General features: G+C 58.4%; 51 protein-coding genes, 3 tRNA genes and 2 pseudogenes (1 of these 56 running past the window's edge). 25 read left to right on the top strand and 31 right to left on the bottom strand.

Annotated elements, in window-relative coordinates:
• From tolA to sdhC, 16 genes are all read right to left on the bottom strand, one after another.
• Nucleotides 1–145, bottom strand: the start of a protein-coding gene (gene tolA, locus ABLX76_RS17455; protein WP_087832756.1) for a cell envelope integrity protein TolA. It extends 1,172 nt beyond the left edge of the window; the window shows 145 of its 1,317 coding nt (coding positions 1–145); its start codon is at nt 143–145; its stop codon lies off the left edge, out of view.
• Nucleotides 146–244: 99 nt separating this feature from the next.
• Nucleotides 245–673 (bottom strand): colicin uptake protein TolR, encoded by a 429-nt coding sequence (gene tolR, locus ABLX76_RS17450; RefSeq protein ID WP_002895061.1) that lies wholly within the window; start codon nt 671–673, stop codon nt 245–247.
• Nucleotides 674–676: 3 nt separating this feature from the next.
• The gene (tolQ, locus tag ABLX76_RS17445) at nt 677–1,369 is read right to left on the bottom strand and encodes a Tol-Pal system protein TolQ (RefSeq protein ID WP_004152221.1); all 693 of its coding nucleotides are present in this window, start codon (nt 1,367–1,369) and stop codon (nt 677–679) included.
• Complete coding sequence (gene ybgC, locus ABLX76_RS17440; RefSeq protein ID WP_002895056.1) at nt 1,366–1,770, bottom strand: tol-pal system-associated acyl-CoA thioesterase; 405 nt, start codon at nt 1,768–1,770, stop codon at nt 1,366–1,368. Before ybgC ends, tolQ begins: the two co-directional genes overlap by 4 nt.
• Nucleotides 1,771–1,919: 149 nt before the next feature.
• Entirely contained in the window at nt 1,920–2,204 is a 285-nt protein-coding gene (gene ybgE / locus ABLX76_RS17435) for a cyd operon protein YbgE (protein WP_008805691.1), read from the bottom strand.
• 130 nt (nt 2,205–2,334) lie between these two features.
• A complete protein-coding gene (gene cydX, locus ABLX76_RS17430; protein ID WP_004100325.1) occupies nt 2,335–2,448 on the bottom strand; it encodes a cytochrome bd-I oxidase subunit CydX in 114 nt (37 codons plus the stop codon).
• Nucleotides 2,449–2,463: 15 nt separating this feature from the next.
• Nucleotides 2,464–3,603, bottom strand: coding sequence for a cytochrome d ubiquinol oxidase subunit II (gene cydB / locus ABLX76_RS17425; protein ID WP_004885993.1), 1,140 nt, complete (start codon nt 3,601–3,603; stop codon nt 2,464–2,466).
• A gap of 15 nt (nt 3,604–3,618) precedes the next feature.
• Complete coding sequence (cydA, locus tag ABLX76_RS17420; protein WP_002895047.1) at nt 3,619–5,187, bottom strand: cytochrome ubiquinol oxidase subunit I; 1,569 nt, start codon at nt 5,185–5,187, stop codon at nt 3,619–3,621.
• An 828-nt stretch (nt 5,188–6,015) separates the two neighbouring features.
• The gene (gene sucD / locus ABLX76_RS17415; protein ID WP_004885990.1) at nt 6,016–6,885 is read right to left on the bottom strand and encodes a succinate--CoA ligase subunit alpha; all 870 of its coding nucleotides are present in this window, start codon (nt 6,883–6,885) and stop codon (nt 6,016–6,018) included.
• Nucleotides 6,885–8,051 carry an ADP-forming succinate--CoA ligase subunit beta gene (gene sucC / locus ABLX76_RS17410; protein WP_002895039.1) on the bottom strand — a complete coding sequence of 389 codons (1,167 nt, stop codon included), beginning with the start codon at nt 8,049–8,051 and terminating at the stop codon, nt 6,885–6,887. Before sucC ends, sucD begins: the two co-directional genes overlap by 1 nt.
• Nucleotides 8,052–8,154: 103 nt before the next feature.
• Entirely contained in the window at nt 8,155–9,381 is a 1,227-nt protein-coding gene (gene odhB / locus ABLX76_RS17405; RefSeq protein ID WP_023288876.1) for a 2-oxoglutarate dehydrogenase complex dihydrolipoyllysine-residue succinyltransferase, read from the bottom strand.
• Between the two features lie 14 nt (nt 9,382–9,395).
• Nucleotides 9,396–12,203: a 2-oxoglutarate dehydrogenase E1 component gene (gene sucA, locus ABLX76_RS17400; RefSeq protein ID WP_023288875.1), complete on the bottom strand. Its 2,808-nt coding sequence runs from the start codon at nt 12,201–12,203 to the stop codon at nt 9,396–9,398.
• Nucleotides 12,204–12,594: 391 nt separating this feature from the next.
• Nucleotides 12,595–13,311: a succinate dehydrogenase iron-sulfur subunit SdhB gene (gene sdhB / locus ABLX76_RS17395; RefSeq protein ID WP_023288874.1), complete on the bottom strand. Its 717-nt coding sequence runs from the start codon at nt 13,309–13,311 to the stop codon at nt 12,595–12,597.
• A gap of 15 nt (nt 13,312–13,326) precedes the next feature.
• Nucleotides 13,327–15,093, bottom strand: coding sequence for a succinate dehydrogenase flavoprotein subunit (gene sdhA / locus ABLX76_RS17390; RefSeq protein WP_004179067.1), 1,767 nt, complete (start codon nt 15,091–15,093; stop codon nt 13,327–13,329).
• Nucleotides 15,093–15,440, bottom strand: coding sequence for a succinate dehydrogenase membrane anchor subunit (gene sdhD, locus ABLX76_RS17385; protein ID WP_002894949.1), 348 nt, complete (start codon nt 15,438–15,440; stop codon nt 15,093–15,095). The genes sdhA and sdhD overlap by 1 nt, the downstream gene beginning before the upstream one ends.
• Complete coding sequence (gene sdhC / locus ABLX76_RS17380; RefSeq protein ID WP_004142216.1) at nt 15,434–15,838, bottom strand: succinate dehydrogenase cytochrome b556 subunit; 405 nt, start codon at nt 15,836–15,838, stop codon at nt 15,434–15,436. Before sdhC ends, sdhD begins: the two co-directional genes overlap by 7 nt.
• Nucleotides 15,839–16,478: 640 nt before the next feature.
• On the opposite strand from sdhC, the gene gltA reads away from it, so the two are divergent.
• A complete protein-coding gene (gene gltA / locus ABLX76_RS17375) occupies nt 16,479–17,762 on the top strand; it encodes a citrate synthase (protein WP_023288873.1) in 1,284 nt (427 codons plus the stop codon).
• An 85-nt stretch (nt 17,763–17,847) separates the two neighbouring features.
• On the opposite strand, the gene nei is transcribed toward gltA, so the two are convergent.
• From nei to ABLX76_RS17345, 6 genes are read right to left on the bottom strand one after another with little or no spacing between them, the layout of a single operon-like run.
• The gene (gene nei, locus ABLX76_RS17370) at nt 17,848–18,639 is read right to left on the bottom strand and encodes an endonuclease VIII (protein WP_032455160.1); all 792 of its coding nucleotides are present in this window, start codon (nt 18,637–18,639) and stop codon (nt 17,848–17,850) included.
• 15 nt (nt 18,640–18,654) lie between these two features.
• On the bottom strand, nt 18,655–19,299 hold the full coding sequence (pcp, locus tag ABLX76_RS17365; RefSeq protein WP_048334976.1) for a pyroglutamyl-peptidase I: 645 nt from the start codon (nt 19,297–19,299) through the stop codon (nt 18,655–18,657).
• Between the two features lie 29 nt (nt 19,300–19,328).
• Entirely contained in the window at nt 19,329–20,081 is a 753-nt protein-coding gene (gene pxpA / locus ABLX76_RS17360) for a 5-oxoprolinase subunit PxpA (protein WP_023288870.1), read from the bottom strand.
• Nucleotides 20,071–21,003, bottom strand: coding sequence for a 5-oxoprolinase subunit PxpC (gene pxpC / locus ABLX76_RS17355; protein ID WP_023288869.1), 933 nt, complete (start codon nt 21,001–21,003; stop codon nt 20,071–20,073). The genes pxpA and pxpC overlap by 11 nt, the downstream gene beginning before the upstream one ends.
• The gene (pxpB, locus tag ABLX76_RS17350; RefSeq protein WP_348874970.1) at nt 20,997–21,653 is read right to left on the bottom strand and encodes a 5-oxoprolinase subunit PxpB; all 657 of its coding nucleotides are present in this window, start codon (nt 21,651–21,653) and stop codon (nt 20,997–20,999) included. The genes pxpC and pxpB overlap by 7 nt, the downstream gene beginning before the upstream one ends.
• Before the next feature lie 14 nt (nt 21,654–21,667).
• Nucleotides 21,668–22,411 (bottom strand): type 2 GTP cyclohydrolase I, encoded by a 744-nt coding sequence (locus tag ABLX76_RS17345; RefSeq protein WP_023288867.1) that lies wholly within the window; start codon nt 22,409–22,411, stop codon nt 21,668–21,670.
• 267 nt (nt 22,412–22,678) lie between these two features.
• On the opposite strand from ABLX76_RS17345, the gene ABLX76_RS17340 reads away from it, so the two are divergent.
• A complete protein-coding gene (locus ABLX76_RS17340) occupies nt 22,679–24,157 on the top strand; it encodes an MFS transporter (protein WP_032455154.1) in 1,479 nt (492 codons plus the stop codon).
• On the opposite strand, the gene phrB is transcribed toward ABLX76_RS17340, so the two are convergent.
• Together phrB and ABLX76_RS17330 are read right to left on the bottom strand one after the other, a co-directional pair.
• The gene (phrB, locus tag ABLX76_RS17335) at nt 24,129–25,568 is read right to left on the bottom strand and encodes a deoxyribodipyrimidine photo-lyase (protein ID WP_086075265.1); all 1,440 of its coding nucleotides are present in this window, start codon (nt 25,566–25,568) and stop codon (nt 24,129–24,131) included. The genes ABLX76_RS17340 and phrB overlap by 29 nt on opposite strands.
• Before the next feature lie 182 nt (nt 25,569–25,750).
• Complete coding sequence (locus ABLX76_RS17330; protein ID WP_004142243.1) at nt 25,751–25,960, bottom strand: DUF2517 family protein; 210 nt, start codon at nt 25,958–25,960, stop codon at nt 25,751–25,753.
• Nucleotides 25,961–26,267: 307 nt separating this feature from the next.
• On the opposite strand from ABLX76_RS17330, the gene kdpF reads away from it, so the two are divergent.
• Genes kdpF through kdpE form a run of 6 tightly spaced genes read left to right on the top strand, consistent with a single transcriptional unit; the run spans nt 26,268 to nt 34,053 of the window.
• Nucleotides 26,268–26,357 (top strand): K(+)-transporting ATPase subunit F, encoded by a 90-nt coding sequence (gene kdpF, locus ABLX76_RS17325; protein WP_020323459.1) that lies wholly within the window; start codon nt 26,268–26,270, stop codon nt 26,355–26,357.
• Nucleotides 26,357–28,036 carry a potassium-transporting ATPase subunit KdpA gene (gene kdpA, locus ABLX76_RS17320; RefSeq protein ID WP_086075264.1) on the top strand — a complete coding sequence of 560 codons (1,680 nt, stop codon included), beginning with the start codon at nt 26,357–26,359 and terminating at the stop codon, nt 28,034–28,036. Before kdpF ends, kdpA begins: the two co-directional genes overlap by 1 nt.
• Before the next feature lie 20 nt (nt 28,037–28,056).
• Entirely contained in the window at nt 28,057–30,105 is a 2,049-nt protein-coding gene (gene kdpB / locus ABLX76_RS17315; protein WP_004885966.1) for a potassium-transporting ATPase subunit KdpB, read from the top strand.
• Nucleotides 30,106–30,115: 10 nt separating this feature from the next.
• Nucleotides 30,116–30,691, top strand: a complete 576-nt coding sequence (gene kdpC, locus ABLX76_RS17310; protein ID WP_023288862.1) for a potassium-transporting ATPase subunit KdpC — start codon at nt 30,116–30,118, stop codon at nt 30,689–30,691.
• Nucleotides 30,692–33,379, top strand: a complete 2,688-nt coding sequence (gene kdpD, locus ABLX76_RS17305; protein ID WP_032455149.1) for a two-component system sensor histidine kinase KdpD — start codon at nt 30,692–30,694, stop codon at nt 33,377–33,379.
• Nucleotides 33,376–34,053: a two-component system response regulator KdpE gene (gene kdpE, locus ABLX76_RS17300; protein WP_023322237.1), complete on the top strand. Its 678-nt coding sequence runs from the start codon at nt 33,376–33,378 to the stop codon at nt 34,051–34,053. Before kdpD ends, kdpE begins: the two co-directional genes overlap by 4 nt.
• Here the strand turns inward: kdpE and ABLX76_RS17295 are convergent.
• Genes ABLX76_RS17295 through seqA form a run of 3 tightly spaced genes read right to left on the bottom strand, consistent with a single transcriptional unit; the run spans nt 34,035 to nt 36,748 of the window.
• A complete protein-coding gene (locus tag ABLX76_RS17295; RefSeq protein ID WP_243805581.1) occupies nt 34,035–34,472 on the bottom strand; it encodes an arginine:ornithine antiporter in 438 nt (145 codons plus the stop codon). The genes kdpE and ABLX76_RS17295 overlap by 19 nt on opposite strands.
• A gap of 54 nt (nt 34,473–34,526) precedes the next feature.
• Entirely contained in the window at nt 34,527–36,167 is a 1,641-nt protein-coding gene (pgm, locus tag ABLX76_RS17290) for a phosphoglucomutase (alpha-D-glucose-1,6-bisphosphate-dependent) (RefSeq protein ID WP_023288859.1), read from the bottom strand.
• Nucleotides 36,168–36,199: 32 nt separating this feature from the next.
• Nucleotides 36,200–36,748, bottom strand: coding sequence for a replication initiation negative regulator SeqA (seqA, locus tag ABLX76_RS17285; protein ID WP_032428668.1), 549 nt, complete (start codon nt 36,746–36,748; stop codon nt 36,200–36,202).
• Between the two features lie 183 nt (nt 36,749–36,931).
• On the opposite strand from seqA, the gene ybfF reads away from it, so the two are divergent.
• The 8 genes and pseudogenes from ybfF to ABLX76_RS17245 all read left to right on the top strand — a co-directional run bounded on the left by ybfF (nt 36,932) and on the right by ABLX76_RS17245 (nt 44,588).
• Nucleotides 36,932–37,705 carry an esterase gene (gene ybfF, locus ABLX76_RS17280; protein ID WP_023288857.1) on the top strand — a complete coding sequence of 258 codons (774 nt, stop codon included), beginning with the start codon at nt 36,932–36,934 and terminating at the stop codon, nt 37,703–37,705.
• A gap of 133 nt (nt 37,706–37,838) precedes the next feature.
• A complete protein-coding gene (gene ybfE, locus ABLX76_RS17275; RefSeq protein WP_002894767.1) occupies nt 37,839–38,132 on the top strand; it encodes a LexA regulated protein in 294 nt (97 codons plus the stop codon).
• Nucleotides 38,133–38,283: 151 nt separating this feature from the next.
• Nucleotides 38,284–38,814, top strand: coding sequence for a flavodoxin FldA (gene fldA / locus ABLX76_RS17270; RefSeq protein WP_002894765.1), 531 nt, complete (start codon nt 38,284–38,286; stop codon nt 38,812–38,814).
• A 291-nt stretch (nt 38,815–39,105) separates the two neighbouring features.
• Nucleotides 39,106–39,558: a ferric iron uptake transcriptional regulator gene (gene fur, locus ABLX76_RS17265; RefSeq protein WP_004885952.1), complete on the top strand. Its 453-nt coding sequence runs from the start codon at nt 39,106–39,108 to the stop codon at nt 39,556–39,558.
• A gap of 127 nt (nt 39,559–39,685) precedes the next feature.
• Nucleotides 39,686–40,612: a tricarballylate utilization LysR family transcriptional regulator TcuR gene (gene tcuR / locus ABLX76_RS17260; RefSeq protein ID WP_065812197.1), complete on the top strand. Its 927-nt coding sequence runs from the start codon at nt 39,686–39,688 to the stop codon at nt 40,610–40,612.
• A 97-nt stretch (nt 40,613–40,709) separates the two neighbouring features.
• Entirely contained in the window at nt 40,710–42,113 is a 1,404-nt protein-coding gene (gene tcuA / locus ABLX76_RS17255) for an FAD-dependent tricarballylate dehydrogenase TcuA (RefSeq protein ID WP_348874966.1), read from the top strand.
• Nucleotides 42,100–43,239: a tricarballylate utilization 4Fe-4S protein TcuB gene (gene tcuB / locus ABLX76_RS17250; RefSeq protein WP_072421305.1), complete on the top strand. Its 1,140-nt coding sequence runs from the start codon at nt 42,100–42,102 to the stop codon at nt 43,237–43,239. The genes tcuA and tcuB overlap by 14 nt, the downstream gene beginning before the upstream one ends.
• Before the next feature lie 54 nt (nt 43,240–43,293).
• Nucleotides 43,294–44,588 (top strand): annotated as a pseudogene (locus ABLX76_RS17245) (MFS transporter).
• A 51-nt stretch (nt 44,589–44,639) separates the two neighbouring features.
• Here ABLX76_RS17245 and chiQ read toward each other — a convergent pair.
• Nucleotides 44,640–44,972: a ChiQ/YbfN family lipoprotein gene (chiQ, locus tag ABLX76_RS17240; RefSeq protein ID WP_023288851.1), complete on the bottom strand. Its 333-nt coding sequence runs from the start codon at nt 44,970–44,972 to the stop codon at nt 44,640–44,642.
• Between the two features lie 47 nt (nt 44,973–45,019).
• Nucleotides 45,020–46,423, bottom strand: a complete 1,404-nt coding sequence (chiP, locus tag ABLX76_RS17235) for a chitoporin (protein WP_023288850.1) — start codon at nt 46,421–46,423, stop codon at nt 45,020–45,022.
• Between the two features lie 76 nt (nt 46,424–46,499).
• Here chiP and ABLX76_RS17230 point away from each other — a divergent pair.
• Nucleotides 46,500–46,808: pseudogene (locus ABLX76_RS17230) on the top strand (methionine synthase).
• A 54-nt stretch (nt 46,809–46,862) separates the two neighbouring features.
• Here the strand turns inward: ABLX76_RS17230 and glnS are convergent.
• Both glnS and nagE read right to left on the bottom strand, forming a co-directional pair.
• Nucleotides 46,863–48,530: a glutamine--tRNA ligase gene (glnS, locus tag ABLX76_RS17225; RefSeq protein WP_004885933.1), complete on the bottom strand. Its 1,668-nt coding sequence runs from the start codon at nt 48,528–48,530 to the stop codon at nt 46,863–46,865.
• A 178-nt stretch (nt 48,531–48,708) separates the two neighbouring features.
• A complete protein-coding gene (gene nagE / locus ABLX76_RS17220) occupies nt 48,709–50,664 on the bottom strand; it encodes a PTS N-acetyl glucosamine transporter subunit IIABC (protein WP_348874963.1) in 1,956 nt (651 codons plus the stop codon).
• A 316-nt stretch (nt 50,665–50,980) separates the two neighbouring features.
• On the opposite strand from nagE, the gene nagB reads away from it, so the two are divergent.
• The 8 genes from nagB (at nt 50,981) to ABLX76_RS17180 (ending at nt 57,594) form a co-directional block, all read left to right on the top strand.
• Nucleotides 50,981–51,781 carry a glucosamine-6-phosphate deaminase gene (gene nagB, locus ABLX76_RS17215; protein WP_012542446.1) on the top strand — a complete coding sequence of 267 codons (801 nt, stop codon included), beginning with the start codon at nt 50,981–50,983 and terminating at the stop codon, nt 51,779–51,781.
• Between the two features lie 114 nt (nt 51,782–51,895).
• Nucleotides 51,896–53,044, top strand: coding sequence for an N-acetylglucosamine-6-phosphate deacetylase (gene nagA / locus ABLX76_RS17210; RefSeq protein WP_032455137.1), 1,149 nt, complete (start codon nt 51,896–51,898; stop codon nt 53,042–53,044).
• 8 nt (nt 53,045–53,052) lie between these two features.
• Nucleotides 53,053–54,273, top strand: a complete 1,221-nt coding sequence (locus ABLX76_RS17205) for an N-acetylglucosamine repressor (protein WP_032455136.1) — start codon at nt 53,053–53,055, stop codon at nt 54,271–54,273.
• 119 nt (nt 54,274–54,392) lie between these two features.
• Nucleotides 54,393–55,145, top strand: coding sequence for an HAD-IIA family hydrolase (locus ABLX76_RS17200; protein ID WP_023288846.1), 753 nt, complete (start codon nt 54,393–54,395; stop codon nt 55,143–55,145).
• A gap of 278 nt (nt 55,146–55,423) precedes the next feature.
• Nucleotides 55,424–57,088 (top strand): asparagine synthase B, encoded by a 1,665-nt coding sequence (asnB, locus tag ABLX76_RS17195; protein ID WP_032455135.1) that lies wholly within the window; start codon nt 55,424–55,426, stop codon nt 57,086–57,088.
• Between the two features lie 237 nt (nt 57,089–57,325).
• A tRNA-Met gene (locus ABLX76_RS17190) sits at nt 57,326–57,402 on the top strand.
• 9 nt (nt 57,403–57,411) lie between these two features.
• Nucleotides 57,412–57,496: transfer RNA gene (locus ABLX76_RS17185), tRNA-Leu, on the top strand.
• A gap of 23 nt (nt 57,497–57,519) precedes the next feature.
• Nucleotides 57,520–57,594, top strand: a tRNA-Gln gene (locus ABLX76_RS17180).
• Nucleotides 57,595–57,671 lie beyond the last annotated feature (77 nt).

Genomic DNA, 57,671 nt, shown 5'->3' with positions numbered 1-57,671 from the left:
ACGATCCCCCGCCGCCGCCGGCAGAGGCATCCAGATGCTCGTCAAACGAACTCCAGATCAGCAGCGCGATCAGTATGATGTGCAGCGCGACTGAAATGATGATCGCTCGTTTAAGCTTGTCGTTTTGTTCGGTTGCCTTTGACACTATCGGTTCCCAAAAACTGTTCGCCTGTACCCGCGATGCGCACCGACGGCGAGCGATACTCGCCGCCGAACGCCGTGCGGACGCACCTACCTGAAGCGATTAAATAGGTTTGGTCATCAAGCCGACCGATTTAACCCCTGCGCTATGCAACAGGTTCAGCGCTTTAATAATTTCATCGTAAGGGACGTCTTTCGCACCGCCGATCAGGAATACCGTTTTCTCATTGGCTTCAAGACGACGCTTCGCTTCGGCAATCACCTGCTCCGGCGGCAGCTGGGACAGCGTCTCCTGCCCCACTTTCACGCTGTACTGCCCTACCCCGGAGACTTCCACAATCACCGGCGGATCGTCATTGCTTTTCACCGCTTGCGATTCCGTGGCGTCCGGCAGATCGACTTCCACGCTCTGCGTAATGATCGGCGCCGTTGCCATAAAGATCAGCAACAGCACCAGCAGGACATCCAGCAGCGGAACGATGTTGATCTCGGACTTCAGTTCGCGACGTCCGCGTCCACGTGCTCTGGCCATGGCTTACCCCTTATTGCTTTCGCTGGTGGTAAAGGCCTGACGGTGCAGAATAGCGGTGAACTCTTCCATAAAGTTGTCGTAATTCAGTTCAAGCTTGTTCACCCGCTGGTTCAGGCGGTTGTACGCCATCACCGCCGGGATAGCGGCGAACAGACCGATCGCGGTGGCGATCAGCGCTTCGGCGATACCCGGTGCCACCATCTGCAGGGTGGCCTGCTTCACCGCGCCAAGGGCGATAAAGGCGTGCATGATCCCCCAGACGGTGCCGAACAGACCGATATACGGGCTGATGGAGCCTACGGTGCCGAGGAACGGAATATGGGTCTCCAGCGTTTCCAGCTCGCGGTTCATCGAAATACGCATCGCGCGCGATGCCCCTTCGACGATCGCCTCCGGCGCATGGCTGTTGGCCCGATGCAAGCGCGCAAACTCTTTGAAGCCGCTGTAGAAGATCTGCTCCGAACCGGTCAGATTATCGCGACGCCCCTGGCTCTCCTGATACAAACGGGACAGTTCAATCCCGGACCAGAATTTGTCCTCGAACGCTTCAGCTTCGCGCGCGGCCGAGTTAAGGATACGCGTTCTCTGAATAATGATAGCCCAGGAAGCGATAGAAAAACCAATCAAAATCAACATGATAAGTTTAACCAGAAGGCTCGCCTTCAGGAACAAATCAAGGATATTCATGTCAGTCACTGCTTAAACTCCGCGACAATAGACTTGGGAAGCGCACGTGGCTTCATTAAGAGTGGATCAACGCACACAATGAGAACCTCAGCTTCGTTTAACACTGTATTCTCGGCGTTGACGATTCGCTGCGTGAAAACCAAAGAGGTGCCGCGCATCGAGGTAATTTCCGTCTGGACTTCGAGCATGTCGTCGAGTCTGGCGGGGGCAAAATACTCCAGCGTCATTTTGCGAACCACGAAGGCAACGCGTTCAGCCAACAGAACCTGTTGACTAAAGTGATGGTGGCGCAGCATCTCTGTGCGTGCTCTTTCATAAAAAGCGACGTAACTGGCGTGGTAAACCACACCACCGGCGTCGGTATCTTCGTAGTAGACCCGAACCGGCCATCGAAACAGCGTTGTATTCACTTTACATCCCGGTAATGCAAAAAAAGGTTAGAGCTTTCAAACTTCGCTACTATACGCGCGGGAAAGGTGGTTTGGAATGGGGGAAAGTAAACGGGGAGTAAATTTTTATGGGCTTATGCAAGCCCATAGCATTAACAGAGATCTCTTATTCAAAAGAAGAAAAAGAAGAGACCTAAAGCGAGCACGATATCAGCGATAAGCGGACAAAAAATCCCCTGCCAGTGAACGGCACGCGGGCGGAAGCCCACGCCGTGAATTACGCCGCTGCAAACCGCCCACATCAGCAAGAAACCGTGCCAGATTTCCAGCTCGCTGGTCTTCGCGGCAAAGCGCGACGGATCCCAGAAAATGCAGCCTGCCAGCAGCAGCGCCATCAACAAGGAAAGCGCCCTTAACGGGCGCTTGTCCATTATCGCATACATATACTTTATCATTCACGTCGCCTCTTTGTTGGCTCCGTCTGCTTACCCCAGTCACTTACTGGTGTAAGCTCCTGGGGATTCACAGACTTGCCGCCTCGATGCAACCCGAATGATTTCGTATATCGCATCACGATAATACTCATCAGTGTTCTTCTTTACCTGCTTTGGTGGCTTCCACGTGCTCAAGCGCCAGCGCGGTAATCACCCCAAAGGCACAGGCAAGAAGCGTTCCCAAAATCCATGCGAAGTACCACATATATAGCTCCTTACCTTAGTACAGCGAGTGGGTGTTCTTTTCGATGTCTTCACGGGTGATGCGGCCAAACATCTTCCAGTAACACCAGCTGGTGTAGCCCAGAATGATCGGCACGAAGACAATCGCCACGTAGGTCATCAGGTTCAGCGTCCGCTGGCTGGAGGTCGCGTCCCACATCGTCAGGCTGGCGTTCAGCATGGTGCTGGACGGCATGATGAACGGGAACATCGCGATACCGGCAGTCAGAATGATGCAGGCCAGGGTCAGCGAGGAGAACAGGAATGCCCATGCGCCTTTATCCGCTTTGGTCGAAACGACGGTCAGCAGCGGCAGCACCACGCCCAGGGCAGGGATCGCCCACAGCGCTGGCATATTGTTAAAGTTCACCATCCACGCGCCAGCTTCACGCACCACTTCTTTGGTCAGCGGGTTAGACGGGCCGGTATGGTCAATTACCGATTTCACCACATAGCCGTCGATGCCGTAGTAGACCCACACGCCCGCCAGCGCGAAGCAGACCAGCGTCACCAGCGCCGCCACCGTGGAGACGGTGCGGGTGCGCAGATGCAGTTCGCCTACGGTACGCATCTGCAGGTAGGTCGCGCCCTGGGTGAGGATCATCGCCACGCTGACAATACCGGCCAGCAGACCAAACGGGTTCAGCAGCTGGAAGAAGTTACCGGTATAGAACAGACGCAGGTATTCGTCGACATGGAACGGCACGCCCTGCAGCAGGTTGCCGAAGGCCACGCCAATCACCAGCGGCGGCACGAAGCTGCCGATGAAGATGCCCCAGTCCCACATGTTGCGCCAGCGGGTGTCCTCGATCTTGGAACGGTAGTCGAAACCGACCGGACGGAAGAACAACGAGGCCAGCACCAGAATCATCGCCACATAGAAACCGGAGAACGCCGCGGCGTAGACCATCGGCCAGGCAGCGAACAGCGCGCCGCCGGCGGTGATCAGCCACACCTGGTTACCGTCCCAGTGCGGGGCGATGGCGTTGATCATAATCCGACGCTCGGTGTCGTTACGGCCGAGGAAGCGGGTGAGCATGCCCACCCCCATGTCGAACCCGTCGGCGACGGCGAAGCCAATCAGCAGGATGCCAATCAGCAGCCACCAGATAAAACGCAATACTTCATAATCGATCATTTGACGACTCCTGTCTTAGCGTGCCGACTGAATAGCCGCAGAGGACTGTTCAAAGTGATAGCGGCCGGTTTTCAGGCTGCTAGGTCCTTTGCGGGCAAACTTGAACATCAGGAACAGTTCAGCCACCAGGAACAGCGTGTACAGACCGCAGATCAGCAACATAGAGAAGATCAGATCGCCCGCGGTCAGCGACGAGTTGGCCACCGCCGTCGGCAGGACTTCACCAATCGCCCACGGCTGACGGCCGTATTCGGCAACAAACCAGCCCGACTCCACGGCAATCCACGGCAGCGGCAGGCCATAGAACGCGGCGCGCAGCAGCCATTTTTTCTCGCCGATACGGTTACGAATCACGCTCCAGAAGGAGGCGCCGATAATCAACAGCATCAGGATGCCGCACGCCACCATGATACGGAAGGCGAAGTACAGCGGTGCGACGCTTGGAATAGAGTCTTTGGTGGCTTTGGCGATCTGCTCTTCCGTGGCGTCAGCGACGTTCGGGGTATAGCGTTTCAGCAGCAGACCATAGCCGAGATCTTTCTTCACGTTATTGAACTGGTCGCGAACGGCCTGGTCGGTGGAACCGGCGCGCAGTTGCTCCAGCAGCGCGTAGGCTTTCATGCCGTTACGGATACGCTCTTCGTGCTGAACCATCAGATCCTTCAGACCGATAACCGGCTTATCCACCGAGCGGGTGGCAATGATGCCCAGCGCGTAGGGGATCTGGATGGCGAAGTGGTTGGTTTGCGCATTCTGATCGGGAATACCAAACAGGGTAAAGGCCGCCGGCGCAGGCTGGGTTTCCCACTCTGCTTCGATAGCCGCCAGTTTGGTTTTCTGCACGTCACCCATTTCGTAACCGGATTCGTCACCCAGCACAATAACGGACAGGATCGCCGCCATACCGAAGCTGGCTGCGATGGCGAAGGAGCGCTTAGCAAAGGCAAAGTCACGGCCTTTCAGCATGTACCAGGAGCTGATAGCCAGGATAAACATCGCACCGGTGACATAACCAGACGCCACAGTGTGAACGAATTTCACCTGAGCAACCGGGTTGAGCACCAGCTCGGAGAAGCTGACCATCTCCATACGCATGGTTTCAAAGTTGAAGTCCGATGCGATAGGGTTCTGCATCCAGCCGTTAGCGACGAGGATCCACAGCGCGGAGAGGTTGGAGCCCAGAGCGACCAGCCAGGTGACGGCCATGTGCTGAACTTTACCCAGACGATCCCAACCGAAGAAGAACAGACCTACAAAGGTGGATTCGAGGAAGAAGGCCATCAGACCTTCAATGGCCAGCGGCGCACCGAAGATATCGCCCACGTAGTGTGAGTAATACGACCAGTTAGTCCCGAACTGGAACTCCATGGTCAGACCGGTCGCCACACCCAGCGCGAAGTTGATACCAAACAACTTGCCCCAGAATTTGGTCATATCTTTATAAATCTGTTTGCCGGAAAGGACGTAGACCGTTTCCATGATGGCCAGCAGGAACGCCATACCGAGCGTCAGTGGCACAAACAGGAAGTGGTACATCGCGGTCAAGGCAAACTGTAAGCGCGACAGTTCGACTATATCTAACATCATGACTCCTTGCTCATCGCATGAAGACTCCGAAAATGAACCGAGAAGCTCTGGCTCATACGCATGCCCCAATACAAATTTTTATTTGTCGCCCGCCCGGAGCGGGTTTCAACCGAAAGTGAAACCACGCCAGGACAAGGTTACAAATACGTTAACGAAAAACCCAATTGATTCCCCAATATATTACGCCGCAATAACCTTACAATAAATATGTTTTTATTGTTCCAGTTTTACATTTTTCGACGGTGATCAATATATAGCGAAGATGGCCGGTTTAGGCCAATTTGACTTGAGACAATTTAACGTTTTTTGAAGGATTTTTCCAAGCATTAAGTATTGATATAAATCAATTTTTACTCTACGTGTTAATTATGTAGCTCAATAAAGAATATTGGTAAACCCAATGTTAATGCTGTGTTTAAAGTATGCCTTGATTGGTTACTAAAAAGGGAAAGATGAGAATCATAGGTAATATTATTTAACGCCACAGGAAAAAAATAAAAAAAAGAGCCGATCCGATTAATGCTAGACCGCTCACAGTATTTTTTCCTGCTTTCTTCTCCCCTCCCCCACTCTTTTTTTTACTGTCTGTTTCGTTACCCTGCGGTACGACCAGGGCAAATTTTCATTTCCGACAACCGCGCGTCGATAATATTTATGAAATAATTCATAAAATCAATATGATAGATAAGGTTTTTGCCAAACGCAGAGTTTACTGACGCAGCGGCGTACGGAAGAAGCGGACAACGGCCAAAAAAAAGGCCACCTGACGGTGGCCAACCATGTCGAAATCGGACAGATTTCTGCTTGCGGATAAGCAGAGAGGGTTTACTTGATGATAGCTTTCAGCGCTTCGCCGATATCGGCCAGGCTGCGAACGGTTTTCACACCGGCTGCTTCCAGGGCTGCGAATTTCTCATCGGCAGTACCTTTACCGCCAGCGATGATGGCGCCAGCATGGCCCATACGCTTGCCCTTCGGCGCGGTCACGCCGGCGATGTAACCGACAACCGGCTTGGTCACGTGCTCTTTGATGTAGGCAGCCGCTTCTTCTTCCGCGCTACCGCCGATCTCACCGATCATCACAATCGCTTCGGTCTGCGGGTCTTCCTGGAACAGCTTCAGGATATCGATGAAGTTAGAGCCCGGGATCGGGTCGCCGCCGATACCGACGCAGGTAGACTGACCGAAGCCATAGTCGGTGGTCTGCTTAACTGCTTCATAGGTCAGGGTACCGGAACGGGAAACGATGCCCACTTTACCCGGCTTGTGAATGTGACCCGGCATGATGCCGATTTTGCATTCGCCCGGCGTGATCACGCCTGGGCAGTTCGGGCCGATCATACGCACGCCCGCTTCGTCCAGTTTCACTTTCACGGTCAGCATATCCAGCGTCGGGATACCTTCGGTGATGGTGATAATCAGCTTAATGCCCGCGTCAATCGCTTCCAGAATGGAATCTTTGCAGAACGGCGCCGGAACGTAGATCACGGTCGCGGTGGCGCCGGTCGCTTCAACGGCTTCGCGCACGGTGTTGAACACCGGCAGGCCCAGGTGAGTGGTGCCGCCTTTGCCTGGCGTCACGCCGCCAACCATTTGCGTACCGTAAGCGATCGCTTGTTCAGAGTGGAAGGTCCCCTGGCTACCGGTGAAGCCCTGGCAGATAACCTTGGTATCTTTATTAATTAAAACTGACATTATTTCCCCTCCACTGCGGCAACAACCTGCTGTGCTGCGTCCGTCAGACTTTTCGCTGCAATAATATTCAGGCCGCTGTCAGCCAGTTTTTTCGCGCCCAGTTCGGCGTTGTTACCTTCCAGACGAACCACGACCGGAACGTTAACCCCAACTTCCGCTACCGCACCGATGATGCCGTCAGCGATCAGGTCGCAACGTACGATACCGCCGAAGATGTTCACCAGCACCGCTTTCACATTGTCATCAGAGAGGATGATTTTGAACGCTTCGGTGACGCGCTCTTTGGTCGCACCGCCGCCCACGTCGAGGAAGTTAGCCGGTTCGCCGCCGTGCAGTTTAACGATGTCCATGGTACCCATCGCCAGGCCTGCGCCGTTAACCATGCAGCCGATGTTGCCGTCCAGCGCGACGTAGTTCAGTTCCCACTGCGCCGCCTGCGCTTCACGCGGATCTTCCTGCGACTGGTCGCGCATTTCGCGCAGATCCGGCTGGCGGAACAGCGCGTTGCCGTCAGCGCCCAGTTTGCCGTCGAGGCAGATCAGGTCGCCCTGCTTAGTGATAACCAGCGGGTTGATTTCGATCAGCGCCAGGTCGCGCTCCAGGAAAATGGTCGCCAGACCCATGAAGATCTTGGTGAACTGCTGAACCTGTTTACCTTCCAGACCCAGTTTGAACGCCAGTTCACGACCTTGATAAGGCATCGGGCCCGCCAGCGGATCGATGGCGATCTTGTGGATCAGGTGCGGGGTCTCTTCCGCCACTTTTTCGATTTCCACGCCGCCTTCGGTAGAGGCCATGAACACTACGCGACGGGAGCTACGGTCCACGACCGCGCCCAGGTACAGCTCTTTGTCAATATCGGTCGCCGCTTCAACCAGGATCTGGTTAACCGGCTGGCCGTTCGCATCTGTTTGATAGGTCACCAGACGTTTGCCCAGCCAGTGCTCGGCAAATGCGCGGATCTCTTCTTTGCTCTTCACCACTTTCACACCGCCCGCTTTGCCGCGGCCACCAGCGTGAACCTGACATTTCACTACCCACGGACCCGCGCCGATTTTTGAAGCGGCTTCTTCTGCTTCACGCGGAGTAGTACAGGCATAACCCACCGGCGCCGGTAAGCCATAGCGGGCAAAAAGTTGTTTTGCCTGATATTCATGTAAGTTCATGTGTTCAGTCCATCCTTCAGGGTGTAATTATCTTTAAACCTGTAGGCCTGATAACGGCGTTAACGCGTGTTATCCGGCCTACGGTAGGTAATACGCTTGCTGACTACACGTCCAGCAGCAGACGGGTCGGATCTTCCAGCAGCTCTTTAATCGCCACCAGGAAGCCTACCGATTCACGTCCGTCGATCAGACGGTGGTCGTAGGAGAGCGCCAGGTACATCATCGGCAGGATCTCTACCTTGCCATTCACCGCCATCGGACGGTCTTTAATGGCATGCATACCCAGGATGGCGCTCTGCGGTGGGTTGATGATCGGCGTGGACATCAGGGAGCCGAACACGCCGCCGTTGGTAATGGTGAAGTTACCGCCGGTCAGGTCGTCTACGGTCAGCTTGCCGTCACGGCCTTTCACCGCCAACTCTTTAATATTCTTTTCGATATCCGCCATGCCCAGCAGGTCAACGTCACGCAGAACCGGGGTGACCAGGCCGCGTGGAGTGGATACGGCCATGCTGACGTCGAAGTAGTTGTGGTACACCACGTCGTCGCCATCGATAGAGGCGTTCACTTCCGGATAGCGTTTCAGCGCTTCCACGACCGCTTTCACGTAGAAGGACATAAAGCCCAGACGGATGCCGTGACGTTTTTCGAACGCGTCGCCGTACTGCTTACGCAGATCCATGATTGGCTTCATGTTGACTTCGTTGAACGTGGTCAGCATGGCGGTGGAGTTTTTCGCTTCCAGCAGACGCTCGGCCACACGTTTACGCAGGCGGGTCATCGGGACGCGTTTTTCAGAGCGGTGGCCGAGCTGCGGCGCCGGCGCGGCTGCCGGGGCAGCGGCTGGCGCTTTGGCTTCTGCCGCCGCCGGGGCTTTCGCCAGATGTTTCTCTACATCTTCGCGGGTCAGGCGGCCGCCGACGCCGGTGCCTTTGATGGCCGCCGCGTCGAGGTTGTGTTCAGCCAGCAGACGACGGATCGCCGGGCTCAGCGCATCGTTGTTCTGCTCTTCCAGAGAGGCCTGCTGACGCTGCGCCGGCGTGGACGCTTTCGCATCGGCTTTTTCGCTGCTTTCTTTACCTGCGCTGTTACCTTCGCGCAGGCGGCCAAGGATCTGGCGAGACAGGACGGTAGCGCCCTCGTCTTCCAGCACTGCATCCAGAATGCCGTCCGCTGATGCCGGTACTTCCAGTACCACTTTGTCAGTTTCGATTTCGACCAGGACTTCGTCACGGACGACCGCGTCGCCCGGTTTTTTGTGCCAGGTGGCGACGGTTGCGTCAGCTACGGACTCAGGCAGGTCGGGAACCAGAATATCTACGCTACTCATTGTGTATCCTTTAATTAATCGACGTTCAGCGCGTCATTGACCAGATCTTGTTGCTGTTTCTGGTGAACGGACATATACCCTACCGCCGGAGAGGCGGAGGCCGGGCGGCCTGCATAACGCAGAGAGGCCCCAAACGGAATCACTTCACGGAAGTGATGCTGGCTGCAGTACCATGCGCCCTGGTTGAGCGGCTCTTCCTGGCACCAGACAAAATCATGTACGTGCGCATACGCTTTCAGCGCATCCTGCACCGCCTGATGCGGGAACGGATAGAGCTGCTCGATACGAACGATAGCGACATCTTTTTGCTCGTTTTTACGGCGCTGTTCCAGCAGGTCGTAGTAAACCTTACCAGAGCACAGCACCACGCGCTTCACAGCCTGCGGATCAAGTTGATCGATTTCACCGATGGCCGGCAGGAAAGTGCCGTTCGCCAGCTCATCCATGCTGGAGACCGCCAGCGGATGACGCAGCAGCGACTTCGGCGACATCACCACCAGCGGACGACGCATACCGCGCAGCGCCTGACGACGCAGCATGTGGTACACCTGCGCCGGCGTGGACGGCACGCATACCTGCATATTCTGCTCAGCGCACAGCTGCAGATAACGCTCCAGACGGGCGGAGGAGTGCTCCGGGCCCTGGCCTTCGTAGCCGTGCGGCAGGAGCATCACCAGGCCGCACATCCGGCCCCACTTCTGCTCACCGGAGGAGATGAACTGGTCGATCACCACCTGCGCGCCGTTGGCGAAGTCGCCAAACTGCGCTTCCCAGATGGTCAGGGTGCGCGGCTCTGCAGTGGCGTAACCATATTCAAACGCCAGCACCGCTTCTTCAGACAGCACGGAGTCCCAAACGCGGAACTGGCCCTGACCGTTATGGACATGCTGCAGCGGGGTGTAGGTTGAACCATTGGTCTGGTTATGGATCACCGCATGACGGTGGAAGAAGGTGCCGCGACCGGAGTCTTCCCCGGACAGACGCACCGGAATACCTTCGTCAACCAGCGTGGCGTAGGCCAGGTTTTCAGCGCCGCCCCAATCGAACAGCTTCTCACCTGCCGCCATCGCCTGGCGGTCGGCGTAAATTTTCGCCACGCGGGACTGCATTTCGATACCTTCCGGCACCGTGCTGATGCGTTTGGCCAGCTCCTGCAGACGCTTCGGCTCCACTTTATCCGGATAGCTCTCGTCCCACTCATGGTTGAGGTACGGCGACCAGGTAAAGGAGTGCATGTTCATCGGACGCCATTCCTTCACCACGCATTCGCCGGCATCCAGCGCATCGCGGTAGAGGTTAACCTGCTCGGTAGCATCTTCCAGGGTCGCGACCTTGTCCTGCTCCAGCTTGTCAGCATAGATTTTGCGCGGGGTCGGGTGCTTTTTGATCTTCTGATACATCAGCGGCTGGGTTGCGCTCGGCTCATCGGCTTCGTTATGGCCGTGACGGCGGTAGCACACCAGGTCGATGAAGACATCGCGTTTGAAGGTATTGCGGAAATCCAGCGCCAGACGGGTGACGAAAGCGACCGCTTCCGGATCGTCGGCGTTGACGTGGAAAATCGGCGCCTGCACCATTTTACCGATGTCGGTGCAGTACGGGGTCGAACGCGCATCCAGCGGGTTAGAGGTCGTGAAGCCCACCTGGTTGTTGATAACGATGCGCACGGTCCCGCCCACTTCGTAACCGCGGGCTTTGGACATGTTCAGGGTTTCCTGAACCACGCCCTGGCCGGTCACCGCGGCGTCGCCATGGATAGTGATCGGCAGAACCTTGTTGCTGCTCGGCTCGTCCAGACGATCCAGACGGGCGCGTACGGAACCGATCACCACCGGGCTGACGATCTCGAGGTGCGACGGGTTAAACGCCAGCGCCAGGTGCACCAGACCGCCTTCGGTTTCTATATCGGAAGAGAAGCCCATGTGGTACTTCACATCGCCGGTACCGAGGTGTTCTTTATGTTTGCCGGCAAACTCGTCGAACAGGTCCTGCGGTTTTTTACCCAGCACGTTGACCAGCACGTTGAGACGGCCACGGTGCGCCATGCCCAGCACCACTTCACGGGTGCCGCTCTTACCCGCATGGCGGATCATCTCTTTGAGCATGGGGATCAGGGCGTCGCCACCCTCCAGCGAGAAGCGCTTCGCCCCCGGGAATTTGGCGCCGAGGTAGCGCTCCAGCCCTTCCGCGGCAGTCAGTTCGCCGAGGAAACGTTTTTTCTCTTCCGCGGTAAAGCTCGCTTTGCCGGCTACCGATTCAATGCGCTGCTGGATCCAGCGTTTTTCTTCGGTAGAGGTGATATGCATATATTCCGCGCCGATGGAGCCGCAGTAGGTTTGCTTAAGGGCGGCAATCAGCTCGCCCAGCTTCATCGTGTCTTTACCGATGGCAAATGAACCTACGTTATAGCTTTCCTGGAAATCGGCCTCGGTCAGATCGTGGTAGGCCGGATCGAGATCCGCCACTCTCTCTTGCTTCCACAGCCCCAGCGGATCGAGATTCGCATGCTGGTGGCCACGGAAACGGTATGCGTTGATAAGCTGCAGGACTTTAACCTGCTTCACATTGGTGTCTGGGTCGGAAATCGAAGAAGTGTAACGTGAGGCATCCTTCGCCAGTCGACGGAAATAATCACGCGTTTTGGAATGAAATTGATCCGGTTTAACTCCGGTGCCAGGTAACTGCTGGAACATTGAACGCCAGTTGGCGTCAACAGAGTCAGGATCGGTTAAGAAGTCTTCATAGAGCTGTTCTATCCAGCTCTGGTTCGAACCAGAGAGATAAGAAGAGTCCAGCCAGGCTTTCATTGCGCCGTTCTGCATCGTGATCCCTTAAGCATTCATATGCTTATTTCGCCGTAGAAACTACCACGCACACCGAGTGCACGTGCCGGGGTTCACTTGTTGCGGACGAGTTGTGGTTTCTATCCGCTAAGGAACCTTTAAAAACTGCCATTAATCTTCGGCGTTCAGGCTGCGGTTGCGTTAGCTGCCTTCACTTACCCCGGTCACATAGTTCACTATGCTCCCTGGGATGCGTTCAGTTGCCGCCTTACCTCGCTCTGAACGCCTTGATTACTGGTACATATTTGGCGGTTTTTAAAGATTTCCTGCTATATCTATTGCCTGATGGCGCTTCGCTTATCAGGCCTACAAAATATGCTCCTGTAGGCCGGATAAGACGTTTACGTCGCCATCCGGCAACTAAAACAACTTACGCGCTGCGCTGCAGCAGCATCGACTTAATATGGCCGATGGCGCGCGTCGGGTTCAGCCCCTTAGGACACACACTGACGCAGTTCATAATGCTGTGACAGCGGAATACGCTGAAAGCATCGCTCAGGCCGTCCAGACGCTCGCTGGTTTCGGTATCGCGACTGTCGATCAGGAAGCGATACGCGGCCAGCAGGCCTGCCGGGCCGATGAACTTGTCCGGGTTCCACCAGAACGACGGGCACGAGGTCGAACAACATGCGCACAGAATACACTCGTACAGGCCATCGAGCTTCTCACGCTGCTCAGGCATCTGCAGATGCTCGCGAGCCGGAGGATTTTGCCCATTATTCAACAAGTAAGGCTTAATCTTCTCATATTGTGCATAGAATTGCCCCATGTCCACCACCAAATCACGGATAACCGGTAATCCTGGCAGCGGGCGGATAACAATCTTCTTGCCCGGCTGATTCAGCGCGGAGATCGGCGTGATGCACGCCAGACCGTTTTTCCCGTTCATGTTCAGGCCATCGGAACCGCAGACCCCTTCACGGCAGGAGCGGCGGAACGACAGCGACGGATCTTTTTCTTTCAGCTGGATCAGCGCATCCAGCAGCATCATGTCACGACCTTCTTCCGCGTCGAGGGTGTAATCCTGCATGTGCGGAGCGTCGTCAACATCCGGGTTATAGCGATAAATTGAAAACTCGAGTTTCATTTTCCTGTCTCCGCATTAATAAGTACGAATCTTCGGCGGGAATGCCGGACGCAGTTTCGGTTCCATGTTGACGCTACGACGCGTCATGGATTCCGACTCTGGCAGATACAGGGAATGGCACAGCCAGTTTTCATCATCACGATCCGGGAAGTCGAAGCGGCTGTGGGCGCCACGGCTCTCGGTACGGAAGTTAGCGGATACGGCGGTCGCGTACGCGGTTTCCATCAGGTTATCCAGCTCCAGGCACTCAACGCGCTGGGTGTTGAACTCGCTGGAGGTATCGTCGAGACGGGCGTTTTTCAGGCGCTCGCGGATCACTTTCAGCTGTTCCAGACCTTTGTGCATCGCATCACCTTCGCGGAACACCGAGAAGTTATGCTGCATACATTCCTGCAGCGCTTTGCGGATCGCCACCGGATCTTCACCGGAACGGGTGTTGTTCCAGCGGTTGAGGCGGTCCAGCGAGCCTTCGATATCGGATTCGCTGGCGTCGCGCAGCGTGCCCTGCTCGGCGATAGACTCCTGCAGATGCAGGCCCGCCGCGCGGCCGAAGACCACCAGGTCGAGCAGCGAGTTGCCGCCCAAACGGTTGGCACCGTGGACCGATACGCAGGCGATTTCGCCCACCGCGAACAGACCCGGGATCACCACGTCTTCGCCCTTCTCATTGACGGTCAGCGCCTGGCCGGTCACTTTGGTCGGAATACCGCCCATCATGTAGTGGCAGGTTGGGATAACCGGGATCGGCTCTTTCACCGGATCGACGTGAGCAAAGGTGCGGGACAGCTCAAGGATACCTGGCAGACGAGATTCCAGAACCTCTTTACCCAGGTGATCCAGTTTCAGTTTCGCGTGCGGGCCCCACGGACCGTCGCAGCCGCGGCCTTCGCGGATCTCGATCATGATGGAACGCGCCACCACGTCACGACCCGCCAGGTCTTTCGCGTTCGGCGCATAACGCTCCATAAAGCGCTCGCCGTGTTTATTCAGCAGATAACCGCCTTCGCCGCGGCAACCTTCGGTGACCAGAACCCCGGCCCCGGCGATACCGGTCGGGTGGAACTGCCACATTTCCATATCCTGCACCGGCACGCCGGCGCGGATGGCCATCCCGACGCCGTCACCGGTGTTGATGTGGGCGTTGGTGGTGGACTGATAGATACGGCCTGCGCCGCCGGTCGCCAGCACGGTGGCGCGGGCTTTAAAGTAGACCACTTCGCCGGTCTCGATGCACAGGGCGGTACAACCCACCACCGCGCCGTCCTGGTTTTTCACCAGATCGAGGGCATACCATTCGGAGAAGATAGTGGTGTGGTTTTTGAGGTTCTGCTGGTACAGGGTGTGCAGCAGGGCGTGGCCGGTACGGTCAGCCGCCGCCGCGGTACGCGCCGCCTGCTCGCCGCCGAAGTTCTTCGACTGGCCGCCGAACGGGCGCTGATAAATACGGCCGTCGTCAAGACGGGAGAACGGCAGGCCCATGTGCTCCAGCTCGAGAATCGCTTCCGGGCCGGTCTTACACATATATTCGATGGCGTCCTGGTCGCCGATATAGTCCGACCCTTTTACGGTGTCGTACATATGCCATTCCCAGTTATCTTCATGGGAGTTACCGAGCGCGACGGTGATACCACCCTGCGCGGATACGGTGTGCGATCGGGTCGGGAAAACTTTGGAGAGCAGCGCACAGGTCTGTCCGCTCTGGGAAATTTGCAGCGCCGCGCGCATACCTGCGCCGCCGGCACCGATGACAACAGCATCAAACTCTCTGACTGGCAATTTCATTACACACCCCACACCACAACAAATCCATAAAGAACGTAAGCCACCAGCGCCACAACGATAGCCAGTTGCAGAACCAGGCGCAGAGCCAGTGGTTTAACGTAGTCCGTTAACACCTGCCACATCCCGATCCAGGCATGGATAAGAATGGAAACGAGAGCCAGCAGAGTGAAGACTTTAGTGAAGCCGGAGGCAAAGAATCCGGTCCACACTTCCCATGAGATTTCACCGGTGGTAGCGAAGAAGCCAACCATGTAGATGATGTAGAGGGTCAGAACGATGGCGGTAGCACGGACCAGAATAAAGTCATGTACGCCGTTGCGTCCCAGTGCTGAGGCGTTGCTTACCATACGAGGACTCCTGCGAGAAGTGAAAGCACGACAGTAATAACAAAAGAAATCTTGGCGGAACGTTTCCCTGCTTCGAGGGTTTCGTCCAGGTAGCCAAAGTCCATCATCAGATGGCGGATACCAACAACGACGTGATAGGCCAGCGCGGTGAGAATGCCCCACATGATGAACTTCACAAAGAAGCTATCCATGATCGAGGCCGCCGTCAGAAAACCTTCAGGGGAGGAGAGGCTGGTGCCCAGCAGCCAAAGCAGAATTCCGACCGCCACGAAGGTGATGACACCGGAAACGCGATGGAGAATGGACGCTATCGCCGTGATTGGGAACCGTATCGTTTGTAGATCCAGATTGACAGGTCTTTGTTTTTTCACATTTCTTACCATGAATAACGCCCACATGCTGTTCTTATTGTTTCCTTCCTCCGGTCTGCTTGCGGGTCAGACAGCGTCCTTTCTATAACCAGAAGTCATGTTAAAACGTCTTTTCAGGCATTAAAACATCACTAAACAACGCTGGGTGGCTCGGGATTGCAGGGTGTTCCGGAGACCTGGCCGCAGTATAGGCCGTTCACAAAATCATTACAATTAACCTACATATAGTTTGTTGGGTTTTCTCCGGAACAGTGATCAAGGTCACGATAACAACATTTTTTTAATTTTTAATCACCTGATTTGACAAATATTAAACATTCTTGTTACAACCATTACCAGTTAAATGCAATAATGCTCAAAAGTTATGAGGTCATGCTTTCACCTGAGAATAAGTTATGTAACAGTGTGTCAGTATTGACCGATGTAATCAGGACAGTTATTAGTGGTATACAGGTTTTAATATTCGGACTGCTAAAACGCTGATTTGCTGTTGTTTCACCGCAGCCCTGAAGAACGTGCCATCAAGCGCCGTTGCTCTGTACCCTGCCCTTTTCGCTGACGCAGAGCTGTGTGCAACATAACAAACTGGTAACGTATACGGGCGCGGGCCGAAAGCAAATCCACCACCCGGCAGTCTTAAGCAATAAAGGCGCTAAGGAGACCATAAATGTCTGATGCTAAAGCAAAAATCACCCTGGGTGGTGACACTGCTATTGAACTGGATGTGCTAAAAGGCACGCTCGGTCAGGATGTTATTGATATTCGTAGTCTTGGTTCAAAAGGCGTATTTACCTTTGACCCAGGTTTCACATCTACCGCTTCCTGTGAATCTAAAATTACGTTTATCGATGGTGACGAGGGGATCCTGCTGCACCGTGGCTTCCCGATCGACCAGTTAGCGACCGAATCAAACTATCTTGAAGTTTGTTACATTCTGCTAAACGGTGAAAAACCGACCCAGGCCGAATATGACGAATTCAAAACCACCGTCACCCGCCACACCATGATCCATGAGCAGATTACTCGTCTGTTCCATGCGTTCCGTCGCGATTCTCACCCGATGGCCGTTATGTGCGGGATCACCGGCGCCCTGGCGGCGTTCTATCACGACTCCCTCGACGTGAATAACCCGCGTCACCGTGAAATTGCCGCCTATCGCCTGCTGTCCAAAATGCCGACCATGGCAGCCATGTGTTACAAGTATTCTATCGGCCAGCCGTTTGTTTATCCGCGCAATGACCTCTCCTACGCCGGCAACTTCCTGCGCATGATGTTCGCCACGCCGTGCGAAGAGTACGAAGTCAATCCGGTGCTGGAGCGCGCAATGGACCGTATTCTGATCCTGCACGCCGATCACGAACAGAACGCCTCGACCTCGACGGTACGTACCGCGGGCTCTTCCGGCGCTAACCCGTTCGCCTGTATCGCAGCCGGCATCGCCTCCCTGTGGGGACCGGCGCACGGCGGCGCCAACGAAGCGGCGCTGAAAATGCTGGAAGAGATCAGCTCCGTTGAGCACATTCCGGAATTTGTTCGTCGTGCGAAAGACAAGAATGACTCTTTCCGCCTGATGGGCTTCGGCCATCGTGTGTACAAAAACTACGACCCGCGCGCCACCGTGATGCGTGAAACCTGCCATGAAGTGCTGAAAGAGCTGGGCACCAAAGACGACCTGCTGCAGGTGGCCATGGAGCTGGAGCATATCGCGCTGAACGACCCGTACTTCATCGAGAAGAAACTCTACCCGAACGTCGACTTCTACTCCGGTATCATCCTGAAAGCGATGGGTATTCCGTCCTCCATGTTTACCGTTATCTTCGCCATGGCGCGTACCGTGGGCTGGATTGCGCACTGGAACGAAATGCACAGCGATGGCATGAAAATCGCCCGTCCGCGTCAGCTCTATACCGGCTACGAAAAACGCGATTTCCAGTCCGACATCAAGCGTTAATCTCGCTGTCCGGATGATAAAAACGCGCCTGATGGCGCGTTTTTTTATGCCTGACGATGAGGTCTGGTGCTGCCTGGTCGCCGGCTTAATGCTGGCAGCGCGGGCACCAGTAAAACGGCCGCGAGGAGAGCATCGTCTTCTCAATCACGCCCCCGCAGCGCTCGCACTGTTCGCCATCGCGATGGAACACCTTAAAGCGGAACAGCGCGCCGTGGTGCTTGTTGTCATCGGGCTGGCCGCGGGTGCGATAGGAAAGCCGCGGGATATCAAGCAGCGCGTGCGCCAACGCATCCAGTTGTATTGCATTCAGCTCCGAGGCCTTATGCTGCCCGGTCAGCCCCACCTGCCAGAGGATTTCCACCCGCAGATAGTTTCCCAGCCCGGCAAGAAAAGCCTGATCCAACAGCAGGCCGGAAAACTGACGATGGCGGAATTTGGCCGACAGCAGCCGCGCTTTCACCTGCTCCGCGGTTAACGTCATATCCAGTACGTCCGGACCGATGCGCAGCAAGAATGGATGGTTGGCCACCTGCTCCGCTGTGAGCATCTCAATGTCCGACGCGCTGTAGAGCAAAATCGCCTTGCTGGCGGTCTGGAGCCTGACGCGCAGCACCCGGTTAGAGGCGGGCTGTTCGCCAGCGTCAACCACGCGCCAGACGCCGTACAGCTGATTATGGCTGTACAGGGTCAGGCCGCCGGAGAAGCGGGTCAGCAGGGCTTTGCCCCGGGTGTCGATATGGGTAACCCGCTGACCAATCAGCGGGGTTTGGTAGGGTTGCAACCGGGGAAAGGCGAACCAGACGTCGGTTAAGGGTTCGTCTTTGATTGCCGCCTCCAGTGTATCCGCCGCGCGGCGGATCTCCGGACCTTCCGGCATACTGTCATCCTTTTGTCAGTGGGTGGCGCCGCCGCCCAGTTTACTGTCCACCGGCTGGCGCAGGGCCACGGCAATGGCCGTCTCCAGCGCCTCCCGCACGGTGGCGATCGCCATACTCGGCTCGCCGGGATGGGCCGCCGCCTGCGCCGGTAGCCATGGAATATGGATAAAACCGCCTCTCACCTCAGCCTGACCCTGCAGCCTGTGCAACAGGCCGTACATGACGTGGTTGCAGACGAAGGTGCCGGCGGTTTGCGACACCGAGGCCGGGATCCCGCGATCGCGCAGCGCGCTGACGATCGCTTTGATCGGCAAGGTGCTGAACCACGCCGCCGGCCCGCCGTCGACGATCGGCGTGTCGATGGGTTGCTGGCCTTTGTTATCGGGGATGCGCGCATCATCGACGTTGATCGCCACACGTTCGACGCTGATATCGACCCGACCGCCGGCCTGCCCCACCGCGATAACCAGCTTCGGCTGCAGGTCCTCTATCGCCGCGTCGAGCGCCGACAGCGCCTCGCCAAATACGCAGGGAAGCTGCCGGGCGGTCACCGGCTGGCCAGCAATCATAGTGCCGTCAAGCTGCTGCACCACTTCCCAGGAAGGGTTCACCGTCTCGCCGTCAAAGGGTTCGAAACCGGTGAGTAATACTCCCGCCAACATCCTCTCCTTCGCGGTCATGCCGATTGTCATATCTCAGCCTCTGGCTGAGCGCTGACCAGAATATGGCGCCCGGCGAACGCCGCCCGTAAACGGCGGGCAAAATCGAGGGCATGCGGACCATCACCGTGTAGACATACCGTCTGCGCCACCACGTTCGCCCATTCGCCGCTGACGCTGCGCACCCGGTGGTGTTGCACCATCTCGAGGGTTTGCGCCAGGGCCTGCTCTTCGCTGTCAATCAGCGCCCCGGGCTGGCTGCGCGGCACCAGGCTGCCGTCGGCCAGATAACCGCGATCGGCAAACACCTCCTGACGCGTCGTCAGACCATAGCGCTGTCCGGCGCGGATCAATTCGCTGCCCGCCAGACCCACCAGCACCAGCTGCGGGTTAACATCGCGGACCGCGCGGGCGATCGCGTCGGCCAGCGGCGGCGATTTGGCCGCCTGGTTGTAGAGCATGCCGTGCGGCTTCACGTGCTGCATCTCGCCGCCCTGCGCCTGAACGATCGCCGCCAGAGCGCCAATCTGATACAGCGTCTGGGCATAGACCGTTTCCGGCGGCAGATCCATCGCCGTGCGGCCAAAATTTTCCCGGTCGGGATATCCCGGATGGGCGCCCACCGCCACGCCGTACTTCAGCGCCTCGCGCACGCTCTGCACCATCAGCCCGGCGTCGCCGGCGTGAAAACCACAGGCGATATTCGCCGATGACACCAGCTGGAGCAGCGCGCTATCGTTCGCCCCGCCTTCCCCGAGATCGGCATTAAGATCAATCATCATCGTGGAGTCTCCAGGCCAGTTGTTCAAGATAACGCTGGCGATCGGCCCGCGCCTTCAGCGCCTCCTCCAGCGAGCAGGCCACGAAATGGATCGGCTGCCCCAGCGGGATCTGCGCCAGCTGGTACATATCGGCATCGATAATGCAGGCGATCCGCGGATAGCCGCCGGTGGTTTGCGCGTCGTTCATCAGCACAATGGGCTGGCCGTTGTGCGGCACCTGCACCACGCCCGGCAGCAGGCCGTGCGACAGCATTTCACGATCGGTGGTGCGTTTCAGCGGCTGCCCCTGCAGGCGGTACCCCATGCGGTTACTCTGCGGACTGAGCTTCCAGGGGGCGCGCCAGAATGACGCCTGCGAGGCCTCGTCAAATTCATGGTACTCCGGCCCGGGCAGCGCACGAATGCGGTTGCCCAGCGGCAGCTGCTTGACGCCGCGCGGGGTGGTGAAGCGGCGGGCGGCTTTCCCGAGCTTCAGCTTGTCGCCGTCCTGCAGGCGGCGTCCTTCCAGACCGCCAATCCCCGCCTTGAGATCCGTGCAGCGCGAGCCAAGGACCTCGGGGACCGCAATCCCGCCCGCCACCGCCAGATAGCTACGAATGCCATGCTGCGGCGTTTTCAGCACCAGCCGCTGCCCAGCCCGGTAGGCGGTGCGCCAGCCCACCCAGACCGCTTTACCGTCCAGTGTCGCTTCGCAGGCGGCGCCGGTCAGCGCAAACCAGCCGCTGCGGGCAAATTCGATCTCCACCTGGCCGAGGGTAATCTCCAGCCCGGCGGCATTCGCCTCGTTGCCAACCAGCAGATTGGCAATCACCAGCGAGGGATAATCCAGGGCGCCGCAGCGGCTGATGCCAGACTGGCGCAGGCCTTCTCGTCCACCGTCCTGTACCGAGGTGTACAGGCCGGCGCGGATCAAGGTCAACATACCCCCTCCTTTTGCGGCACAAAGCGAATTTTATCGCCCACGCGCAGTAGCGCAGGCTCCTTCCGCGCCGGGTCGAACAGCGTCAGCGCGGTCCGCCCCAGCAGTTGCCAGCCGCCGGGCGTCGCCAGCGGATAGATACCGGTTTGCGCGCCGCCGATACCCACCGATCCGACCGGGACGAGCACGCGCGGTTCGGCGCGACGCGGCGTCGCCAGCGCCGCAGGCAGCCCGCCCAGGTAGGGAAATCCCGGCTGAAAACCAATAAACCAGACCAGATATTCCACCGAGGCGTGCAGCTCCACGACCTGTTTTTCACTCAGGCCGCTGTGCTGCGCCACCACCCCGAGGTCCGGTCCGGCCTCGCCGCCGTAGACGACCGGAACAGACAGCGAGCGCGACTCAGGCTCGATCGCGAGGCTCTCCTCCCACCAGCGCTGCAGACGGTCTATCGCCTCCCACGCCACCTCCTGCGGGCGGCGGAGCACCACAGTGATATTGTTCATGCCGGGAATGGCGTCAATCACCTCTTCATGGTTCGCCAGACGCTGGGCTAATCCCCAGATCCGTTGCTGGCTTTCAAGGGTAACCGGCGGCTCCAGCTCCAGCACGACAGCCGTTTCTCCTAACAGATAACAACGCGCTCGCTGCACTTTTCTCTCTCCCGTCAGGCAGGGTTAGGAATATCAATAAAGGTGACATCCAGGTCGGTGGTTTCCGTCAGCCATTCGCTGAGGGCGCGAATGCCGCCCCGCTCGGTGGCGTGGTGGCCGGCGGCATAAAAATGCAGGCCCTGCTCGCGGGCAGAGTGGATGGTTTGTTCCGACACCTCGCCGGTGATAAACGCGTCTACGCCAAAGCGCGCCGCGGCGTCGATAAAGCTCTGGCCGCCCCCGGTACACCAGGCGACGCGGCTGACGGTCTCCGGCCCGGTATCGCCGCACCACAGCGGCTTGCGTCCCAGCCGCGCTTCAATCCACGAGGCCAGCTCGAGGCCGGACACCGGCATCGACAGTTCGCCCCAGGGCACCAGCGGTTCGATTTCGCCCAGCACGTTAATCCCCAGCAGATGCGCCAGCTGCGCGTTATTGCCCAGCTCGGGATGGGCATCCAGCGGCAGGTGCCAGCCGTAGAGATTGATATCGTTGGCCAGCAGGGTTTTCAGGCGCCGGCGCTTCATGCCGCGGATCACTGGCGATTCGTTTTTCCAGAAATAGCCGTGATGGACGATTACCGCATCTGCCTGCAGGCGGACGGCCTCATCCAGCAGCGCCTGGCTGGCCGTGACTCCGGTGACGATCTTGTGCACCGTGTCGCGCCCTTCCACCTGCAGACCGTTAGGGGCGAAGTCACTGATGGCTGCGCTATTGAGCTTGTCGTTTATCAGTTGTTCCAGTTCGCTATTTTTCATCGCCACTCCAGCAGATAATCAGGGTATACAAAGGCATAACATAACCAGATCCATTCGGGTCGTCGATAGTCCGCCTCCGACACTGACGATGACTTTTTACCGAATAGCGCAATTTGTCTATTCATCCCGCCGCGCATTCGTGTATATTTATGCACTAATAAAGCATATTAAATAATCAGAAAGCCCCTCAAGCCATGAATATGACTAATTAAACGCTATTCATGCAGAACGATCGACTTTCGCTTTACGCCAGGAAACACACTTCTCATGAAGACAACATCATCGCAACCGCGGGCGATTTACTACGTCGTGGCGCTGCAAATCTGGGAATACTTTAGCTTCTACGGCATGCGCGCCCTGCTGATCCTCTATCTCACCAATCAGCTTAAATATGACGATAACCACGCTTACGCCCTGTTCAGCGCCTACTGTTCGCTGGTCTATGTGACGCCGATCCTCGGCGGCTATCTGGCCGATAAGCTGTTAGGCAACCGGATGGCGGTCATGCTCGGCGCGCTGCTGATGGCCATTGGCCATCTGGTGCTCGGGGCCAGCGAAACCGCCCCGGTCTTCCTCTACCTGTCGCTGGCGATCATCGTCTGCGGCTACGGGTTGTTTAAATCCAACGTCAGCTGTCTGCTGGGCGAGCTGTACGAACCCGCCGATCCGCGTCGCGATGGCGGTTTCTCGCTGATGTATGCCGCGGGCAATATCGGCTCGATCATCGCGCCGATCGCCTGCGGCTACGTCCAGGAGGAGTATAGCTGGGCGATGGGCTTTGCCCTGGCGGCCATCGGCATGGTGGCGGGACTGGTGATTTTCCTCTGCGGCAACCGTCACTTCCAGCATACCGCCGGCGTGAACCGCCAGGCGCTGTGCGCCCGTCGTTTCCTGCTGCCGAACTGGGGCTGGCTGCTGGTGCTGCTGGTCACTGCTCCGCTGCTGATTGCCGTGCTGTTCTGGCAGGAGTGGTCGGTATATGCCCTGATCGTGGCCACGGCCATTGGCCTCGCGGTGCTGGCGCGGATCTACCTGCGCGCCGAGACCGATAAACAGCGCAAGGATCTGCGCCTGATCGTCGTCCTGACCGCTTTCAGCCTGCTGTTCTGGGCCTTCGCCCAACAGGGCGGCAGCTCCATCAGCCTGTATATTGACCGCTTCGTTAACCGCCATATCATGAGCTACGAAGTCCCTACCGCTATGTTCCAGTCGATCAACGCCTTCGCGGTGATGCTCTGCGGCATGGTGCTGGCGTGGCTGGTGAAAGAGAGCGTCGGCGGTAATCGCACCGTGCGCATCTGGGGAAAATTTGCCCTCGGTCTGGGCCTGATGAGCGCCGGGTTCTGCATCCTAACCCTCAGCGCCCGCTGGTCGGCGGCCTATGGTCAGTCGTCCATGCCGCTGATGGTGCTGGGGCTGGCGGTGATGGGTTTTGCCGAACTGTTTATCGACCCGGTCGCGATGTCGCAAATCACCCGCATTGAGATCCCGGGGGTCACCGGGGTGTTGACCGGTATCTATATGCTGCTCTCCGGGGCCATCGCCAACTATCTGGCCGGAGTTATCGCCGACCAGACCTCGCAGGCGTCATTCGATGCCGCCGGGGCGGTGAACTACTCCATTGACGCCTACATCAACGTCTTCAGCCAGATCACCTGGGGCGCGCTGGCCTGCGTCGGCGTGGTGCTGGTCATCTGGCTGTATCACTCGCTGAAGGTCAGGACCCGCCGTCTGGCGGTGGAGTAATCCCCTTTCTGGCGGTCTCCCAGGCCGCCAGCGTCTCCTGCCGCGCCTGCTTGTGATCGACTATCGGGCGCGGATAATCCAGCGTAACCCCCTGTTTATCCGCCCACGCCCACGGCTGATGCAGCGCCTTCTCCGGCACCTTTGCCAGCTCCGGCAGCCAGCGACGCATAAACACCCCCTGCTTATCAAACTTCTCGCCCTGGGTGGTGGGATTAAATATGCGGAAATAGGGCGCGGCGTCGGTGCCCGTCGAAGCGGCCCACTGCCAGCCGCCGTTGTTCGCCGCCAGGTCGCCATCAATCAGCTGGCTCATGAAATAGCGCTCCCCTGCCCGCCAGTCGAGGCGCAGATCTTTAGTCAGGAAGCTGGCGACGATCATGCGCAACCGGTTATGCATCCAGCCGGTGGCGTTAAGCTGGCGCATGGCGGCATCGACAATCGGAAAGCCGGTCTCCCCGCGCTGCCAGGCCTGCAGGGCGCCATCCTCTTCGCGCCAGGCGACCTTATCGGTCCAGGCGACAAACGGCCGTCCTTTACAGAGTTTCGGATAGTAGACCATCAGATGGCGGTAAAACTCGCGCCAAATCAGCTCATTAAGCCAGGTGGCGCCTGCCCCGCCGTCCAGCGCGGCGGGGTGTTCCGTCAGCAGCCGATGCAGGCACTGGCGCGGCGACAGCACCCCGGTGGCCAGGCAGGGCGACAGGCGACTGGTCCCTTCCACGGCCGGGAAGTCGCGCTGCCCCTCATAATCCGCCGCCGGTTGCTGACAAAACGCGCGCAGCCGCGCCAGCGCCGTTTTTTCATCCGCGGCAAACAGCAGCCCATCGAACGGCGTTTGCGGATAGTTGAGCTCCGGCGGCGGCGCCTGGCGGGCGGGTGCCTGACGCGGCTTTGGCGCGGCCACGCACGCCGGCAGCCCTTCCCGCAGCCGGCGAATAAACGCATTGTTAAACGGAGTGAAGACTTTATACATTTCGCCGCCGCCGGTCAGTACGCTGCCGGGCGGCAACAGGACGCTGTCGTCAAATCCCTGGCAAATCACTTCGCTCAAGGTGTTCTCAACGGCGGCATCGCGCTGGCGTTCATTGAATTCGTACTGATAGTTGTAGAACAGGTGACTGACCTGGTGCTGCTGGCAAAAATGGGCCAGCCGCTCGACGCTGGCGCTAAAATCGTCCGCCTCTTCTACCCACAACGGTATGCCCCGCTCCGCCAGCGCGGCGTGCAGACTGTGCAAATGGCTGGCGATAAAAGCGGCCTGCCGCGGCGCCATATGATGCTCGCGCCACTGCCCCGGGGTGGCAATATAGAGCGCCAGCACCTGCGCCTGCGGATCGCGGCAGGCGGCGGCCAGCGCCAGGTTATCGTGAATGCGTAAATCCGTGCGTAACCAGACCAAATGGGTGGCCATATCACTCCTCATTATCCGTCAGCAAAACTCATCTCATGATCTAAGCCGGAAAAAATAGCGCGCTCCGGCAAAATAAGCACCTGCCAATTCCGCTGCGGCGCTTGCAACGAGTGTAGACAAGCGACGAAAAAAAACCGCCGGGGGCAACCGGCGGTTATTGGCTTTCATTGCAGCAGGGCGAATCAGTAGAAGTCGTGAGCGGCTTTTTCCGCCTGTGCCATCCACACCGGCTGCTCGCTGGTTTTCGACCACACCCGGTGCAGCCAGCTGTAATAGCGGGCGCGATCTTTCCAGAACAGCATCACCGGCAGCGCCGCGACGCCAGCCACGACGGCGAAAGCCCGACGCAGCAAAATAATATGAGCAGGATAAGCTTTGTACAACGCCATCATTTCTCTCCCCTTTGTCAGGCCGGCAAGTCGCGCCGGTAAAAAATTACCATGTTTGTTTGAGCAAAATAGTACCGCGTTGGTTGTAATTTTACTACTCATCCGACCACTAAAAAGCACGTATTTATACTTAATTTACATTCATCCCGTAAATTAGTTACGAAAAAGTTAAATTAATACTAACCATCAGTTAAATTGTGCCTTTGCCATTTTTATACTTTTTTTACACCGCGCCCGCGGATTTTTGCGAAATCTTTGCGCCGTAATTTCTATTCTCCTGGTAAATCAAAAACACACCCGGAGGTGGATTGTGACTGCAGGCGTACTCACTGGCGTTGGGCTGGTGTTCCTGTTACTGGCTTATCTGGTTTATGCCTTGATACATGCGGAGGCATTCTGATGGCTGCCCAGGGATTTTTATTATTAGCCAGCTATCTGCTGGTATTGCTGGCGCTGGCGCGCCCGCTGGGGATGTGTCTGGCGAGAATGGTGAACGACATCCCGCTTCCCGGCCTGGCCGGCGTCGAGCGCGTTCTGTGGCGCGTGGCCGGGATCCGCGCCGAAGAGATGGGCTGGCTGCAGTATTTGCTGGCGATCCTGCTGTTTAACGCCCTCGGCGGCCTGGCGCTGTTTGCCCTGCTGATGCTCCAGGGCGTGCTGCCCTTTAACCCGCAGCACCTGCCGGGGCTGCCGTGGGATCTGGCGCTCAACACCGCGGTCAGCTTTGTCAGTAATACCAACTGGCAGGCTTACGCCGGCGAAAGCACCATGAGCTATCTCAGCCAGATGGTGGGGCTGACGGTGCAGAATTTCCTCTCCGCCGCCACCGGCATCGCCGTGGTCTTCGCCCTGACCCGCGCCTTCGCCCGACAGAAAATGTCCACCCTCGGCAATGCCTGGGTCGACCTGACGCGCATTACCCTGTGGCTGCTGCTGCCGCTCTCTCTGCTGGTGGCCCTGTTCTTTATTCAGCAAGGCGTGCCGCAGAACCTGCAGGCTTACCAGCCCTTTACCACCCTCGAAGGGGCGCACCAGCTGCTGCCGATGGGGCCTGTCGCCTCACAGGAAGCGATTAAGCTGCTGGGCACCAACGGCGGCGGTTTCTTTAACGCTAACTCCGCCCATCCGTTTGAAAACCCGACGGCGCTGACCAATCTCGTGCAGATGCTGGCCATCTTCCTGATCCCGGCGGCGCTGTGCTTCGCCTTCGGCGAGGTGGTGAGCGATCGCCGCCAGGGGCGCGCTATCCTGTGGGCGATGACGCTGATCTTTATCCTCTGCGTCGCCGTGGTGATGTGGGCGGAAACCCGCGGCAACCCGCACCTGCTGACGCTGGGCGCCGACAGCAGCCTGAATATAGAAGGTAAAGAGAGCCGCTTCGGTATTCTCGCCAGCAGTCTGTTCGCGGTGATCACCACCGCCGCCTCCTGCGGCGCGGTCAACGCGATGCATGACTCCTTCACCGCGCTGGGCGGGATGGTGCCGATGTGGCTGATGCAGATTGGCGAAGTGGTGTTCGGCGGCGTCGGCTCGGGTCTCTATGGCATGCTGCTGTTCGTTATGCTGGCGGTGTTTATCGCCGGGCTGATGGTCGGCCGCACCCCGGAGTACCTCGGGAAGAAAATCGATGTCCGGGAAATGAAAATGATCGCCCTGGCCATTCTGGTCACCCCGACGCTGGTACTGCTCGGCACGGCGCTGGCGATGATGACCGAGGCCGGCCGCGCCGGGATGTTCAACCCCGGCGCGCACGGCTTTAGCGAAGTGCTGTACGCCGTCACCTCGGCGGCCAATAACAACGGCAGCGCCTTCGCCGGCCTGGGCGCGGCGACGCCCTTCTGGAACCTGCTGCTGGCGTTCTGCATGCTGGCTGGACGCTTCGCCGTCATCATTCCGGTGATGGCTATCGCCGGCTCGCTGGTGACGAAGAAAATTCAACCGGCCAGCCCCGGTACCCTGGCCACCCACGACGCCCTGTTTATCGGTCTGCTGATCGGCACCGTGCTGCTGGTGGGCGCCCTGACCTTTATTCCTGCGCTGGCGCTTGGCCCGCTGGCCGAACACTTTTCCTTACTTTGAGCGATGCGGAGCCCCCTGTTATGAGTCGCAAACAATTAGCCCTGCTGGAGCCGACGCTGGTGCGCCAGGCGCTGCTGGATGCCGTGAAAAAACTCAGCCCGATGGTGCAGTGGCGCAATCCGGTGATGTTTATCGTCTGGGTGGGCAGCCTGTTAACCACCCTGCTGGCCATCGCCATGGCTGGCGGCGCCCTGACCGGCAGCGCCACGTTTACCGCTGCCATCAGTATCTGGTTATGGTTTACCGTGCTGTTCGCCAACTTTGCCGAAGCGATGGCGGAAGGCCGCAGCAAAGCCCAGGCCAATAGCCTGAAAGGGGTGAAAAAAACGGCCTTCGCCCGTAAGCTGCGCGCCCCGCAGCATGACGCGACGGTCGACCATGTGCCGGCGGAAGACCTGCGCAAAGGCGACGTGGTGCTGGTGGAAGCCGGGGATATTATCCCCTGCGATGGCGAAGTCATTGAAGGCGGCGCCTCGGTGGACGAAAGCGCCATTACCGGCGAGTCCGCGCCGGTGATCCGCGAATCCGGCGGCGATTTCGCCTCGGTGACCGGCGGGACGCGCATCCTCTCCGACTGGCTGGTGATCCGCTGCAGCGTCAACCCGGGAGAAACCTTCCTCGACCGGATGATCGCCATGGTGGAAGGCGCCCAGCGCCGTAAAACGCCGAACGAAATCGCCCTGACGATCCTGCTGATCGCCCTGACGCTGGTGTTCCTGCTGGCCACCGCCACCATCTGGCCCTTCTCGGCCTGGAGCGGCAATGCGGTGAGCGTCACCGTGCTGGTCGCTCTGCTGGTGTGCCTGATCCCGACCACCATCGGCGGTCTGCTGTCGGCGATCGGCGTCGCCGGGATGAGCCGTATGCTGGGCGCCAACGTGATCGCCACCAGCGGCCGCGCGGTGGAGGCCGCAGGCGATGTCGATGTCCTGCTGCTGGATAAAACCGGGACCATTACGCTCGGCAACCGCCAGGCCTCCGCTTTCCTGCCGGCGCGCGGTGTGGAAGAGCGAACCCTCGCCGACGCCGCCCAGCTCTCCTCGCTGGCGGACGAAACCCCTGAGGGACGCAGCATCGTGGTGCTGGCGAAGCAGCGCTTCAACCTGCGCGAACGCGATCTGCAGTCGCTGCACGCCACCTTTGTCCCCTTTACCGCGCAAACGCGGATGAGCGGCATCAATATCGATCAGCGCATGATCCGTAAAGGCTCGGTGGACGCGATTCGCCGTCACGTGGAGGCCAACGGCGGCCACTTCCCTGCCGATGTCGAGAAGCAGGTGGAAGAGGTCGCCCGCCAGGGGGCTACGCCGCTGGTGGTTGCCGAAGGTGAAAAGGTGCTGGGGATTATTTCGCTCAAAGATATCGTCAAAGGCGGCATCAAAGAGCGTTTCGCCCAGCTGCGCAAAATGGGCATTAAAACGGTGATGATCACCGGCGATAACCGCCTCACCGCCGCGGCGATCGCCGCCGAGGCCGGCGTCGACGATTTCCTCGCCGAAGCGACGCCGGAAGCCAAGCTGGCGCTGATCCGCCAGTATCAGTCGGAAGGTCGGCTGGTGGCGATGACCGGCGACGGCACCAACGACGCGCCCGCGCTGGCCCAGGCCGACGTCGCGGTGGCCATGAACTCAGGCACCCAGGCGGCGAAAGAGGCGGGCAACATGGTCGACCTGGATTCCAACCCCACCAAACTGATTGAGGTGGTCCATATCGGCAAACAGATGCTGATGACGCGCGGCTCGCTGACCACCTTCAGTATTGCCAACGACGTGGCGAAATATTTCGCCATTATTCCGGCGGCGTTTGCCGCGGTCTATCCCCAGCTGGCGATGCTGAACGTGATGGGCCTGCATTCGCCATCGTCGGCGATCCTCAGCGCCGTTATCTTCAACGCGCTGATCATCGTCTTCCTGATCCCGTTGGCCCTGAAAGGGGTGAGCTATCGCCCGCTCTCCGCCTCGGCGATGCTGCGCCGCAACCTGTGGATCTACGGCCTCGGCGGTCTGCTGGTGCCTTTTATCGGTATTAAAGCCATTGACCTGCTGCTGACCCTGAGCGGTCTGGTGTGAGGAACAAACTATGTCATTGATTCGTCCAGCACTTGTGCTATTTATTCTGTTAACCCTGCTCACCGGCGGCGTTTATCCTCTGCTGACCACCAGCCTGGGACAGTGGTGGTTTAACTCACAGGCCAATGGCTCGCTGATCCGCCTGAACGGCGAGGTGCGCGGCTCGGCGCTGATTGGCCAGAACTTTACCGCCGCAGGCTATTTCCAGGGCCGCCCGTCAGCCACCGCGGAGACAGCGGATAACCCGATGGCCTCTGGCGGCAGCAACCTCGCCGCCAGCAACCCGGCGCTGGATAAGGCGGTGAGCGAGCGGGTGCAGGCCCTGCGCGCCGCGAACCCGGATGCCGACCCGCGGGTGCCAGTCGAACTGGTCACCACTTCGGCGAGCGGTCTCGATAACAACCTGACCCCGGCCGCCGCGCTGTGGCAGGCGCCCCGGGTGGCCAAAGCGCGCCAGCTGAGCGTCGACCAGGTGACCGCGCTGGTTAACCAGGCCACACAAACGCCGCTGCTGAGCTTCCTTGGCCAGCCGGTGGTCAATATACTGCAACTCAATATGGCGCTGGATGCCCTGAAGGATAAGTAAATGAGTGACGAGCCGCTGCGTCCGGACCCTGACCGCCTGCTGCAGCACACCGCCGCCCCGCATCGCGGCAAACTGAAAGTGTTCTTCGGCGCCTGCGCCGGGGTGGGGAAAACCTGGGCGATGCTGGCGGAAGCGCAGCGGCTGCGGGCCCAGGGGCTGGATATTCTGATTGGCGTGGCGGAGACCCACGGCCGGAAAGAGACCGCCGCGATGCTGCAGGGCCTGAGCACCCTGCCGCCGCGGCGGCTCGCTCACCGCGGGCGCTACGTGTATGAGTTCGACCTCGACGCCGCCCTCGCCCGCCGCCCGGCGCTGATTCTGGTGGATGAACTGGCGCACAGTAATGCCCCCGGCTCCCGCCATCCGAAGCGCTGGCAGGATGTGGACGAACTGCTGGAGGCCGGGATTGACGTCTTCACCACGGTTAACGTTCAGCATCTGGAAAGCCTGAACGACGTCGTCAGCGGGATCACCGGCGTGCAGGTGCGGGAGACCGTCCCCGATCCCTTTTTTGACGCCGCGGACGACGTGGTGCTGGTGGACCTCCCCCCTGACGATCTGCGCCAGCGGCTCAATGAGGGCAAAGTCTACATCGGCGGCCAGGCCGAGCGCGCTATCGAGAACTTTTTCCGCAAAGGGAACCTGATTGCGCTGCGCGAACTGGCTCTGCGCCGTACCGCCGATCGCGTCGATGAGCAGATGCGCGCCTGGCGCGACCGCCAGGGCCAGGAGAAAGTCTGGCACACCCGCGACGCCATTCTGCTCTGTATCGGGCACAACACCGGCAGCGAAAAGCTGGTGCGTACCGCCGCCCGCCTCGCCGCCCGTCTGGGCAGCGTCTGGCATGCGGTATATGTCGAAACGCCTTCCCTGCACCGCCTGCCGGAATCCCGGCGGCGGGCCATCCTCGCCGCGCTGCGTCTGGCCCAGGAGCTGGGCGCCGAAACCGCCACCCTCTCCGACCCGTCTGAAGAGAAAGCGGTCCTCCATTACGCGCGCGAACATAACCTCGGAAAAATTGTCATCGGCCGCCAGAGCAAACGCCGCTGGTGGGATCGCAGCGGCTTCGCCGACCGTCTGGCTCGTCACGCGCCGGACCTCGATCTGGTGGTTATCGCCCTGGATGAAAAGCCCTTCCCCCTTCCGGCGCGCGCCAGCGACACTCGTCCGGCGCTGGAGAAATGGCGGCTGCAGCTGCAGGGCTGCGCGTTGGCGGTGGCCCTGTGCGCCATCATTACCCTGGTGGCCATGCAGTGGCTGATGGCCTTCGAAGCCGCCAACCTGGTCATGCTCTATCTGCTGGGGGTGGTGATCATCGCCCTGCTCTATGGCCGCTGGCCGTCGGTGCTGGCGACGGTGATCAACGTTATCAGCTTCGATCTCTTTTTTGTCGCCCCGCGCGGCACGCTGGCGGTGTCAGATGTCCAGTATCTGCTCACCTTCGGCGTGATGCTCACCGTTGGCCTGCTTATCGGTAACCTCACCGCCGGCGTGCGCTACCAGGCGCGGGTGGCGCGCTATCGCGAGCGGCGTACCCGCCACCTGTATGAAATGTCCAAAGCGCTGGCGGTGGGTCGTAGCCAGCAGGATATCGCCACCACCAGCGAGCGGTTTATCGCCTCCACCTTTCAGGCTCGCAGCCAGCTGCTGCTCCCGGACGCCCAGGGGAAACTGCTGCCCTTAACCCACCAGCCCGGGCTGACGCCGTGGGATGACGCCATCGCCCGCTGGAGCTTTGATAAGGGGCAACCCGCCGGCGCCGGCACCGATACCCTGCCCGGCGTGCCGTATCAGATCCTGCCCCTGAAGAGCGCCGCCCGCACCTGGGGACTGCTGGTGGTGGAGCCGGCGAATCTGCGCCAACTGATGATCCCGGAGCAGCAGCGGCTGCTGGAGACCTTCACCCTGCTGGTGGCCAGCGCCCTGGAGCGTCTCACCCTGACCGCCAGCGAAGAGCAGGCCCGGTTGACCAGCGAGCGCGAAAGCCTGCGTAACTCGCTGCTCGCCGCCCTGTCCCACGATCTGCGTACCCCGCTCACCGTGCTGTTTGGCCAGGCGGAAATCCTGACCCTCGATCTGGCCAGCGAGGGCTCGAAGCATGCCCCGCAGGCCAATGAAATCCGCCAGCATGTGCTCAATACCACCCGGCTGGTGAACAACCTGCTGGATATGGCGCGGATCCAGTCCGGCGGCTTTAATCTGCACAAGGAGTGGCTGACGCTGGAGGAAGTGGTCGGCAGCGCGCTGCGTATGCTCGAGCCGAGCCTCGGCGGCCAGCACGTTCAACTGGATTTACCCGACCCGCTGCAGCTGGTGCATGTCGACGGGCCGCTGTTCGAGCGGGTGCTGATCAATCTGCTGGAGAATGCCCATAAGTATGCCGGCGCCCGGGCGGACATCGGTATTCGCGCCGAAGCGGACGCCCGGCAGCTGTCGCTGGAGGTATGGGATAATGGTCCGGGGATCCCGGCGGGCCAGGAACAGGCTATCTTTGATAAATTCGCCCGCGGCAACAAAGAGTCGGCGATCCCCGGCGTCGGGCTGGGCCTTGCCATCTGTCAGGCCATCGTCGACGTCCACGGCGGGACCATCTCCGCCAGCAACCGGCCGGAAGGCGGCGCCTCATTCCGTGTTACACTGCCGGGAGAAACGCCCCCTGAACTGGAAGAGCTATCTGAGGAATTGTGATTAACGTTCTGATTATCGAAGACGAACACGCTATCCGTCGCTTTCTGCGCACCGCGCTGGAAGCCGACGGCATGCGCGTATTTGAAGCGGAAACCCTGCAGCGCGGGCTGATCGAAGCCGCCACCCGTAAGCCCGACCTCGCGATCCTCGATCTCGGCCTGCCGGATGGCGACGGCATTGATTTTATTCGCGACCTGCGCCAGTGGAGTCAGATGCCGATTATCGTCCTGTCAGCGCGTAGCGAAGAGCACGACAAAATTGCCGCCCTGGATGCCGGCGCCGATGACTACTTAAGTAAACCCTTTGGCATCGGCGAGCTGCAGGCCCGCCTGCGCGTCGCACTGCGTCGTCACGGCGCGGCGCAGGCCGACGAGCCGGTGGTGCGCTTCGCCGACCTGGAGGTCAATATCCCCGCCCGCCGCATCCTGCGCGGCAGCGAAGAGATCCACCTGACGCCCATCGAGTTTCGCCTGCTGACGGCGCTATTGAATAATCCCGGCAAAGTGCTTACCCAGCGCCAGCTGCTGAACCAGGTGTGGGGCCCTAACGCCGTGGAGCACAGCCATTATCTGCGGATCTATATGGGTCACCTGCGGCAAAAGCTGGAGGCCGATCCGGCGCGCCCGCAGCATCTGCTGACCGAAACCGGGATTGGCTATCGCTTTATGCCCTGAGCCCCGCCTCTGCAGTACCAGAGGCTGGCGATTTTCAGCCCTTCAGAGAGCAGCATGAAGCCAGCCAGGATCGCGAAATGCCGGACGCCGGCGGCCTGAATCAGCCACAGACCCAAAGAAAGCGAAGGCTGCATAAACACCAGCCTGAGCGGCGTCTGCCCCCAGGCCAGCCACAGCCCATAGCGGCTCTGACGGAATAAGAGGATCATCGACAGCGGGATGCTGATAATCAGCAGCACATTCAGCGGATAGAGCCAGACCGCCGCAGCGCCCCAGTCGTGCAGCAGCTGGAGATAAGCCAGCAGGTCGTCGTAAAAAGGGAGTCGGCGGTGGGCAATATTCCACCATAAGAATTGCAGGACGAAAAAGAGATCCATCCACGCCCAGAACAAAAACAGGGACTTCCGTTGTATTTTCATCGCTATCCTTGCGAAAAAAATCAGGCCCGCGAGGGGCCTGATGGTCGTGCGCCTTTAGGCGTTCTTCAGCACTTCACTGACAATCTCTACCGCTTCTTTTTCGATCAGTTTGCGATGTTCTTCGCCGAGGAAGCTTTCGCAGTAGATCTTGTAGGCGTCTTCGGTGCCTGACGGACGCGCCGCGAACCAGCCGTTGTCGGTCATCACTTTCAGGCCGCCAATCGCCGCCCCGTTGCCCGGCGCTGCGGTCAGACGGGCGGTGATCGGATCCCCCGCCAGGGTGTCAGCGCTGACCATTTCCGGCGACAGCTTAGACAGCGCCGCTTTCTGCGCGGAGGTCGCGGAAGCCTGCAGACGGTTGTAGCTCGGCGCGCCAAAGCGCTCCGCCAGCTCGTTATAGTGCTCCTGCGGGTTTTTCCCGGTCACTGCGGTGATTTCCGCCGCCAGCAGGCACATGATGATGCCGTCTTTATCGGTGGACCACGGCGTGCCGTCGAAGCGCAGGAAGGAGGCCCCGGCGCTCTCTTCGCCGCCGAAACCGAAGCTGCCGTCGAACAGGCCGTCGACGAACCACTTAAAGCCCACCGGCACTTCCACCAGCTTGCGGCCCAGATCGTTCACCACGCGGTCAATCATCGCCGAGGAGACGAGGGTTTTACCGACCGCCACCTCTTTGCCCCACTGCGGACGATGCTGGAACAGGTAGTTAATCGCCACCGCCAGATAGTGGTTCGGGTTCATCAGCCCGGCTGGGGTGACAATCCCGTGACGGTCGTAATCCGGGTCGTTGGCAAACGCCAGATCGAACTTATCGCGCAGCGCCAGCAGGCCCGCCATCGCACATTCCGAGGAGCAGTCCATGCGGATGGCGCCGTCTTTATCGAGGTGCATAAAGCGGAAGGTCTGGTCTACCTGGTCGTTCACAATGGTCAGATTGAGCTTGTAGTGCTCGCCAATGCGTTTCCAGTATTCGATACCGGAACCGCCCAGCGGATCGACGCCCAGCGTCAGGCCCGCTTTCTGGATCGCCGCCATGTCGACGATATCCGCCAGGCCTTCAATAAACGGCTGCACCAGATCCTGCTCTTTGACGTGGCCGGAAGCCAGCGCCGCGTCCAGAGGAAGGCGTTTCACGCCCTGCAGGCCAGCGGCCAGCAGTTCGTTGGCGCGGTTTTCCACCACTTTGGTGACGTTGGTATCAGCCGGACCGCCGTTTGGCGGGTTGTACTTGATACCGCCATCTTCCGGCGGGTTGTGTGACGGGGTGATCACAATGCCGTCCGCCAGCGGACCGCCTTTTTTGTTATGCACCAGAATCGCGTTGGAGACCGCCGGCGTCGGGGTGAAGCCGTTGTTTTCCTGCACGATCACGTCAACGCCGTTGGCGGTTAACACTTCCAGCACCGAAATAAACGCCGGCTCGGACAGGGCGTGGGTATCTTTACCGACATAGCACGGACCGGTGATCCCGTTCTTCGCACGATCTTCCGCAATCGCCTGGGCGATGGCCAGGATATGCGGTTCGTTGAAGTTGTGACGCGCCGCGCTGCCGCGATGGCCGGAGGTGCCGAATTTGACCGCATGCTCCGCATTACCGACTTCAGGCTTCAGCACGTAGTACTGAGCAGTCAGTTGGGCGACGTTAATCAAATCACTCTGTTGCGCAGGCTGCCCCGCACGTTTATCGATTGCCATTGCCTGATCCTTCTGGTGCAAATGTTAAAAAGCTAGATCGTGCCGCAAACCTTTTCAATCAGCTCCGCAGGGAACTGCATCGACTGCATGATGTGCTCAATCATGCTGCATTTACGGCCGGTATTGGTATTGGTGATCACCCACCACGGTGTACCAGGAACCTGTTTCGGTTTGGTCTGATTACCGCTTTTCAGCAGCGTACGCGCATCTTCCGCGAAGTAGACGCGCGTGCGGCCATGCAGAGACTCCGTCGCCTCGGCAAATGCTTTACTGTCCAGGGAGTAGAGAGTGGTCAACACCAGCATAAAACGGTTCACCGCGCGCTTCTGCTCGGCGTATTCATCAGATAACAGCATCTCGCGCATGGCGCGGACTTTATCTTTCGCCGGGTTAGCGGGTTTCACCTCAACGGCAGGCGCGGGCGCCAGCGCCGGCGCGGCTTTGCTGACCTGTGTAGCCGGTTGGGAAACGGCGGAAAATTTCAGCATGCGCCGTAAAATGTCGGATGCGCTCTCGCCGATATGCAGAGTGTGGCTGGCAATATAGCGATAGAGTTCATCATCAACTTCAATTGTTTTCATCTTAATCCAGTGCGATATCTTTTCTGAATACAAATCGTTGGGATTATAAGTACAAATCCCAACCGCGGATAGCGTCAAACCAGGATGGCGGTAAAACTCAGAAAACTTCTGGGTCTTGCAGCCGGATGGCAGAATGTCCAACATAATACCCTAACCCGACGGAGCGAAAAAAAGAACTTTGCCATGAAATTAAATAGCCGAGCGCAATCTGCACAGAATCCGCACAACCACTCCCCGATCGTGCTGGTCCACGGTCTGTTTGGCAGCCTGGACAACCTGGGCATCCTCGCCCGCGACCTGGTCGCCGACCACGATATTCTGCAGGTCGATATGCGCAACCACGGTTTGTCGCCGCGGTCGCCAGAGATGACCTACCCCGCGATGGCGCAGGATCTGCTCGATACGCTCGACGCGCACCAGATTGAGCGCGCCACCTTTATCGGCCATTCGATGGGCGGCAAAGCGGTGATGGCGCTGACCGCCCTGGCGCCGGAGCGCATCAACGGTCTGGTGGCGATCGATATCGCCCCGGTGGATTATCATGTTCGCCGCCATGATGAGATCTTCGCCGCTATCCGCGCCGTCAGCGAATCCGCCGCCAGCACCCGCCAGCAGGCGGCGCAGGTGATGCGCGAGCATCTGCAGGAAGAGGGGGTGATTCAGTTCCTGCTGAAATCTTTCGTCGACGGCGACTGGCGCTTCAACGTCCCGGTGCTGTGGGACCAGTACCCGCATATCGTCGGCTGGGAAACCATCCCGGCCTGGCCGCACCCGACGCAGTTTATTCCCGGCGGCAACTCACCCTACGTGACCGACGCCTACCGCGACGCGCTGCTGGCCCAGTTCCCGCAGGCCCGGGCCCACGTCATCGCCGGCGCCGGACACTGGGTCCATGCCGAGAAACCCGAAGCGGTGTTGCGCGCGATCCGCCGCTATCTCACGAGCATTGGCGCCTGATTGGCTAAAATATGCCCGACCGCGCCGCAGAATGCCCGCGGTCGTTGGCGCAGCCGTTCGCCTGATGTATGATGGCGCGCTATCTGCGCCGGCTAGAGCCCGGCAGCTTGTTTCCCCGAAGTCACTCAGAATCATGGCAAAAGAACAAACGGACCGTACGACATTAGATTTGTTCGCAAACGAGCGTCGCCCGGGAAGACCAAAAACCAATCCGCTGTCGCGCGATGAACAACTGCGCATCAACAAACGTAATCAGCTGAAACGCGATAAAGTGCGCGGGCTGAAGCGCGTGGAGCTAAAGCTCAACGCCGACGCGGTCGATGCGCTTAACGAACTGGCGGAAGCGCGTAATATGAGCCGCAGCGATCTCATCGAAGAGATGCTGATGACGCAATTAACCGCCCTGCGCAGCCAGGGAAAAGTCTAACTTTCCGCGAAAAATCCGCATTCATGTAGCAGAGTGTGCAGTCGGGCGTGATTGCTGTTTCCGCGTCCTTGCCTGTTCTGCTATGATTGCCGTTATCTGTGGGCATCGCGTCCCTACCACATCATTTAAGTTTCAAGAGGTTATTTTACTCATGGCAATCATCGGCATCTTTTTTGGCAGCGACACCGGCAACACCGAAAATATTGCAAAAATGATTCAAAAGCAGCTTGGTAAAGATGTTGCTGATGTTCACGACATTGCCAAAAGCAGCAAAGAAGATCTGGAAGCCCACGACATCCTGCTGCTCGGCATCCCGACCTGGTACTACGGTGAAGCCCAGTGTGACTGGGACGACTTCTTCCCGACGCTGGAAGAGATCGACTTTAACGGCAAGCTGGTGGCGCTGTTCGGCTGCGGCGACCAGGAAGACTACGCAGAGTACTTCTGCGATGCGCTGGGCACCATCCGCGACATCATTGAGCCGCGCGGCGCGACCATCGTTGGCCACTGGCCGACTGCCGGCTATCACTTCGAGGCCTCCAAAGGCCTGGCGGATGACGACCACTTCGTCGGCCTCGCCATTGATGAAGACCGTCAGCCGGAACTGACCAACGAGCGCGTTGAGAAGTGGGTGAAGCAGGTGGCTGAAGAGCTGCACCTCGAAGAAATCAAAAACGCCTGATAATTAAGCGGCGCAATCGTTGAGTTGCGTCGTATTAATAGACAAAAGCAATCAAACTAATAGCTACAAGTTTTTAACTTTTAATCACATATCTGTACAATGTCCTCTGATTCTACGAGGCACGTGACGCAGTTTGTAGCTGGTGCCTCGTTTTTGACAGCAAACCAGGCCCGATGCTTGCAGTTTTCATTTACCAGTGGCAGTTCTATAATGAGACGCATTACGTCGGGTTAATTTCTGTATGACTTCCGTTGAAGGAAGTAGATCGTTTAGCAACAGGACAGATTCCGCATGACTGACAACAATACCGCATTAAAGAAGGCTGGCCTGAAAGTCACACTTCCTCGACTGAAAATCCTTGAAGTGCTGCAGGAACCGGATAACCATCATGTCAGTGCGGAAGACTTATATAAACGCCTGATCGACATGGGCGAAGAGATTGGTCTGGCGACCGTTTACCGCGTCCTCAACCAGTTTGATGACGCCGGTATCGTGACTCGTCATAATTTTGAAGGCGGTAAATCCGTTTTCGAACTGACCCAGCAGCATCACCACGATCACCTGATCTGCCTCGACTGCGGCAAAGTGATCGAATTCAGTGATGACTCTATCGAAGCGCGCCAGCGTGAAATCGCTTCCCGTCACGGCATCCGCCTGACCAACCACAGTCTGTATCTGTACGGTCACTGTGCGGAAGGTGATTGCCGCGAGGACGAACACGCCCACGACGCAGTGGAAAAGTAATTCCCTGCTTCGCCTGCTCTGAAAAGCCAACCAGCCGGTTGGCTTTTTTATGGGCGCTTCTGCCGCGCTTCCCGCTCACGTCCCGGCGGCGACCCTCGCGAGTCCCCGCTTTGTCCGGAGAGTTGATATGGAACTTCGCCAGCTACGCTATTTTACGCGCATTGTTGAAACCGGCAGCATGGGCCGCGCCGCGCTCGATCTGAATATCGGCGTCTCGGCGCTCAGCCAGCAGATCGCGCGTCTGGAAAATGAGCTGTCCATTCGCCTCCTGCAGCGAACCTCTCGCGGCGTGACGCCCACCAGCGCGGGCCTCGCTTTCTACTCACAGGCGCAGCTGGCGCTGCGTCATGCCGATGATGCCATCCTCGCCGCCCGCGAGGCGCGGCTGTCGGGCCACGTCAGCGTCGGCATGGCCCCCAGCACCGCCTCCGTTCTTGGCGTACCGTTCATCAACGCGATGCGCGAGAGCTACCCCGACGTCCGCCTGCACCTGGTGGAAAGCCTCTCCGGGAATCTGGAGCGGATGATCAACACCCGCCAGCTGGATTTAGCCATCGTCTTCCAGCAGGAGAAGATCCTGCGCTGGAGCGCCAGACCGGTGCTCGAAGAGCGCCTGTTTCTGATCGGCACCCATGCGCTGTTGGCCTCGCTGCCGGATGACCCTGTTTCCCCTGACCAGCTCACCACCCTGCCGCTGATTATGCCAAGCCAGGGCCACGGCCTGCGCGGCAGGCTGGAGGCGGTTTGCCAGCAGCACAGCCTCAGCGTTGAGGTGGTGGCGGACATTGACGGTCTGGCCCTGCTGATGCAGGCCGTGCGCAGCGGACTGGGCGCCACTCTGCAGCCCGGGGCCGCTATTTCCCATCTCGACCATCAGGCGCTGAGGGTGATCGGCATCGCTAATCCGATCCTCAGCCGCCCCAACTTTCTGGTCAGCCTGTCGGATGATGAGCTCACCCCGGCAGGCCTTGCGGCACGGGTCATACTAAGCAAAGTCATGCGCCAGCTGGTGGAGTCCGATCGCTGGCCAGGCGCCACCCTTTACGTTAACTAAACCCCTCTTTAGCGTTACGCCATAGCGCCCCGTCGCCGTTACCGCCTACATTCCCATTACAAATTTAACAATTAATTAAATTGTAAGGGAGCCGATAATGGTGGATGTACTGGTCATTGGCGGCGGCAATGCCGCGCTATGCGCCGCCTTAACCGCCCGGGAAGCCGGCGCCTCGGTGCTGCTGCTGGAGGCGGCGCCGCGGGAGTGGCGAGGCGGCAACTCGCAGCACACGCGTAACCTGCGCTGTATGCACGATGCGCCGCAGGACGTGCTGGTCGACAGCTATCCTGAAGAGGAGTACTGGCAGGATCTGCTGCGCGTCACCGAAGGGAACACCAACGAAGCGCTGGCCCGGCTGGTGATCCGCACCTCGTCACAGTGCCGGGACTGGATGCGTCAGCACGGGGTTAACTTTCAGCCGCCGCTCTCCGGCGCCCTGCACGTGGCCCGCACCAACGCCTTTTTTATGGGCGGCGGCAAAGCGCTGGTCAATGCCTATTACCGCAGCGCAGAGCGGATGGGGGTGCAGATCCGCTACAACACGCCGGTGCAGGCTCTGGAACTGCGCAACGGTGAATTTGTCGCCGCGCTGGCGGGCGAGGAACGGATTGTCGCGAGAAGCTGCGTCCTCGCCGCCGGCGGATTTGAATCCAACCGCGAGTGGCTGCGCGAGGCCTGGGGGCAAAATGACCGCGGCGAATGGCCCGCCGATAACTTTCTCATCCGCGGCACGCGCTTCAACCAGGGGGTGCTGCTCAAGTTTATGATCGACGCCGGGGCCGATATCATCGGCGATCCTTCCCAGTCCCACTGCGTCGCCATTGACGCCCGGGCGCCGCTCTATGACGGCGGGATCTGCACCCGCGTCGACTGCGTTTCGCTGGGGGTGGTGGTCAACTGCGATGCCGTGCGCTTTTATGATGAGGGGGAAGATTTCTGGCCTAAACGCTACGCCATATGGGGCCGACTGGTCGCCCACCAGCCTGGACAGATCGGCTACTCGATCATCGACAGCAAAGCCATCGGCCACTTTATGCCCCCCGTCTTTCCCGGCGCTCAGGCCAATACCATCGAGGAACTGGCCCGCCAGCTGGGGCTGGACGGCGAACGGTTAGCGCAAACCATCGCCGACTATAATGCCGCCTGCGCGCCGGGCCAGTTCGATCACACCCGCCTGGATAACTGCGCGACCTCTGGCCTCACGCCGGCGAAAACCCACTGGGCGCGCCCCATCGATACGCCGCCTTACTACGGCTACGCCCTGCGGCCGGGGATCACCTTCACCTACCTCGGGCTCTACGTCGACGACACCGCCGCCGTCCATTTCGCCGGTCAACCCAGCCGTAATCTGTTCGTCGCCGGGGAAATGATGGCCGGCAACGTGCTGGGCAAGGGCTACACCGCCGGCGTCGGGATGTCGATCGGCACCACCTTCGGCCGCATCGCCGGCCAGCAAGCCGCCCGGGCGGCGCAGCAGGAGAAACACCATGAAGTCGCTTGAAAAGCTGATCATTGACGCGCAGATCATCACCGAACCGGAGGCGGAAGTTGAACGGGTGATGCAGGTGTGTAACGCCTGCCGCTACTGCGAAGGGTTTTGCGCCGTGTTCCCGGCGATGACCCAGCGCCTGGCCTTTGGCAAGGCGGATATCAACTATCTGGCTAACCTGTGCCATAACTGCGGCGCTTGCCTGCATGCCTGCCAGTATGCGCCGCCGCACGAGTTCGCCATTAACGTGCCGAAGGCGATGGCCGAAGTCCGGCTCGAGACCTATCAACACTACGCCCAGCCCGCCGCCTTTGGCAGCCTGTACCGTCGGGCCGGCATGACCACCGTGCTGGCGCTGGTCGGCGGCCTGATTGTCTTTCTGCTGCTGGCGATGGGGCTCAAAGGCTCGCTGCGCCATCCGCCGCTGGCGGGCGACTTCTACCAGATATTCCCCCATAACCTGCTGGCGTGGATGTTTGGTTCGGTCTTTGTGCTGGCGATTGGCTTACTGATGAGCGGGGTGATCCGCTTCTGGCGCGAGATCTCCCCGGGCCAGCCGCAACCGATTGATATTGCGAAGGCATCCCATGATGCGCTGACGCTGAAATATCTCGACGGCGGCCACGGGAAAGGCTGCAACGAAGCCGATGACGCCTTCACCCTGCTGCGCCGCCGTTTCCACCACTGCACCTTCTACGGCTTTATGCTCTGTTTCGCCGCCACCGTGGTGGCCACGGGCTATCACTATATCGCCGGCCAGGAAGCCCCCTACCCGTTCTTCAGCCTGCCGGTGCTGCTCGGCACCCTCGGCGGCATCGGCCTGCTGGTCGGTCCGGCGGGCCTGCTGTGGCTGAACCTGCGCCGCTCGCCGCTGCACGGCGACGCGCGGCAGAAACCGATGGATCGCGGATTTATTCTGCTGCTGCTGCTGACCAGCTTCACCGGCCTGGCGCTGCTGGCGGGGCGGGATACTTCGTGGATGGGCGTCCTGCTCGCCATCCACCTCGGGGTGGTGATGGCCCTGTTCTTAACCCTGCCGTATGGAAAATTTGCCCACGGATTTTATCGCTGTGCGGCGTTACTCAAGTGGGCGATTGAGAAACGCCGCGGAAAACAGGTGGGCGTCGCCGGCGACTGACCTGCCCCTCTGCACCCGATAACAACAAGATAAAGACAATGGAGAGCACCCCCTATGACCCAACAACCCACCCGCGCCGGCACCGTCGGCGCTATCCTCCGCGTGACCAGCGGTAATTTTCTCGAACAGTTCGACTTCTTCCTGTTTGGCTTTTACGCCACCTATATCGCCCGCACCTTCTTTCCGGCGGAGAGCGAGTTCGCGGCGCTGATGCTCACCTTTGCGGTATTTGGCTCGGGCTTCCTGATGCGTCCTATCGGCGCGGTGGTGCTCGGCGCTTATATCGACAGAATCGGTCGCCGCAAAGGGCTGATGGTCACCCTGGCGATCATGGGCTGCGGGACGCTACTCATCGCCCTGGTCCCTGGCTATCAGACTATCGGCGTGCTGGCGCCGATCCTCGTGTTAGTGGGCCGTCTGCTGCAGGGCTTCTCGGCGGGCGTTGAGCTTGGCGGAGTGTCGGTCTATCTCTCTGAAATCGCTACGCCGGGCAATAAAGGCTTCTATACCAGCTGGCAGTCCGCCAGCCAGCAGGTGGCTATCATCATGGCGGCGCTGATCGGCTATGCGCTGAACGCCACGCTGGAACATGAGGAGATTGCCGCCTGGGGCTGGCGCATCCCCTTTTTTATTGGCTGTATGATCATTCCGCTGATTTTCGTGCTGCGCCGCTCGCTGCAGGAGACCGAGGAATTCCTGCAGCGTAAACATCGCCCGGATACCAAAGAGATCCTGACCACCATCGCCAGAAACTGGCGCATTATTACCGCGGGGACGCTGCTGGTAGCGATGACCACCACCACTTTCTACTTTATTACTGTCTATACGCCAACCTACGGCAGAGCAGTGCTGCACCTCAGCGCCGCGACAGCCTGCTGGTCACCATGCTGGTGGGCATCTCCAATTTTATCTGGTTACCGATTGGCGGCGCGATCTCCGATCGGATCGGTCGTCGCCCGGTGCTGATGGGGATTACCGTGCTGGCGCTGCTCACCACCTGGCCGGTGATGCACTGGCTCACCGCCGCGCCGGATTTCACCCGTATGACGCTGGTCCTGTTGTGGTTTTCCTTCTTCTTTGGCATGTATAACGGCGCGATGGTGGCGGCGCTCACCGAAGTGATGCCGGTTTATGTCCGCACCGTGGGCTTTTCGCTGGCCTTCAGCCTCGCCACCGCCATCTTCGGCGGCCTGACGCCGGCTATCTCCACTGCCCTGGTCGAGCTTACCGGCGATAAAAGCGCGCCGGGATGGTGGCTGATGTGCGCTGCGCTGTGCGGGTTCATCGCCACCGCGCTGCTGTTCGTGCGCCTGAGTCGCGGCTATCAGCCGGCGGAGAGTCAGCGCTAAAAAAACAAACGGGCGGAGATAGACTCCGCCCGTTTGCCGCTGCCGTCTGGCTTAATGGGTGGTGTTATTGCTGCGGATCTCTTTCCAGATCTGGTCGCAGCGCGCTTTCACCGCCTGATCGTTACCGGTACGGGTAGCCTGGATACACTGCTGATAATCCAGTACCCGGACGCTCTCCTGGTTAGCAAACTGCTGGTGCTGTTTATCCTCTTTCAGGACATTCAGTACGCTCTGGCAGGCTTCAATTTTGTCCGGATTGCCTTCCGCCGTATTAATACAGGCGCTATAGGCATCTTTCAGTTTGGTGTCTTCTTTCGGTGCCGGCGACGTGGTGCAGGCCACCAGAGCCGATGCCATCATGGCAATAAGCAGCATTTTTTTCATTGTCGTTCTCCCAGAGGTGCGGCAGGCTCACGCCCGCCGCGCAGGCATCAGAAAATTGTGAACGGGGCGATAACCATGAACTTCACGTCGCGCTCATCCTGGAAGATGTTGCCGTAGCCGCCGCTCCAGCTCGGAATATCGGAATGGTTGTCGTACTGGGTAAAGTGCAGTTTAAACAGCGTGCCCTTCGCCCGGCCTTCCTGCACGGTATACAGCGCATCCAGGCTGTAGGCCGACTCTTTCAGACGGTAATCAGCGTCATAGTAGGCGTCCGGGGAGGACATTTTGCCCGGCTTCGCATCCCAGGCGTACACATAAGACGCGCCAAACGCCCAGCCCGGCATATCCCAGTTTTTCATGTCATACATCGCGCCGAAGAAGACCGCTTTTTCGCCGTTGGCGTTGAAGTCGGAGCGGTTATCCCACCAGATATCGAGACGACCGTTGGAGGAGGCGTAGGTCGGGGTCATACGCTGCAGGAAGTAGCCCTGCTGGCCATCGGCCTTCACCCAGGTCCCTTCCAGACGCAGATCCAGCACATCCGCCACTTTATAGCCAAAGGTTAACGCCTGCAGCCATGCGGTGCCGTCATAGATGTCGTTGACCCCGCCGTTGCTGACCTTATCGCGAGTGCCGTAGAACTGGTAGCTGGTGCTCAACGGCGCGCCGGCGACGTCAAACTTGTAGCTGGCTTTAGCAAAGTACTGATCGATATAGCCCTGAGCCTGACCAAATGCCGCCTCCAGCACCAGGTCGTTTTTGAAATCATATTTGGCGCCGACGGAGTGGAGATAATCGACTTTGGTCTTCTTATCGTTCTGGTAGAAATCATCCATCTCGATATGCCATGGCGCTTTATACTCGTTCGTCCACATGTAGGAGAAACTTAACGCGCCCGCGGTGCCATAGTCGAAGTTGGCCCCGGCTTCCGCCCCCTGATAGGTACCCGGCATAAAGCTCCAGTGCGGCGCCAGCAGGGTCTGACCGGTTGGCTGGATGTAGCCCGCGCGCGCCCACGCCGGACCGTATTTGAATTTCGCAGCGGCTTTATACAGGCTGATGCCGCTCTTATCGCCGGAGTAGTCTTCGTCATAGGCTTTGTTACGCGACGAGAAGGCAATTTCGTTCGGGTGGCCGCTGTCGCCGTTCTCCGCCATTTCAATCGCGGTAAACGCCGCAATATCAAGGCCAAACATATCGGCTGCATAGCCGGACTGGAAGTCCAGGTTGGCGTTCCAGGTGGAGTGGGAAAGGTTGGTTTTGTATTTGTCGCCGTCGGTCACATCTTTACGGTCACGCTCACGCTGCCAGTAATAGATACCGCCGGTTAAAGTAGAATCATCGATAAAGCCTGCTGCGCTGGCCTGCGGAATCACAACCCAGCCCGACATCGCGGTGACGGCGGCAATAGCCAGCGCCAGCGTACTACGTTTGCCACTAAACGTACGCATGTGCATATCCTCTTTGACGTTTTAAAAGGCGAAGACCAGGGGGTCATTCGCTAAAAAAAATAAATAACACTGCAAAATGTGGGGCGGTGAAAAAGGCCGCGAAACCACTGTAGATAGACTATTTTTCGTGACGCGAATTATCAATGTTTTTCGTGAGGCAAAGCTTAAGATTATGACAAAGCGCACATAATTTATGTCGTTTTGTTACAGTCTTATCTCTGATAATTTTGTCATGGAAGTCATTGCAAAATCAGGGAAAAACGTAAAACCTGAAAGCGATTACATTGGTTTTTTGTATGAGACAGGAAATATCAGAAGCGTTATTTATTTCCGGTTTGAAACAGAATTAATTCGCTTCGCGAAAATAAAAAGAGTAATTGGCTGATTCTGAAACAAAAAAAGCGCCGCAGAGTGCGGCGCTTTGACGGTAGGGAAACGGTTATTCGCCCGCTTTCGCCCAGGTATCGCGCAGACCGACGGTGCGGTTAAACACCAGACTGGTTGCGGTTGCATAGCGGCTGTCGAGGCAGAAGTAACCTTCACGCTCAAACTGGTAAGCTTTACCGGCTTCCGCCTGCGCCAGGCTCGGCTCCGCGTAACCCTGTTTGATCACCAGCGATTCCGGATTGATCACCGCGAGGAAATCCTCCGCTGCACCCGGGTTTGGTACGCTGAACAGGCGATCGTAGAGACGGATCTCTACCGGCAGCGCATGCGCCGCGCTCACCCAGTGGATCACGCCTTTGACCTTGCGGCCGTCAGCCGGATCTTTGCTCAGGGTGTCGGCATCGTAGGTGCAGAAGATAGTGGTGATATTGCCTTCGGCATCTTTCTCCACGCGTTCCGCTTTGATGACGTAGGCGTTGCGCAGACGCACTTCTTTGCCCAGCACCAGACGCTTGTACTGCTTGTTGGCCTCTTCACGGAAGTCCGCGCGGTCGATCCAGATTTCCGCGCTGAACGGCACTTCGCGGCTGCCCATCTCCGGCTTGTTCGGATGGTTCGGCATCGCCACCATTTCGCTTTCGCCCTGCGGGTAGTTCTCGATAACCAGTTTCACCGGATCGATCACTGCCATCGCGCGCGGCGCGTTTTCGTTGAGATCTTCGCGAATGCAGGACTCCAGCGACGCCATCTCAATAGTGTTGTCCTGCTTGGTCACGCCGATGCGCTTGCAGAATTCGCGGATGGATTCGGCGGTGTAGCCGCGACGACGCAGACCGGAGATGGTCGGCATACGCGGATCGTCCCAGCCTTCCACGTGCTTCTCGGTCACCAGCTGGTTCAGCTTACGCTTGGACATCACCGTGTATTCAAGATTCAGGCGCGAGAATTCGTACTGGCGCGGGTGAACCGGGATGCTGATGTTGTCCAGCACCCAGTCGTACAGACGACGGTTGTCCTGGAACTCCAGGGTACACAGCGAGTGGGTAATGCCTTCCAGCGCATCGCTGATGCAGTGGGTGAAGTCGTACATCGGGTAGATGCACCACTTGTTGCCGGTCTGATGATGCTCAGCGAACTTAATGCGGTACAGCACCGGATCGCGCATCACGATGAACGGCGACGCCATATCGATCTTCGCGCGCAGGCAGGCCTTGCCCTCTTCGAAGCCGCCGCTGCGCATTTTTTCGAACAGCGCCAGGTTTTCTTCCACGCTGCGGTCGCGATACGGGCTGTTCTTACCCGGCGCTTTCAGGGTGCCGCGATATTCACGAATTTCATCAGGAGAGAGTTCATCAACATAGGCCAGGCCTTTGTTGATCAGCTCAACCGCATACTGATGCAGCTGATCAAAGTAGTCAGACGAGTAGCAAACGTCCCCGGACCAGTGGAAACCTAACCACTGCACGTCGTTTTTAATCGACTCCACGTATTCGATATCTTCTTTCACCGGGTTGGTGTCATCGAAACGCAGGTTGCATTGGCCCTGATAATCCTGGGCGATGCCGAAGTTCAGGCAGATGGATTTCGCATGGCCAATGTGCAGATAACCGTTCGGCTCCGGCGGGAAGCGGGTGTGAACGGTGGTGTGCTTACCGGTAGCCAGATCTTCATCAATGATCTGACGGATAAAGTTAGTCGGGCGGGCTTCTGCCTCACTCATCACGGGTTCCTCAAAGCGTAAACAACGTATAACGGCACATGATCTTACAAGCAGGGCGTAGTGACAACTATTAGTTACGTAAAATAGGTATCAGAAGAGGATTATGGGGCCGATTGCTGCAAAAAAAAGCGGCGAAGGTTTCCCTTCGCCGCTGAGGCATAAACTCGACTCAGGAGCCTTACTTGCCTTTAATCTCATACAGCGGCGTCTGGCCGGCAACGACCTTACCGCTCGCCAGTATCACCAGCGCGCTGTAGTCATCGCTGTTGCTGCAGACCACCGGGCTAATCATCGAGCGCGCGTTGGCGTTGAGGAAGTCCAGATCCATTTCCAGAATCGGCTCGCCCGCCTTCACGTCCGCGCCCTCTTCAACCAGACGTTTGAAGCCCTTGCCTTCCAGCGCCACGGTGTCGATACCCATGTGGACAACGATTTCCGCACCGTTGTTGGTTTCGAGGCAGAACGCGTGGTTAGTGTTGAAAATTTTCACCACGGTACCGGCGGCCGGGGCCACCACGATGTTGCTGGTCGGTTTCACCGCGATACCGTCGCCGACGGCTTTGCTGGCGAAGGCTTCGTCCGGCACCTGTTCGAGGGCCACCACGTCACCGGTAATCGGCGAAACCAGCGACTCAACGGTCTTCGCGTTCGCTACCGCCTGCGGTTTAGCCGCGGGCGCTGCGGTGGCGACGTTGCCAGCCGGTGCGGCTGCCGCTGCCGCTACCGGGCCGCGGGTCACCACTTTTTTCATCTCATCGCCGATAGACTCTGCCTTCGCGCCGACGATAACCTGGATGGTTTGCTTATTCAGTTTCACCACCCCGGACGCGCCGAGACGTTTACAGGCGGCGTCGTTGACTTTCGCCGAATCGCCCACGGTCAGGCGCAGACGGGTGATACAGGCGTCAATCGCTTTCAGGTTGTCCGTTCCGCCCACTGCGGCGATATAGCTGGTCGCCAGCTGGGTCAGGCCTTCTTCAGTGTTGCTGTTCGCTTCTTCCGTAACCACGTCAGCGACTTTGTCTTCACGACCCGGCGTTTTCAGGTTGAACATGCGGATCACCGCGCTGAACAGCAGGAAGTAGACGAAGAAGAACACCACGCCCATCACCAGCAGCATCCAGACGTTTTTGCTGGAGGCCGGCAGGCTGTACATCAGCACGTAGTCAATAGCGCCTGCGGAGAAGGAGAAGCCCGCATGAATGCCCAGCGCCGTTGCGATGAACAGGCTGATACCGGTCAGTACCGCGTGCAGGAGGTACAGCAGCGGAGCCAGGAACATGAACAGGAATTCCAGCGGCTCGGTTACCCCGGTCAGGAACGCGGTGATGGCAACGGACAGCAGCATACCGCCCACCATCGGACGACGCGCTTTCGGAGCGGCCAGATACATCGCCAGCGCCGCGCCCGGCAGACCAAACATCATGATCGGGAAGAAGCCGGACATGAACATCCCCGCGGTGCCGTCGCCGGCGTAGAAGCGGTTGATGTCGCCGTGGAACACGGCGCCTGCGGCGTTCGTGAACTCACCAATCTGGAACCAGGCGATGGTGTTCAGCACCTGATGCAGACCGGTCGGGATCAGCAGACGGTTGATAAAGCCGAAGATACCGGAACCCAGCGCCCCTGCGGAAACGATCCACTCGCCGCCCGCATGGATAGCGTGCTGCACCGGCGGCCAGACGTAGCCGAAGAGCGCCGCGAGGATCAAACAGAAGAAGCCGGTGGCGATCGGCACGAAGCGTTTGCCGCCGAAGAAGCTCAGGAAGTCCGGCAGCTTGATGCCGGCCCAGCGATTGTACACCGCCCCTGCTACCAGACCGGTAATGATACCGGCCAGTACGCCCATGTTGATTTCCGGATTGATGGTGACCATCGCTTTGGTCATCACGAAATAACCTACTGCCCCGGCCAGCGCCGCAGAACCGGCGTTATCCTTGGACCAGCTTGACGCCACACCGATAGCAAAGATCAGCGCCAGGTTGTCGAAGATAGCCCCACCCGCTTGCGCGATGAAGGGTACATTCAACAGGTCTGGTTGCCCGAAACGCAGCAGCAATGCCGCGACCGGCAGCACTGCGATAGGGAGCTGTAACGCCCTACCCAGTCGCTGAAAGAAACCTAAAATATTCATCTTATTCCCCCTATGAGACCCCGATGAGGCTCATTTTCAAAGCCACTTTTTTATTGTGTAACAAGGTCGGTTTTATCACTTACCGGCAAAGTGTGTGAAAAATTAATTCGTATCGCAAATTAAACGGGTATTTTTTGTGATAATTATCACCAAATATCGTATTCACCCCTCCCTTAGACTGGCTAACATCGAAAACTTATTTTATCATTCAAAAAATCAACACGGATTGACCCCGGTCGGCGCAGTTGCTGCAATACTCTCCTCAGAGTGCTGGCGCCAATCCGCCAGATTCTACTTTTAACTATAGAGGTGAAGAATGAGACTGATCCCCCTGGTAACCGCTGAGCAGGTCGGTAAATGGGCTGCCCGCCATATCGTGAACCGCATTAATGCATTCAAACCAACCGCGGACCGTCCGTTCGTGCTGGGTCTGCCCACCGGCGGCACCCCGCTCACCGCCTACAAGGCGCTGGTTGAAATGCATAAAGCAGGCCAGGTTAGCTTCAAGCACGTTGTCACCTTCAACATGGATGAATACGTTGGCCTGCCGAAAGAGCATCCGGAAAGCTATCATAGCTTCATGCACCGTAATTTCTTTGACCACGTTGATATTCCGGCAGAAAATATCAACCTGCTGAATGGTAACGCGCCGGACATCGATGCGGAATGCCGTCGCTATGAAGAAAAAATTCGTTCCTACGGTAAAATCCACCTGTTTATGGGCGGCGTGGGCAACGATGGCCACATCGCGTTCAACGAACCGGCCTCTTCTCTGGCGTCCCGCACCCGTATTAAGACCCTGACCCATGACACCCGTGTGGCGAACTCCCGCTTCTTCGACGGCGACGTGGATCTGGTGCCGAAATATGCGCTGACCGTCGGCGTGGGCACCCTGCTGGATGCAGAAGAAGTCATGATTCTGGTGCTGGGCCATCAGAAAGCGCTGGCGCTGCAGGCGGCAGTTGAAGGTAACGTCAACCACATGTGGACCATTACCTGTCTGCAGCTGCATCCGAAGGCGGTGATCGTCTGCGACGAACCGTCCACCATGGAGCTGAAAGTGAAGACGCTGAAATATTTCAACGAATTAGAAGCTGAAAATATTAAAGGTCTGTAATGTAGTCGCGTCCCGCGACTTTGCGCGGGACCATCTTTTTCTTTGTATGCATCATCAGGCCGGCGGCAAACGAACGTTCCCGGGCCTGATGAGGCGTATATACCGGGGGTCGTAATGTATGCATTAACCCAGGGCCGGGTTTATACCGGTCATGAAATTCTCGATGACCATGCGGTTGTTATCGCTAATGGCCTTATCGAACGTCTTTGTCCGCTGGCAGATTTGCCGTCTGACATCGAGCAGCGCTCAGTCAACGGCGCGATCCTCGCCCCCGGTTTTATCGACGTCCAGCTCAACGGCTGCGGCGGCGTGCAGTTTAACGACAGCCCTGACGCGGTCACTGTCGAAACGCTGGAGATCATGCAGAAGGCCAACGAACGCTCAGGCTGCACCAGCTTCCTGCCGACGCTGATTACCTCCAGCGACGATCTGATGAAGCAAGGCGTCCGCGTGATGCGCGAATACCTGCAAAAGCACCCGAACCAGGCGCTGGGTCTGCATCTTGAAGGACCGTGGCTGAATATCGTTAAGAAAGGCACCCACAATCCCGACTACGTGCGTAAACCGGACGCGGCGCTGGTCGATTTCCTGTGCGACAACGCCGATGTGATCACCAAAGTGACCCTCGCCCCTGAGCGCGTCGAGCCGGAAGTGATCCGCAAACTGGTCGCCGCCGGGATCGTCGTCTCCGCGGGCCACTCCAACGCCACGCTGAAAGAGGCGAAAGTGGGCTTCCGCGCGGGCATTACCTTCGCCACCCACCTGTATAATGCGATGCCGTACATTACCGGCCGCGAACCGGGTCTGGCCGGGGCGATTTTTGACGAGCCGGATGTCTACTGCGGTATTATTGTCGACGGGATGCACGTCGATTACGCCAACGTGCGCAACGCCAAGCGCCTGAAAGGCGACAAACTGTGCCTGGTCACCGACGCCACCGCGCCGGCGGGGGCGAATATTGACCAGTTCATTTTTGCCGGGAAAACAATATACTACCGCAACGGGCTGTGCGTAGATGAAAACGGCACCCTCAGCGGATCTTCCCTGACCATGATTGAAGGGGTGCGTAATCTGGTTGAGCATTGCGGTGTGGCGCTGGACGAAGTATTGCGGATGGCGACGCTCTATCCCGCGCGCGCCATTGGTGTGGACAAGCAGCTCGGCAGCATTGCGCCGGGTATGGTCGCTAACCTGACCGCCTTTACACGCGATTATAAAATCACCAAGACCATCGTTAATGGTAACGAGGTCGTCACTGAGTAAGTAAAAGTATGACAGCAGGCGGACAAGCTCAAATTGGTAACGTTGACCTCGTAAAACAACTGAACAGCGCGGCCGTGTACCGCCTGATTGACCAGCATGGGCCTATCTCGCGCATTCAGATCGCGGAACAAAGCCAGCTTGCCCCTGCCAGCGTGACCAAAATCACGCGTCAGCTTATTGAGCGCGGCCTGATCAAAGAAGTCGATCAGCAGGCCTCCACCGGGGGGCGCCGCGCCATCTCCATCATTGCGGAGACGCGTAACTTCAACGCCATTGGCGTGCGCCTTGGCCGCTATGACGCCACCCTGACCCTCTATGATTTAAGCAGCAAGACCCTGGAGGAGGAGCATTTCCCGCTGCCCGAGCGCACCCAGGAAACGCTGGAACACGCCCTGCTGAATATCATCGCCACTTTTATCGAAAACTGTCAGCGCAAAATCCGCGAGCTGATCGCCATCTCGGTGATCCTGCCGGGGCTGGTGGATCCAGAAAGCGGCGTGATCCGCTATATGCCGCACATTGCGGTGGAAAACTGGGGCCTGGTCGGGGCGCTGGAAAAACGCTTCAACGTTACCTGCTTTGTCGGGCACGATATCCGCAGTCTGGCGCTGGCCGAGCACTATTTTGGCGCAAGCCAGGACTGCGAAGACTCCATTCTGGTGCGCGTGCACCGCGGCACCGGGGCGGGGATCATCTCCAACGGACGCATTTTTATTGGCCGTAACGGCAACGTGGGCGAAATTGGCCATATTCAGGTCGATCCGCTGGGCGAACGCTGCCACTGCGGCAACTTCGGCTGCCTGGAGACCGTCGCGGCGAACGCCGCCATCGAACATCGCGTTCGCCATCTGCTGGACCAGGGCTACCAGAGCCGCCTGACCCTCGATGACTGCACGATCAAAACCATCTGCAAAGCGGCCAACAAGGGCGATGCCCTGGCCTGCGAGGTGATCGAGTACGTAGGGCGTCACCTCGGAAAAACGATCGCCATCGCCATCAACCTGTTCAATCCGCAAAAAATCGTCGTCGCCGGCGAAATTGTGGAAGCCGAGAAAGTGCTGCTCCCGGCCATTGAGGGCTGCATTAACGCCCAGGCGCTGAAGGCGTTTCGTAAGAACCTGCCGGTGGTGCGCTCCACCCTCGATCATCGCTCAGCGATTGGCGCCTTCGCGCTGGTCAAACGCGCCATGCTCAATGGCACGCTGCTGCAGCGCTTGCTTGAGAGCTAATCGCCCCCCTTTATAGATAAGCGCGTCGCTCTGTCACTGGCGGGCATCGCCCGTCAGAGGTGTGAAACCGCATCGCTGACGCGTATAGTTTCGTCTTTGTTAATGATTCTGGACCCACCATGACCATTCAAAACATAATTTGTGATATTGACGGCGTGCTGATGCACGATAACGTCGCCGTTCCCGGCGCTGCCGAGTTTATCAAGCGCATCCTCGATAAAGGCATGCCGCTGGTGATGCTGACCAACTACCCGTCGCAAACCGGCCAGGATCTGGCGAACCGTTTCGCCACCGCCGGGATTGAGGTGCCGGATAGCGCCTTTTACACCTCGGCAATGGCGACGGCCGATTTTCTGCGCCGCCAGGAAGGCAAGAAAGCCTATGTGGTGGGTGAAGGGGCGCTGATCCACGAGCTGTATAAAGCCGGCTTTACCATTACCGATGTCAACCCGGATTTTGTCATCGTCGGGGAAACCCGCTCCTTTAACTGGGAAATGATGCATAAGGCGGCCTTCTTTGTCGCCAATGGCGCCCGCTTCATTGCCACCAACCCGGATACTCACGGTCGCGGCTTCTACCCGGCCTGCGGCGCTCTGTGCGCCGGGATCGAGAAGATCTCCGGCCGTAAGCCGTTTTACGTCGGTAAACCCAGCCCGTGGATCATCCGCTCAGCGCTGAACAAAATGCAGGCCCACTCCGAACAGACGGTGATCGTTGGCGACAATCTGCGCACCGACATTCTGGCCGGCTTCCAGGCGGGGCTGGAGACCATTCTGGTGCTCTCCGGCGTCTCGACCCTCGACGACATCGACAGCATGCCGTTCCGCCCGTCGTGGATCTACCCTTCCGTCGCGGAAATCGATATTTTCTAATGCCAGCCACGTCTCAGGACGTGGTTGTTCATTTCTGACGCCTGCTAAAAGCCGCCCATCTAATAAAAACGGCTTATAATTGCGTATTCTTCAATAAAGCCGTTCAAAAGATACTCTTTTTTTACTATTCAACAATCGTAGTTGCGTTTTTTCTTTTTCCGGCCGTAAAACCCTTGCGCCGGCTCCCCCTTTACGGCATTTTCTTAAGCACGCACTCAGGCTTCGCCACGAGACGAAGCCAGCACAACATCAAACACGACAGGGTAATGGAGAAGGCTATGTGTTCTATTTTTGGCGTACTGGATATTAAAACTGACGCAGGCGAGCTGCGTAAAAAGGCGCTGGAGCTTTCCCGCCTGATGCGCCATCGCGGTCCGGACTGGTCTGGCGTGTATGCCAGCGACAAAGCGATTCTGGCGCACGAGCGCCTGTCGATTGTCGACGTCAACGCCGGCGCCCAGCCGCTGTACAACGCCGAAAAAACCCATGCGCTGGCCGTTAACGGCGAAATCTACAACCATCAGGCGCTGCGCGCGGAATATGGCGATCGCTATCAGTTCCAGACCGGCTCCGACTGCGAAGTGATCCTCGCGCTGTATCAGGAAAAAGGCCCGGCGTTCCTCGACGACCTGCAGGGGATGTTCGCCTTCGCCCTGTACGACAGCGAAAAAGACGCGTACTTAATTGGTCGCGACCATATCGGTATTATTCCGCTGTATATGGGCCATGACGAACACGGCAACTTCTACGTCGCCTCAGAAATGAAAGCCCTGGTGCCGGTGTGCCGCACCATTAAAGAGTTCCCGGCAGGCAGCTACCTGTGGAGCAAAGACGGTGAAATTCGCCAGTACTATCAGCGCGACTGGTTCGATTACGACGCGGTAAAAGACAACGTTACCGATAAGAACGAACTGCGTCAGGCGCTGGAAGAGTCGGTGAAAAGCCACCTGATGTCCGACGTGCCCTACGGCGTGCTGCTCTCCGGCGGCCTTGATTCTTCGGTCATCTCCGCCATCACCAAGAAATTCGCCGCCCGTCGCGTCGAAGATCAGGAGCGTAGCGAAGCCTGGTGGCCGCAGCTGCACTCCTTCGCGGTCGGTCTGGAAGGCTCTCCCGACCTGAAAGCGGCGCAGGAAGTGGCTAACCACCTCGGCACCGTGCACCATGAAATTCACTTTACCGTTCAGGAAGGGCTGGATGCGATCCGCGACGTTATCTATCACATCGAAACCTACGATGTGACCACCATTCGCGCTTCGACGCCGATGTACCTGATGTCGCGTAAAATTAAAGCCATGGGCATCAAAATGGTGCTTTCCGGCGAAGGCTCGGACGAAGTATTCGGCGGCTACCTCTACTTCCATAAGGCGCCGAACGCCAAAGAACTGCACGAAGAGACGGTGCGTAAGCTGCAGGCGCTGCATATGTTTGACTGCGCTCGCGCCAACAAAGCGATGTCCGCCTGGGGCGTGGAAGCCCGCGTGCCGTTCCTCGATAAGAAGTTCCTCGACGTGGCGATGCGCATCAACCCGCAGGATAAGATGTGCGGCAACGGCAAAATGGAAAAACATATCCTGCGCGAATGTTTTGAATCCTACCTGCCGGCCAGCGTGGCCTGGCGCCAGAAGGAGCAATTCTCTGACGGCGTCGGCTACAGCTGGATCGATACGCTGAAAGAAGTGGCCGCGAAACAGATCAGCGACCAGCAGCTGGAAACCGCAAGCTTCCGCTTCCCGTACAACACGCCGACCTCCAAAGAAGGCTATCTGTACCGCGAGATCTTCGAAGAGCTGTTCCCGCTGCCAAGCGCGGCGGAGTGTGTCCCTGGCGGTCCGTCGGTGGCCTGCTCTTCTGCCAAAGCCATTGAATGGGATGAAGCGTTCAAAACCATGAACGATCCGTCAGGCCGCGCGGTGGGCGTCCACCAGTCGGCCTATAAATAAGCCCTGACAGGCGATTAAACGCGAAACGGACCCTCCGGGGTCCGTTTTCTTTTTGCGGGATTTATGCCGCTGAAAAACGATAAATAACCAATAATTGCCGATTATTGCAGCGAGCTGTTCGCAACCTAACCAAACAGTCACATTACAACGATTTTCCTTGAAAAAGAGGTTGACGCTCGCAGGCCCAATACGCATAATGCGCCCCGCAACGCCGATAAGGTTACGCGAAAAAAAGATGGCTACGTAGCTCAGCTGGTTAGAGCACATCACTCATAATGATGGGGTCACAGGTTCGAATCCCGTCGTAGCCACCATCTTTTTTTGCGGGAGTGGCGAAATTGGTAGACGCACCAGATTTAGGTTCTGGCGCCGCAAGGTGTGCGAGTTCAAGTCTCGCCTCCCGCACCATTCACCAGTCAGCGTTGTACGGATGGGGTATCGCCAAGCGGTAAGGCACCGGTTTTTGATACCGGCATTCCCTGGTTCGAATCCAGGTACCCCAGCCATCGAAGAAACAGTAAGACAATTTGGCTACGTAGCTCAGCTGGTTAGAGCACATCACTCATAATGATGGGGTCACAGG

Source organism: Klebsiella sp. JB_Kp004, assembly GCF_040065795.1.
Classification (GTDB): domain Bacteria; phylum Pseudomonadota; class Gammaproteobacteria; order Enterobacterales; family Enterobacteriaceae; genus Klebsiella; species Klebsiella quasipneumoniae.
Note: the sequence above shows the minus strand (reverse complement) of the source record. Positions and strands in the feature narration are given on the sequence as shown.

Bases quoted from the DNA above. Each gene is read 5' to 3' on its own strand.
- ABLX76_RS17345 (WP_023288867.1), bottom strand. From the start codon at position 22,411: ATGAAAAATAGCGAACTGGAACAACTGATAAACGACAAGCTCAATAGC.
- tcuR (WP_065812197.1), top strand. From the start codon at position 39,686: ATGGAACTTCGCCAGCTACGCTATTTTACGCGCATTGTTGAAACCGGC.
- cydB (WP_004885993.1), bottom strand. From the start codon at position 3,603: ATGATCGATTATGAAGTATTGCGTTTTATCTGGTGGCTGCTGATTGGC.
- fur (WP_004885952.1), top strand. From the start codon at position 39,106: ATGACTGACAACAATACCGCATTAAAGAAGGCTGGCCTGAAAGTCACA.
- glnS (WP_004885933.1), bottom strand. From the start codon at position 48,530: ATGAGTGAGGCAGAAGCCCGCCCGACTAACTTTATCCGTCAGATCATT.
- sdhB (WP_023288874.1), bottom strand. From the start codon at position 13,311: ATGAAACTCGAGTTTTCAATTTATCGCTATAACCCGGATGTTGACGAC.
- sdhC (WP_004142216.1), bottom strand. From the start codon at position 15,838: ATGTGGGCGTTATTCATGGTAAGAAATGTGAAAAAACAAAGACCTGTC.
- nagA (WP_032455137.1), top strand. From the start codon at position 51,896: ATGTATGCATTAACCCAGGGCCGGGTTTATACCGGTCATGAAATTCTC.
- sucC (WP_002895039.1), bottom strand. From the start codon at position 8,051: ATGAACTTACATGAATATCAGGCAAAACAACTTTTTGCCCGCTATGGC.
- ABLX76_RS17295 (WP_243805581.1), bottom strand. From the start codon at position 34,472: ATGAAAATACAACGGAAGTCCCTGTTTTTGTTCTGGGCGTGGATGGAT.
- ybgE (WP_008805691.1), bottom strand. From the start codon at position 2,204: ATGATAAAGTATATGTATGCGATAATGGACAAGCGCCCGTTAAGGGCG.
- ABLX76_RS17330 (WP_004142243.1), bottom strand. From the start codon at position 25,960: ATGATGGCGTTGTACAAAGCTTATCCTGCTCATATTATTTTGCTGCGT.
- pgm (WP_023288859.1), bottom strand. From the start codon at position 36,167: ATGGCAATCGATAAACGTGCGGGGCAGCCTGCGCAACAGAGTGATTTG.
- tolR (WP_002895061.1), bottom strand. From the start codon at position 673: ATGGCCAGAGCACGTGGACGCGGACGTCGCGAACTGAAGTCCGAGATC.
- sucA (WP_023288875.1), bottom strand. From the start codon at position 12,203: ATGCAGAACGGCGCAATGAAAGCCTGGCTGGACTCTTCTTATCTCTCT.
- fldA (WP_002894765.1), top strand. From the start codon at position 38,284: ATGGCAATCATCGGCATCTTTTTTGGCAGCGACACCGGCAACACCGAA.
- cydX (WP_004100325.1), bottom strand. From the start codon at position 2,448: ATGTGGTACTTCGCATGGATTTTGGGAACGCTTCTTGCCTGTGCCTTT.
- ABLX76_RS17200 (WP_023288846.1), top strand. From the start codon at position 54,393: ATGACCATTCAAAACATAATTTGTGATATTGACGGCGTGCTGATGCAC.
- sdhD (WP_002894949.1), bottom strand. From the start codon at position 15,440: ATGGTAAGCAACGCCTCAGCACTGGGACGCAACGGCGTACATGACTTT.
- ABLX76_RS17205 (WP_032455136.1), top strand. From the start codon at position 53,053: ATGACAGCAGGCGGACAAGCTCAAATTGGTAACGTTGACCTCGTAAAA.
- cydA (WP_002895047.1), bottom strand. From the start codon at position 5,187: ATGTTAGATATAGTCGAACTGTCGCGCTTACAGTTTGCCTTGACCGCG.
- nagE (WP_348874963.1), bottom strand. From the start codon at position 50,664: ATGAATATTTTAGGTTTCTTTCAGCGACTGGGTAGGGCGTTACAGCTC.
- tcuB (WP_072421305.1), top strand. From the start codon at position 42,100: ATGAAGTCGCTTGAAAAGCTGATCATTGACGCGCAGATCATCACCGAA.
- pxpA (WP_023288870.1), bottom strand. From the start codon at position 20,081: ATGATGATTGATCTTAATGCCGATCTCGGGGAAGGCGGGGCGAACGAT.
- tcuA (WP_348874966.1), top strand. From the start codon at position 40,710: ATGGTGGATGTACTGGTCATTGGCGGCGGCAATGCCGCGCTATGCGCC.
- odhB (WP_023288876.1), bottom strand. From the start codon at position 9,381: ATGAGTAGCGTAGATATTCTGGTTCCCGACCTGCCTGAGTCCGTAGCT.
- kdpA (WP_086075264.1), top strand. From the start codon at position 26,357: ATGGCTGCCCAGGGATTTTTATTATTAGCCAGCTATCTGCTGGTATTG.
- ybfE (WP_002894767.1), top strand. From the start codon at position 37,839: ATGGCAAAAGAACAAACGGACCGTACGACATTAGATTTGTTCGCAAAC.
- kdpB (WP_004885966.1), top strand. From the start codon at position 28,057: ATGAGTCGCAAACAATTAGCCCTGCTGGAGCCGACGCTGGTGCGCCAG.
- seqA (WP_032428668.1), bottom strand. From the start codon at position 36,748: ATGAAAACAATTGAAGTTGATGATGAACTCTATCGCTATATTGCCAGC.
- phrB (WP_086075265.1), bottom strand. From the start codon at position 25,568: ATGGCCACCCATTTGGTCTGGTTACGCACGGATTTACGCATTCACGAT.
- pxpC (WP_023288869.1), bottom strand. From the start codon at position 21,003: ATGTTGACCTTGATCCGCGCCGGCCTGTACACCTCGGTACAGGACGGT.
- asnB (WP_032455135.1), top strand. From the start codon at position 55,424: ATGTGTTCTATTTTTGGCGTACTGGATATTAAAACTGACGCAGGCGAG.
- ybfF (WP_023288857.1), top strand. From the start codon at position 36,932: ATGAAATTAAATAGCCGAGCGCAATCTGCACAGAATCCGCACAACCAC.
- nei (WP_032455160.1), bottom strand. From the start codon at position 18,639: ATGCCGGAAGGTCCGGAGATCCGCCGCGCGGCGGATACACTGGAGGCG.
- gltA (WP_023288873.1), top strand. From the start codon at position 16,479: ATGTCTGATGCTAAAGCAAAAATCACCCTGGGTGGTGACACTGCTATT.
- sucD (WP_004885990.1), bottom strand. From the start codon at position 6,885: ATGTCAGTTTTAATTAATAAAGATACCAAGGTTATCTGCCAGGGCTTC.
- kdpC (WP_023288862.1), top strand. From the start codon at position 30,116: ATGTCATTGATTCGTCCAGCACTTGTGCTATTTATTCTGTTAACCCTG.
- ABLX76_RS17340 (WP_032455154.1), top strand. From the start codon at position 22,679: ATGAAGACAACATCATCGCAACCGCGGGCGATTTACTACGTCGTGGCG.
- chiQ (WP_023288851.1), bottom strand. From the start codon at position 44,972: ATGAAAAAAATGCTGCTTATTGCCATGATGGCATCGGCTCTGGTGGCC.
- kdpD (WP_032455149.1), top strand. From the start codon at position 30,692: ATGAGTGACGAGCCGCTGCGTCCGGACCCTGACCGCCTGCTGCAGCAC.
- sdhA (WP_004179067.1), bottom strand. From the start codon at position 15,093: ATGAAATTGCCAGTCAGAGAGTTTGATGCTGTTGTCATCGGTGCCGGC.
- chiP (WP_023288850.1), bottom strand. From the start codon at position 46,423: ATGCGTACGTTTAGTGGCAAACGTAGTACGCTGGCGCTGGCTATTGCC.
- nagB (WP_012542446.1), top strand. From the start codon at position 50,981: ATGAGACTGATCCCCCTGGTAACCGCTGAGCAGGTCGGTAAATGGGCT.